This window comes from Kitasatospora sp. NPDC004614 (assembly GCF_042873675.1).
GTDB lineage: Bacteria > Actinomycetota > Actinomycetes > Streptomycetales > Streptomycetaceae > Kitasatospora.
This window is the reverse complement of record NZ_JBIALR010000002.1, coordinates 783,151-832,359: the sequence shown is the minus strand read 5'-3', so window position 1 is coordinate 832,359 and position 49,209 is coordinate 783,151. Positions and strand designations below refer to the sequence as shown.

The 49,209-nt window shown below is 71.8% G+C and carries 52 protein-coding genes (1 of these 52 only partly in view); 19 read left to right on the top strand and 33 right to left on the bottom strand.

What is annotated here, in order from left to right; translation table 11 throughout:
• From ACFYST_RS09440 to ACFYST_RS09430, 3 genes are all read right to left on the bottom strand, one after another.
• Positions 1–1,170 (bottom strand): NADH-quinone oxidoreductase subunit C (locus tag ACFYST_RS09440; RefSeq protein WP_387861087.1); only part of this gene is annotated, 1,170 nt, incomplete at its 3' end.
• Positions 1,167–1,805, bottom strand: coding sequence for an NADH-quinone oxidoreductase subunit B (locus ACFYST_RS09435; protein ID WP_387644306.1), 639 nt, complete (start codon positions 1,803–1,805; stop codon positions 1,167–1,169). The genes ACFYST_RS09435 and ACFYST_RS09440, both read right to left, overlap by 4 nt.
• Entirely contained in the window at positions 1,796–2,203 is a 408-nt protein-coding gene (locus tag ACFYST_RS09430; RefSeq protein WP_387644303.1) for an NADH-quinone oxidoreductase subunit A, read from the bottom strand. Before ACFYST_RS09430 ends, ACFYST_RS09435 begins: the two co-directional genes overlap by 10 nt.
• Positions 2,204–2,479: 276 nt before the next feature.
• On the opposite strand from ACFYST_RS09430, the gene ACFYST_RS09425 reads away from it, so the two are divergent.
• Complete coding sequence (locus ACFYST_RS09425) at positions 2,480–3,631, top strand: sensor histidine kinase (RefSeq protein ID WP_387861086.1); 1,152 nt, start codon at positions 2,480–2,482, stop codon at positions 3,629–3,631.
• 79 nt (positions 3,632–3,710) lie between these two features.
• Here the strand turns inward: ACFYST_RS09425 and ACFYST_RS09420 are convergent, their stop codons facing one another.
• Positions 3,711–4,823 carry a S1C family serine protease gene (locus ACFYST_RS09420; protein ID WP_387861084.1) on the bottom strand — a complete coding sequence of 371 codons (1,113 nt, stop codon included), beginning with the start codon at positions 4,821–4,823 and terminating at the stop codon, positions 3,711–3,713.
• 113 nt (positions 4,824–4,936) lie between these two features.
• Between ACFYST_RS09420 and galE the strand changes: the two genes are divergently transcribed.
• Complete coding sequence (gene galE / locus ACFYST_RS09415) at positions 4,937–5,911, top strand: UDP-glucose 4-epimerase GalE (RefSeq protein ID WP_387644295.1); 975 nt, start codon at positions 4,937–4,939, stop codon at positions 5,909–5,911.
• A gap of 133 nt (positions 5,912–6,044) precedes the next feature.
• Here the strand turns inward: galE and ACFYST_RS09410 are convergent, their stop codons facing one another.
• Positions 6,045–8,336 carry a PQQ-binding-like beta-propeller repeat protein gene (locus ACFYST_RS09410; protein WP_387861083.1) on the bottom strand — a complete coding sequence of 764 codons (2,292 nt, stop codon included), beginning with the start codon at positions 8,334–8,336 and terminating at the stop codon, positions 6,045–6,047.
• A gap of 307 nt (positions 8,337–8,643) precedes the next feature.
• On the opposite strand from ACFYST_RS09410, the gene ACFYST_RS09405 reads away from it, so the two are divergent.
• A complete protein-coding gene (locus ACFYST_RS09405; RefSeq protein WP_387644289.1) occupies positions 8,644–9,285 on the top strand; it encodes a TetR family transcriptional regulator in 642 nt (213 codons plus the stop codon).
• A 185-nt stretch (positions 9,286–9,470) separates the two neighbouring features.
• On the opposite strand, the gene ACFYST_RS09400 is transcribed toward ACFYST_RS09405, so the two are convergent.
• From ACFYST_RS09400 to ACFYST_RS09375, 6 genes are all read right to left on the bottom strand, one after another.
• On the bottom strand, positions 9,471–10,415 hold the full coding sequence (locus ACFYST_RS09400) for a beta-ketoacyl-ACP synthase III (protein ID WP_387861081.1): 945 nt from the start codon (positions 10,413–10,415) through the stop codon (positions 9,471–9,473).
• A 95-nt stretch (positions 10,416–10,510) separates the two neighbouring features.
• On the bottom strand, positions 10,511–11,419 hold the full coding sequence (locus ACFYST_RS09395; RefSeq protein WP_387861080.1) for a L,D-transpeptidase family protein: 909 nt from the start codon (positions 11,417–11,419) through the stop codon (positions 10,511–10,513).
• Between the two features lie 197 nt (positions 11,420–11,616).
• Positions 11,617–12,780 (bottom strand): aminofutalosine synthase MqnE, encoded by a 1,164-nt coding sequence (gene mqnE, locus ACFYST_RS09390; protein ID WP_387644281.1) that lies wholly within the window; start codon positions 12,778–12,780, stop codon positions 11,617–11,619.
• A 51-nt stretch (positions 12,781–12,831) separates the two neighbouring features.
• A complete protein-coding gene (locus ACFYST_RS09385; RefSeq protein WP_387644278.1) occupies positions 12,832–13,797 on the bottom strand; it encodes a threonine/serine dehydratase in 966 nt (321 codons plus the stop codon).
• A 43-nt stretch (positions 13,798–13,840) separates the two neighbouring features.
• Positions 13,841–14,302, bottom strand: a complete 462-nt coding sequence (locus ACFYST_RS09380) for an Lrp/AsnC family transcriptional regulator (RefSeq protein WP_030462120.1) — start codon at positions 14,300–14,302, stop codon at positions 13,841–13,843.
• A 118-nt stretch (positions 14,303–14,420) separates the two neighbouring features.
• Positions 14,421–15,098 (bottom strand): UbiX family flavin prenyltransferase, encoded by a 678-nt coding sequence (locus ACFYST_RS09375; protein WP_387644275.1) that lies wholly within the window; start codon positions 15,096–15,098, stop codon positions 14,421–14,423.
• Between the two features lie 124 nt (positions 15,099–15,222).
• On the opposite strand from ACFYST_RS09375, the gene ACFYST_RS09370 reads away from it, so the two are divergent.
• Both ACFYST_RS09370 and ACFYST_RS09365 read left to right on the top strand, forming a co-directional pair.
• Entirely contained in the window at positions 15,223–15,963 is a 741-nt protein-coding gene (locus ACFYST_RS09370; RefSeq protein ID WP_387644272.1) for a cyclase family protein, read from the top strand.
• Between the two features lie 63 nt (positions 15,964–16,026).
• Positions 16,027–16,737, top strand: coding sequence for an MOSC domain-containing protein (locus ACFYST_RS09365; RefSeq protein ID WP_387861078.1), 711 nt, complete (start codon positions 16,027–16,029; stop codon positions 16,735–16,737).
• 5 nt (positions 16,738–16,742) lie between these two features.
• Here ACFYST_RS09365 and ACFYST_RS09360 read toward each other — a convergent pair whose 3' ends face one another.
• The 3 genes from ACFYST_RS09360 to ACFYST_RS09350 all read right to left on the bottom strand — a co-directional run bounded on the left by ACFYST_RS09360 (position 16,743) and on the right by ACFYST_RS09350 (position 19,728).
• Positions 16,743–17,120, bottom strand: coding sequence for a VOC family protein (locus ACFYST_RS09360; protein ID WP_387861076.1), 378 nt, complete (start codon positions 17,118–17,120; stop codon positions 16,743–16,745).
• 254 nt (positions 17,121–17,374) lie between these two features.
• The gene (gene mqnP / locus ACFYST_RS09355; protein ID WP_387861074.1) at positions 17,375–18,274 is read right to left on the bottom strand and encodes a menaquinone biosynthesis prenyltransferase MqnP; all 900 of its coding nucleotides are present in this window, start codon (positions 18,272–18,274) and stop codon (positions 17,375–17,377) included.
• The gene (locus ACFYST_RS09350) at positions 18,271–19,728 is read right to left on the bottom strand and encodes a menaquinone biosynthesis decarboxylase (protein ID WP_387644261.1); all 1,458 of its coding nucleotides are present in this window, start codon (positions 19,726–19,728) and stop codon (positions 18,271–18,273) included. The genes mqnP and ACFYST_RS09350 overlap by 4 nt, the downstream gene beginning before the upstream one ends.
• A 75-nt stretch (positions 19,729–19,803) precedes the next feature.
• Between ACFYST_RS09350 and ACFYST_RS09345 the strand changes: the two genes are divergently transcribed.
• The 3 genes from ACFYST_RS09345 (at position 19,804) to ACFYST_RS09335 (ending at position 22,421) form a co-directional block, all read left to right on the top strand.
• Positions 19,804–20,217, top strand: a complete 414-nt coding sequence (locus tag ACFYST_RS09345) for a PLD nuclease N-terminal domain-containing protein (RefSeq protein ID WP_387644258.1) — start codon at positions 19,804–19,806, stop codon at positions 20,215–20,217.
• Positions 20,218–20,565: 348 nt separating this feature from the next.
• A complete protein-coding gene (locus tag ACFYST_RS09340; RefSeq protein WP_387644985.1) occupies positions 20,566–22,158 on the top strand; it encodes an acyl-CoA carboxylase subunit beta in 1,593 nt (530 codons plus the stop codon).
• A 59-nt stretch (positions 22,159–22,217) separates the two neighbouring features.
• Entirely contained in the window at positions 22,218–22,421 is a 204-nt protein-coding gene (locus ACFYST_RS09335; RefSeq protein WP_387644255.1) for an acyl-CoA carboxylase epsilon subunit, read from the top strand.
• Positions 22,422–22,483: 62 nt separating this feature from the next.
• On the opposite strand, the gene ACFYST_RS09330 is transcribed toward ACFYST_RS09335, so the two are convergent.
• The 7 genes from ACFYST_RS09330 to hemL form a co-directional block, all read right to left on the bottom strand.
• Complete coding sequence (locus ACFYST_RS09330) at positions 22,484–22,888, bottom strand: hypothetical protein (RefSeq protein ID WP_043914717.1); 405 nt, start codon at positions 22,886–22,888, stop codon at positions 22,484–22,486.
• A 73-nt stretch (positions 22,889–22,961) separates the two neighbouring features.
• A complete protein-coding gene (gene ccsB, locus ACFYST_RS09325; RefSeq protein ID WP_387644252.1) occupies positions 22,962–24,083 on the bottom strand; it encodes a c-type cytochrome biogenesis protein CcsB in 1,122 nt (373 codons plus the stop codon).
• 3 nt (positions 24,084–24,086) lie between these two features.
• Positions 24,087–25,847 carry a cytochrome c biogenesis protein ResB gene (locus ACFYST_RS09320; RefSeq protein ID WP_387861072.1) on the bottom strand — a complete coding sequence of 587 codons (1,761 nt, stop codon included), beginning with the start codon at positions 25,845–25,847 and terminating at the stop codon, positions 24,087–24,089.
• Between the two features lie 3 nt (positions 25,848–25,850).
• Entirely contained in the window at positions 25,851–26,630 is a 780-nt protein-coding gene (locus tag ACFYST_RS09315) for a cytochrome c biogenesis CcdA family protein (protein WP_387861070.1), read from the bottom strand.
• The gene (locus ACFYST_RS09310) at positions 26,627–27,217 is read right to left on the bottom strand and encodes a TlpA family protein disulfide reductase (RefSeq protein WP_387861068.1); all 591 of its coding nucleotides are present in this window, start codon (positions 27,215–27,217) and stop codon (positions 26,627–26,629) included. Before ACFYST_RS09310 ends, ACFYST_RS09315 begins: the two co-directional genes overlap by 4 nt.
• Positions 27,218–27,369: 152 nt before the next feature.
• A complete protein-coding gene (locus ACFYST_RS09305) occupies positions 27,370–28,020 on the bottom strand; it encodes a histidine phosphatase family protein (RefSeq protein ID WP_387861120.1) in 651 nt (216 codons plus the stop codon).
• Positions 28,021–28,052: 32 nt separating this feature from the next.
• Positions 28,053–29,393 carry a glutamate-1-semialdehyde 2,1-aminomutase gene (gene hemL, locus ACFYST_RS09300; protein WP_387861067.1) on the bottom strand — a complete coding sequence of 447 codons (1,341 nt, stop codon included), beginning with the start codon at positions 29,391–29,393 and terminating at the stop codon, positions 28,053–28,055.
• 250 nt (positions 29,394–29,643) lie between these two features.
• Between hemL and ACFYST_RS09295 the strand changes: the two genes are divergently transcribed.
• Positions 29,644–30,249 carry a hypothetical protein gene (locus tag ACFYST_RS09295; protein WP_387644982.1) on the top strand — a complete coding sequence of 202 codons (606 nt, stop codon included), beginning with the start codon at positions 29,644–29,646 and terminating at the stop codon, positions 30,247–30,249.
• A 36-nt stretch (positions 30,250–30,285) separates the two neighbouring features.
• Here ACFYST_RS09295 and ACFYST_RS09290 read toward each other — a convergent pair whose 3' ends face one another.
• The gene (locus tag ACFYST_RS09290; RefSeq protein ID WP_387861065.1) at positions 30,286–32,169 is read right to left on the bottom strand and encodes a DUF4419 domain-containing protein; all 1,884 of its coding nucleotides are present in this window, start codon (positions 32,167–32,169) and stop codon (positions 30,286–30,288) included.
• 127 nt (positions 32,170–32,296) lie between these two features.
• Entirely contained in the window at positions 32,297–33,187 is an 891-nt protein-coding gene (locus ACFYST_RS09285) for a LysR family transcriptional regulator (RefSeq protein WP_387861063.1), read from the bottom strand.
• A gap of 65 nt (positions 33,188–33,252) precedes the next feature.
• Here ACFYST_RS09285 and ACFYST_RS09280 point away from each other — a divergent pair, with 65 nt between their 5' ends.
• Positions 33,253–34,053, top strand: a complete 801-nt coding sequence (locus ACFYST_RS09280) for an NAD(P)-dependent oxidoreductase (RefSeq protein WP_387861061.1) — start codon at positions 33,253–33,255, stop codon at positions 34,051–34,053.
• Positions 34,054–34,055: 2 nt separating this feature from the next.
• On the opposite strand, the gene ACFYST_RS09275 is transcribed toward ACFYST_RS09280, so the two are convergent.
• Positions 34,056–35,348, bottom strand: a complete 1,293-nt coding sequence (locus tag ACFYST_RS09275) for an MFS transporter (RefSeq protein ID WP_387861119.1) — start codon at positions 35,346–35,348, stop codon at positions 34,056–34,058.
• 256 nt (positions 35,349–35,604) lie between these two features.
• Between ACFYST_RS09275 and ACFYST_RS09270 the strand changes: the two genes are divergently transcribed.
• A complete protein-coding gene (locus ACFYST_RS09270) occupies positions 35,605–36,132 on the top strand; it encodes a YbhB/YbcL family Raf kinase inhibitor-like protein (protein WP_387861060.1) in 528 nt (175 codons plus the stop codon).
• A gap of 144 nt (positions 36,133–36,276) precedes the next feature.
• On the opposite strand, the gene ACFYST_RS09265 is transcribed toward ACFYST_RS09270, so the two are convergent.
• A complete protein-coding gene (locus ACFYST_RS09265; RefSeq protein ID WP_387861058.1) occupies positions 36,277–37,035 on the bottom strand; it encodes a GntR family transcriptional regulator in 759 nt (252 codons plus the stop codon).
• 189 nt (positions 37,036–37,224) lie between these two features.
• On the opposite strand from ACFYST_RS09265, the gene ACFYST_RS09260 reads away from it, so the two are divergent.
• Positions 37,225–37,764, top strand: coding sequence for an ATP-binding protein (locus ACFYST_RS09260; RefSeq protein WP_387861056.1), 540 nt, complete (start codon positions 37,225–37,227; stop codon positions 37,762–37,764).
• 15 nt (positions 37,765–37,779) lie between these two features.
• Here ACFYST_RS09260 and ACFYST_RS09255 read toward each other — a convergent pair whose 3' ends face one another.
• The 3 genes from ACFYST_RS09255 to ACFYST_RS09245 form a co-directional block, all read right to left on the bottom strand.
• Entirely contained in the window at positions 37,780–38,751 is a 972-nt protein-coding gene (locus ACFYST_RS09255) for an N-acetylglucosamine kinase (protein WP_387861054.1), read from the bottom strand.
• Complete coding sequence (locus tag ACFYST_RS09250) at positions 38,748–39,503, bottom strand: sugar isomerase domain-containing protein (protein WP_387861052.1); 756 nt, start codon at positions 39,501–39,503, stop codon at positions 38,748–38,750. The genes ACFYST_RS09255 and ACFYST_RS09250 overlap by 4 nt, the downstream gene beginning before the upstream one ends.
• Positions 39,504–39,610: 107 nt before the next feature.
• Positions 39,611–40,591 carry a hypothetical protein gene (locus ACFYST_RS09245; protein WP_387861050.1) on the bottom strand — a complete coding sequence of 327 codons (981 nt, stop codon included), beginning with the start codon at positions 40,589–40,591 and terminating at the stop codon, positions 39,611–39,613.
• A 194-nt stretch (positions 40,592–40,785) separates the two neighbouring features.
• Between ACFYST_RS09245 and ACFYST_RS09240 the strand changes: the two genes are divergently transcribed.
• The gene (locus tag ACFYST_RS09240; RefSeq protein ID WP_387644218.1) at positions 40,786–41,364 is read left to right on the top strand and encodes a DUF4291 domain-containing protein; all 579 of its coding nucleotides are present in this window, start codon (positions 40,786–40,788) and stop codon (positions 41,362–41,364) included.
• A 27-nt stretch (positions 41,365–41,391) separates the two neighbouring features.
• Here the strand turns inward: ACFYST_RS09240 and ACFYST_RS09235 are convergent, their stop codons facing one another.
• Both ACFYST_RS09235 and ACFYST_RS09230 read right to left on the bottom strand, forming a co-directional pair.
• Positions 41,392–43,041, bottom strand: coding sequence for an RICIN domain-containing protein (locus ACFYST_RS09235; protein WP_387861048.1), 1,650 nt, complete (start codon positions 43,039–43,041; stop codon positions 41,392–41,394).
• A gap of 261 nt (positions 43,042–43,302) precedes the next feature.
• On the bottom strand, positions 43,303–43,542 hold the full coding sequence (locus ACFYST_RS09230) for a chaplin (RefSeq protein WP_387861046.1): 240 nt from the start codon (positions 43,540–43,542) through the stop codon (positions 43,303–43,305).
• A 408-nt stretch (positions 43,543–43,950) separates the two neighbouring features.
• Between ACFYST_RS09230 and ACFYST_RS09225 the strand changes: the two genes are divergently transcribed.
• The 3 genes from ACFYST_RS09225 to ACFYST_RS09215 all read left to right on the top strand — a co-directional run bounded on the left by ACFYST_RS09225 (position 43,951) and on the right by ACFYST_RS09215 (position 45,238).
• Positions 43,951–44,193 carry a chaplin gene (locus ACFYST_RS09225; protein ID WP_387644209.1) on the top strand — a complete coding sequence of 81 codons (243 nt, stop codon included), beginning with the start codon at positions 43,951–43,953 and terminating at the stop codon, positions 44,191–44,193.
• 82 nt (positions 44,194–44,275) lie between these two features.
• Positions 44,276–44,680, top strand: a complete 405-nt coding sequence (locus ACFYST_RS09220) for a chaplin (protein WP_387861044.1) — start codon at positions 44,276–44,278, stop codon at positions 44,678–44,680.
• A 174-nt stretch (positions 44,681–44,854) separates the two neighbouring features.
• Positions 44,855–45,238 (top strand): hypothetical protein, encoded by a 384-nt coding sequence (locus tag ACFYST_RS09215; RefSeq protein ID WP_387644205.1) that lies wholly within the window; start codon positions 44,855–44,857, stop codon positions 45,236–45,238.
• A 75-nt stretch (positions 45,239–45,313) separates the two neighbouring features.
• Here ACFYST_RS09215 and ACFYST_RS09210 read toward each other — a convergent pair whose 3' ends face one another.
• On the bottom strand, positions 45,314–46,069 hold the full coding sequence (locus tag ACFYST_RS09210) for a hypothetical protein (RefSeq protein WP_387861042.1): 756 nt from the start codon (positions 46,067–46,069) through the stop codon (positions 45,314–45,316).
• A 256-nt stretch (positions 46,070–46,325) separates the two neighbouring features.
• Between ACFYST_RS09210 and ACFYST_RS09205 the strand changes: the two genes are divergently transcribed.
• The 3 genes from ACFYST_RS09205 to ACFYST_RS09195 all read left to right on the top strand — a co-directional run bounded on the left by ACFYST_RS09205 (position 46,326) and on the right by ACFYST_RS09195 (position 47,616).
• Positions 46,326–46,670 carry a rodlet layer protein gene (locus tag ACFYST_RS09205; RefSeq protein ID WP_387644199.1) on the top strand — a complete coding sequence of 115 codons (345 nt, stop codon included), beginning with the start codon at positions 46,326–46,328 and terminating at the stop codon, positions 46,668–46,670.
• Between the two features lie 146 nt (positions 46,671–46,816).
• Entirely contained in the window at positions 46,817–47,164 is a 348-nt protein-coding gene (locus tag ACFYST_RS09200) for a rodlet layer protein (protein WP_387644197.1), read from the top strand.
• 194 nt (positions 47,165–47,358) lie between these two features.
• Complete coding sequence (locus ACFYST_RS09195) at positions 47,359–47,616, top strand: hypothetical protein (RefSeq protein ID WP_387861040.1); 258 nt, start codon at positions 47,359–47,361, stop codon at positions 47,614–47,616.
• Between the two features lie 178 nt (positions 47,617–47,794).
• Here the strand turns inward: ACFYST_RS09195 and hemB are convergent, their stop codons facing one another.
• Positions 47,795–48,775, bottom strand: coding sequence for a porphobilinogen synthase (hemB, locus tag ACFYST_RS09190; RefSeq protein WP_387861039.1), 981 nt, complete (start codon positions 48,773–48,775; stop codon positions 47,795–47,797).
• Between the two features lie 67 nt (positions 48,776–48,842).
• Positions 48,843–49,209: the 3' portion of a uroporphyrinogen-III synthase gene (locus ACFYST_RS09185; RefSeq protein ID WP_387644188.1), read on the bottom strand. The gene runs 1,253 nt beyond the window's last position; 367 of the gene's 1,620 nt are visible here — the last part of the coding sequence; its start codon lies beyond the right edge, outside the window — the gene reads right to left on this strand; its stop codon occupies positions 48,843–48,845.

Here is a 49,209-nt window from a genome sequence, read left to right as displayed (position 1 = left end):
GTCGGCGGACCTCGCGGGCCCGGGCTGCACAGCCGCAGGCTTCGCGGGCCCGGTCGCCGCAGGCTCGGCCTGCACGGACTTCGCCTCCTCGCCCCCGGACTCCACGGCCCCAGGCTTCGCAGGCTCAGCGGCCACAGGCTCGGCCTGCACGGCCTCCGGCTGCACCTCGGCGGGCTTCGCGGGCTCAGGCTTCGCGGGCTCAGGCTTCGCGGCCGCAGGCTTCGCGGCCGCAGGCTTCGCGGACTCGTCGTGGGCCGGCACGGGCGCGTGCCACGGGGCGTCGGACGACTGGGTCCGGGCGGTGCGGCGCGGGGCCTCGGGAGTCGACGGCGGCTCGGCGGCGGGCGCAGCCGAATCGGCGGCCTGGCTGACCGAACCCTCGCCGACGCTGCGGCTGCGGCGCGGACGGTCGGCGCGCACCGGCGGCGCGTCGGCGGCGGCGGGCGTGCCCGGGGCCGGCGCCGCCTGGCTGGCGGAGCCCTCCCCCACGCTGCGGGTGCGGCGCGGACGGTCGACGCCGGCTCCGGCGCCGGCCCGTGCGGCGCGCGCGGGGCGTTCGGCGACGGGCGGCAGGGTGCCCTTGAGCGGGCCCCACTCGTTCGGGTCGGGGACGCCGGGCGGCAGCATCTTGCGGCGGGCGGGGCCGCCGCCGTGGTCGGACTCTCCGGGTTCCTTGGCGCCGGGCCAGTCCTTGGCGACCCGGGCGGCCAGCACGAAGTCCTTGCGCAGCGGGTGGCCCTCGAAGCCGTCCGGCAGCAGCAGGGTGGCCGGGTAGGGGTGGCCGGGGAATTCGATGCCGAACATCTCCCGGGTCTCCCGCTCGTGCCAGGCGGCGCCGGCGTACACCCCGACGGCGGTCGGCAGCACTGCCTTGTCGCGCGGCACCCGGGTGCGCAGCAGCAGTCGGCGCACGCTGCCGGGCTCGCCAACGGCGGCCAGGTGGGCGCAGACCGCGAAGCCCTCGGCGAGTTCGTCGACGGCGCTCAGCCAGTCCAGGAACGTCAGGCCGAGGCCGTCGCGGGCGGCGGTGAGTGCCTCGATCCAGTGCTCGGCGGGAACGGTGACGGTGAGCAGGTCGTACGCCTCGGCGGCGGTCGCCCACGGTCCGATCGCGGCGGCGATGCGCTCGGCGGGGGTCGGAACGGCAGGGACGTCAGGGGTCTCGGTCACTGCTGCCCCTCCCCCGTCGTGGCGGGCGCAGCCTTGAGCGGGCGGCGCAGCGCCGCGGCGGGTGCGGCGTAGCGCTGCGGGATGTCCTCGGCGGCGATCTTCTCCTGGAGCTTGAGGATGCCCTGGAGCAGCGCCTCGGGCCGGGGCGGGCAGCCGGGCACGTAGACGTCGACGGGGATGATCTGGTCGACGCCCTTGGTGACGGAGTAGGAGTCCCAGTAGGGGCCGCCGGAGTTGGCGCAGGCGCCGAAGGAGATGACGTACTTCGGTTCGGGCATCTGCTCGTACAGGCGCTTGACGGCGGGGGCCATCTTGTCGGTGACGGTGCCCGAGACGATCATCAGGTCGGCCTGCCGGGGGCCGGGCGCGAACGGGATGACACCCATCCGGATGAAGTCGTGCTTGGCCATGGACGCGGCGATGAACTCGATCGCGCAGCAGGCGAGTCCGAAGTTGAAGCACCAGAGGCTGTAGCGGCGGCCCCAGTTGAGCACCACCTTGACCGGATCCGGGGCGAGCCGGGCGAGCGGGCCGAGGCGGCGCTGCTCGACGGCGGCGCCGGGGTTGGCCGGGTCGGGGATGCCGAGCGGGACCGGCCCGTCGGCGGGCGTCCCGTGCGCGTGCGTCACGTCCATTCCAGAACGCCCTTCTTCCAGGCGTAGAGCAGTCCGACCGCGAGGAAGCCGATGAAGACGAACATCTCCACCAGCGTGACCGCCCCGAAGCCGGCGGCGGCGAACACCGTGGCCCACGGGAACAGGTAGATCGCGTCGACTGCGAAGATCACGTACAGGAAGGCGTAGACGTAGTAGCGGATCTGGGTGTGCGCCCAGCCCTCGCCGACCGGATCGACGCCGCACTCGTAGGCGAGCAGTTTCTCCGGGGTGTCGACCACCGGTCGCAGCAGGCGGTTGGCGGTGAAAGCCACCATGACGAAGAGGACGCCGATGACCGCCAGCAGGCCGATCGCCGCGTAGGCGTCGAAGTAACCGCTGCCGGCGGCGGGGTCGGCAGCGAGCGGCTGCCACTCCATGGATTACGCCCTTCTTCTTTGCCCGTCCATAACCATCGCTATCGCGGGAGTCTATGTGCACCGCTCGTCTACTCCCCCATCTGCCCGTTCTGCAAGACGTCCGGTGGACGCCCGGTGGAATTCCGCTTGTCGGCCCGTCGGGAGCGGGGTTCAGCACGGGGGGTGGGGATAACCCCCGGACGAAGACGGAGTGCAGCACCATGGCGGCCGGCTGTCCGCAACCGGGATGCTGGTGATCGTCAAGAGACCGGCGAACACCAGGGAGAGGGCGCCGACATGGAGGACAAGGCGAAGCGCCCGTCGTTGTACGGGCCGCAGCTGTGGCAACAGGTCCAGCACGAGTTGCTGAACCTCCCGGTCGGCATCGCCGCGTTCACGGTGATGGTGACGCTGCTGTGGACGGGCGTCGGCCTGGCGGTGACGGTGATCGGGCTGCCGCTGCTGGCCTTCGGGCTGACGTGCTGCCGTCTGTTCGGCCGGCTGGGCCGGGTCCGGGCCCGGGCCGCGCTGGGCAGCCGGGTCGCCGAGCCGGGGCCGCTGGTGGTCTCCCGTCCCGGCACGGCGGGCTGGGTCATAGCCTCGCTCTCGGACGGGCTGAGCTGGCGCTGCGCGCTGTACTGCCTGCTGATGCTGCCCTGGGGCATCCTCGGCTTCACGCTGACGGTGGTGCTGTTGACCGTCGGCTGGCCGGTGCTGCCGTGGGGGATGCGGGGGCTGGCGTGGGTCTCCCGGCTGCTGGTGGAGGGTCTGCTGTCGCCGGGCGCGCTGGAGGAGCGGGTCCACAAGCTGGAGGACGACCGGGGCACGGTGGTCGACCACGCCGCCGCCGATCTGCGCCGCATCGAGCGGGATCTGCACGACGGCGCGCAGGCCCGGCTGGTGGCGCTGGCGATGGATCTCGGCCTGGCCAAGGAGAAGCTGTCGGAGGATCCGGTGGCCGCGCAGAAGATGGTCGACGCGGCGCACGGCGAGGTGAAGCTGGCCCTGCAAGAGCTGCGCGATCTCGCCCGGGGCATCCACCCGGCGGTGCTGACTGACCGCGGTCTGGATGCCGCGCTGTCCTCGGTGGCGGCCCGCTGCACGCTGCCGGGCGGCGTCAAGGTCCAGGTCGAACTGGGCGGGGAGCGCCCCGACTCGGCGGTCGAGGGCATCGCCTACTTCACCGTCAGCGAGCTGCTCACCAACGCTTCCAAGCACTCCGGCGCCCGCTCCGCCACGGTGGATCTCTGGCGCCAGGAGGACCGGCTGATGCTGACGGTGCAGGACGACGGCAAGGGCGGCGCCGAGATCCGGCCCGGCGGCGGCCTGGCCGGCCTGGCCGAGCGCGCCGAGTCGGTGGACGGCGTGTTCGTGGTGGACAGCCCGGCCGCCGGCCCGACCTCGGTGACGGTCGAACTCCCCTGGCGCACCCGGGCCGGCCGGAGCTGACGGTCCGATCCGGTCGTGGACGGGCCCGGGGTGCCGCCTCCCTTGCGCGGTGCGGCACCCCGGGCCCGAGCGGGCGGGGCTAGAGCGTCCCGAGGGTGACGTCCGCGGTCTGGTTCTGCCCGTTGCGCTGGTAGCCGACGGTGACCTTGTCACCCGGGGAGAACGAGGCCAGCGCGCTGGTCAGCGCGGCGGGGGTGGTGATCGCGGTGTCATTGATCTTCGTGATCACGTCGCCCGCCTGCAGCCCCGCGGAGTCGGCCGGTCCGCCGGAGGTCACCGAGACGATCACCGCCCCGGCGGGCTGGAAGTTCGCGTTGAAGAAGGGGCGGACGGTCACCCCGAGCGCGGCCCGCCCGGAGTTGGTGACGGTGCCGCTGGCGATCAGCTGACTGGCGATGCTGGTCACGGTGACGGCGGGGATGGCGAAGCCGATGCCGGGCGCTGCCGAGTTGCCCAGCTCCGGGTCCACCGCGGTCAGCGTGTTGATCCCGATCACCTGGCTGGAGAGGTTGACGAGCGCGCCGCCGCTGTTGCCGGGGTTGATCGCGGCCGAGGTCTGCACCATGTTGCCGATGGTGGCGCCGGGCGAGCCGGAGCTCGACGGCTCGCTGACGGTCCGCCCGACCGCCGAGACGATGCCCTGGGTGACGCTGCTGGACAGACCCAGCGGGCTGCCCATGGCCAGCGTGATCTGGCCGACCGCCACCTTCGCGCTGTCCGCGAAGGTGGCGGGCTTGAGCCCACCGGGCGGGCTGCTGAGCTTGATCACCGCGAGGTCGGACTGCGGGTAGCTGCCCACCAGGGTGGCGTTCAGCGGCTTGGTGCTGTTGGCCAGCGTCACGGTGAAGGTCTGCGCGGTGCCGATCACGTGCGCGTTGGTGACGATGTCGCCCTTGTCGTCGAAGACGATCCCGGAGCCGAGGCTGTCACCCGCGGTGATCTGCACCACCGAGGGCAGCACCTGGTTGATCACCTGCTGGTAGTCCTGCTCCGTCTGGTTGCTGGCGGACGGGGCGGGAGCGGTCGTGGTGGCGCCGGCCGCCGAGTTGGATCCGGAACCCTTGTGGGCGCTGGAGCAGCCGGTGACCAGCAGCGCCGCCGCGGTCAGCGCCGCCGGACCGAGCCACAGCCTGGGCCCGGTGGGCCGGGGGCCGGCCGGAAGCGGGCGGGTCGGTTCCTTCTTCGGGCGCACGACTGCCACCTCCGGTCGCGAGACAGAACTTTGTCAGCATTTCAGCGATATGTCCGAATAGCCGCCCAGACACTCCAGCCACCACCCGGAAAGCGGCCGTCTAGGATCGGGCCATGACCTGGTTGATCACGGGCGGGGCCGGCTACATCGGCGGTCATGTCGTACGGGAGCTGGTCGCGGCCGGCGAGTCCGTGGTCGTCCTGGACGACCTGAGCACCGGCGCGGCCTCCCACCTGCCCCCCGGCGTCCCCCTGGTGACGGGCTCCACGCTGGACCGCCCGCTGCTGGACCGCGTCCTCACCGAACACGGCGTCCGAGGCGTGCTGCACCTGGCGGCCCGCAAGCAGGTCGGCGAGTCGGTCGCCCAGCCGCTGCGCTACTACCACGAGAACGTGGAGGGCCTGCGGGTCGTGCTGGCCGCCGCGGTCGACGCGGGCGTGCGCCGGGTGGTGCTGTCCTCCTCCGCCGCCGTCTACGGCATGCCGGACGTCGACCTGGTCACCGAGTCCACGCCGTGCGCGCCGATGAACCCGTACGGCGAGACCAAGCTGGCCGGCGAGTGGCTGCTGAACGCCTGCGCCGACGCGTACGGCCTGTCCGCGGTGTCGCTGCGCTACTTCAACGTGGCGGGCGCGGCCCTCCCCGAGCTGTCCGACCCGGGCGCGGCCAACCTGGTGCCGCTGGCCTTCCAGCGCCTCACCGCCGGGCTGCCCCCGCTGATCTTCGGGGACGACTACCCGACCCCCGACGGCACCTGCGTCCGCGACTACATCCACGTCTCGGACGTCGCCTCCGCGCACGTCGCCGCCGTCCGCCGGCTGAGCGCCCCCGAGTCCGGCGAGCAGGTCCGGCTGACCCTCAACATCGGCACCGGGCACGGCGTCTCCGTCCGCGAGATGCTCGCCGAGATCGCCGAGGTCACCGGCCTCGACACCGCCCCCGAGGTGACCGCCCGCCGCGCCGGCGACCCGGCCCGGGTGGTGGCCTCCGCAGAGTTGATCCACCGCGAACTCGGCTGGACCGCCCGCCACGACGTCCGCGCCATGGTCGCCTCCGCCTGGGCCGGCTGGCAGCACCGCCACCCGTAGCCGCCGACCACGACGGCCCCGGACCGCACTGGTCCGGGGCCGTCGTCGTATCAGTTCGCCGGGAGGACCGATTCGGGGGAGGGTATGCCAAGACTTGACCGGTAGCCGCCCCTTCGGCGAAGAGAACCGGACGTCAGTGCGGGACGGCCGTGCCGTAGAACGAGTCCAGCGCGTACACGCAGCGGTCCTTGGAGCCGACGAAGACCCGGCCGTCGACGGCGACCGGGGAGCCGGTCAGTTCGCCCTTGGTGCCGAGTTCCCAGCGCAGGCGGCCGGTGGCGAGTTCCAGGGTGTGCAGCGAGTGGTCGCGGCTGCCCAGGTGGACCAGGCCGTCGGCGACCGCCGGGGAGCCGACCAGGTCGGCGCGGGCGGCGTAGCGCCAGCGTTCCTGGCCGGTGGCGCTGTCGAAGGCGAACAGGGTGTCGCCGGAGCCCAGCAGCACCGTGCCGTCGGCGACCACGGCGGGTTCGGCGCCCTGCCGGGAGGTGGTGGCGGCCCGCCACAGGCCGTGCCCGGTGGCGGCGTCCAGCGCGTACAGGGTGCCGAGGTAGTCGGCGACGTACACCGCCCGGTCGTCCACCGCGGGCGGGGTGAACAGCACCACAGGGGCGTCGAACCGCCAGCGCTCGGCGCCGGTGGCGGCGTCCAGCGCGTGCACCCGCTGGCCGGACGTCAGGTACAGCACGCCGGCCCGCTCCACCGGCCGGGCCGGGACCTTGCCGCTGACCGGGAACGCCCAGCGCACGCCGCTGCCGCGCGGGTCCACGCAGTGCAGCCGGCCGGCGCCCTGGTAGTAGGCGGAGCCGGCGATCAGCGCCGGGCCGGACTGCGGGTTCTCGTACTCCTGCTGGGCGTCGTCGGCGCGCCACAGTTCGGCGCCGCTGGCGGCCGAGCGCAGCTGTACCCCGCCGCCGCGGATGCCGCAGCACAGCACGCCGTCGGCGGCGTCCAGCGAGTAGACCCAGCCGTCCAGCGAGCTGCGCCAGCGTTCGGTGCCGTCGGCGGAGTCCACGGTGTACAGGTGCGGCCCGTCGGCGGCGTGCAGCCGGCCGCCGTCCACGGCCAGGGCCCAGGCCACGTCGCGGGTCTTCCAGCGGCGCTCGCCGGAGCGGATGTCCAGGGCGTGCACCTCGAAGCTGGAGACGAACAGCGTCCCGTCGGCGACCACGGGGGTGCCCCAGACGTCGTTGGACATCCGGAACCGCCAGGGCCGCCAGCGGGCGGCGGGCGGCTGCGGCGGGGCGGCCGGCGCGGGGGTGCGGCGCACCCAGTCGGTGCCGACCGGGGCGGCGGACGGCGCGACCGGCTCCACCCGCGGCCCGGGGCCTATCGGCACGTGCGCGCCGGCCAGCCGGACCTCGCCGTCGCCGCCGGGAACGCTGGCCACCGACCGCTGGTGCGGCCGCACCCGCTCGGTGGCCACCTCCTCGGACGGCGGCCCGACCGGCGCGACGGGCATCGGCGGGGCCAGCGGCTGCGGCGGCACAGGGACCGGCTGGGGCTGCGGCGGCTGCGGCGGCTGGCTGACGGGGCGGCGGCTGCTGCGCTTGGCCTCGATCAGGTCGAGCGCGGCGGGCGGCAGCCAGTCCCCGGCCTCGCCGGAAGCGTCGGCCCGGGAGAACAGGTGCGGGGCCAGTTCGGCCTGGATCTGGGCGGGCGTCGGCCGGTGCTCGGGCGCGGGCCGCATGCAGGCCCGCACCAGGTCGACCAGTTCGGCCGGCAGCCCGGACAGGTCGGGCTGGTCGCGCAGCAGCTGGAACACCGTCTCGACCGGGTTGGTGCCCCGGTACGGCGGGTGCCCGGTGGCGCAGAACACCACCAGCGAGCCGAGCGAGAACACGTCGCTGGCGCCGGTGACGCTGCGGCTGTCGCGGGCCTGCTCGGGCGACATGTAGGCGGGGGTGCCGACCGCGACGTTGGTCATGGTGAGCCGGGTGCTGGAGACCCCGGCGGCGATCCCGAAGTCGATCACCCGCGGCCCGTCCTCGACCACCAGCACGTTGGACGGCTTGAGGTCGCGGTGCACCAGCCCGGCGGCGTGGATGGACTGCAGCGCCTCGGCGATGCCGGCGGTCAGCCAGCGCACCGCGTCGGCGGGCAGCGGCCCGCAGTCGTTGACCAGGTCCTCCAGCGAGGGCGCGGGCACGTACGCGGTGGCCAGCCACGGCACCGCCGCGTCGGCGTCGGCGTCCACCACGGCGGCGGTGTAGAAGCCGCCGACCGTTTTCGCGGCGGCGATCTCGCGGGCGAAGCGGACCCGGAACAGGTTGTCCTCGGCCAGTTCGCTGCGGACGGTCTTGATGGCCACCCGGCGACCCGAGGCCGACCGGGCCAGGTACACCAGACCCATGCCGCCCGCGCCGAGCCGGGCCAGCACCTCGAAGGGCCCGATCCGCCTCGGATCGTGCGCCGTCAGCTGGTCCACTCCGCAGCCACCTCCCCTTCAGCCAACGCCCCCCGGCGGTGGCGCGCCCCCGATTCTCCAATGCCCGCCGTCCTGGAGCCAATCTCCCCCGCCCGTGTCCCCCGGGGTGGTAGAGCGGCCGGCCGGACGCCGGGCGGTCCCGCGGCCCCCACCGAACCCTTCACTGCTGACTTGTCGTCACGCTGTGAGGTCATCAGTGCACGGGGGGGCAACAACACACGCTGAAAAGTCGTTGATTCTCCGCACGGGCGGACTAATAGTCGCACTACCGAATCGCGCCAAGATCGTGCCACGGTAAGCTGACGGCATGACAGGACAAGTTCGCACCGTCGACGGTCGCGTCGCCGGGCGGCGCGGACAGGAGACGCGGCAGAAGCTGCTCGACTGCCTCCGCGAGATGCTCAGCACGTCGCCGTACCGTGACGTCAAGGTCATCGACGTCGCCCGTATGGCGGGTACCTCCCCCGCGACCTTCTACCAGTACTTCCCGGATGTCGAGGGCGCAGTCCTTGAGATCGCCGAGGAAATGGCCGAGGACAGCGCCGGGCTCAAAGAGCTCGTCGATGGAAAGTCCTGGGCGGGAAAGACCGGCTTCACCACTTCCGAAGAACTGGTGGACGGATTCCTCGCCTTCTGGCGCAAGAATGACGCCATTCTCCGAGTGATCACACTCGGTGCCGCAGAAGGGGACAAGCGGTTCTTCAAGATCCGCATGAAGGTCCTCAACTCGGTGGCGGCTCCGCTCGCCGAAGCGGTTCGCAACACCCAGGGCAAGACCGACAAGACGGTCGACGGGTCGGCTATCGCCGGCGCCCTGGTGACGTTGCTGGCCGGGGCCGCGGAGCACTCGAAGGCGTTCACCTCGTGGGGCGTGAAGGTCAAGGACCTCAAGCCCAGCCTGGCGCTCCAGGTGTACCTCGGAGTCACCGGAAAGAAGCCGCCGAAGTAACACTCAGTCCAGTCCAGTGACGCCCGCCCCGGTTCCTGTCCGGGGTGCGTCGGACGCGGCCGTGTCCTCGGGGGAGGTTCGCCGACGTACCGCAGGGGTGTCATCCGCACCAACAACGAAGCGCAGGGGCGGTCGGGAGAAAGGTTTCCCGACCGCCCCTGCGCCTTGTCCGTGGCGCTCCCGGGTCAGGGGCAGCGCACCACCTGGCCCGCGTAGGCCAGGCCGCCGCCGAAGCCGAACAGCAGCACCGGGTCGCCGCTGTGCAGCTCGCCGCGCTCGACCAGCTTGGACAGCGCGAGCGGGATGGAAGCGGCGGAGGTGTTGCCGGATTCGACCACGTCGCGGGCGACCACGGCGTCCTCGGCCAGGCCGAGCTTCCCGGCGATCGCGTCGATGATCCGCAGGTTGGCCTGGTGGGCGACGAAGCCGCGCAGCTCGGACGGGTCCAGGCCGGCCTTCTCGCAGGCCCGGCGGGCCAGCGGGGCGACCTGGGTGGTGGCCCAGCGGAAGACGGTCTGGCCCTGCTGGCTGATGATCGGCTGCCAGCCGCTGATCACCACCGCCTCGCCCTTCTCCGGCTCGGAGCCCCACACCACCGGGCCGATGCCGGTCTGCTCGTCGGGGACGGCCTCCAGGACGGCGGCGCCCGCGCCGTCCGCGAAGATCACGCAGGTGGTGCGGTCGGTCCAGTCCACGATGTCGGACATCCGCTCGGCGCCGATCACCAGCGCGCGGGTGGCGGCGCCGGCCCGGATCGCGTGGTCGGCGGTGGCCAGGGCGTACGAGAAGCCCGAGCAGACGGTGTTGATGTCGTAGGCGGCGGGCGTGGGGATGCCGAGCCGGGCGGCGACCGCGGCGGCGGTGTTGGGGCTGCGTTCGACGGCGGTGCAGGTGGCGACGGCGACCAGGTCGATCTGGTCGGGGGTCACTCCCGCGCGGGCCAGGGCCTTCTGGGCGGCTTCCGCGGCGAGGTCGACCAGGGTCTCGCCCTCGGCGATGTGCCGGGTACGGATGCCGACCCGGCTCCGGATCCACTGGTCGTCGGTGTCGACCATCGCCGAGAGATCGTCGTTGGTGAGGATCTTCGGCGGCTGGCAGTGGCCCAGCGCCACGATGCGGGAGGCGGTCATACTGCCACTCAACCGGGTTACCGGCCAGTCGGGCGGTAACGCCCTGGCACAGGATCGGGCGCCGGATGCTGTAGGGCCTTCACAATCGGAACAGGTCAGGCCGCCAGCGACTCGGCGTCGCCCATGGCGATCATCGGGTGCATGGCCGGGTCGAGGGCCTTGAGCAGGTCGACCATGTGGTCCTCGGTCAGCGAGATGCAGCCGTGGGTGGGGCCGCCGTGGTCGAGGTGCAGCCAGATGCCGCCGCCCTTGGCCGCGCCCTCCGGGAAGCGGCCGTCGAGCGGGGAGGCGCCGACCACCCGGTTGTAGTTGATCGCGACCACGTAGTCGAAGGAGCCGGCCAGCGGTTCGTTGTTGAAGCCGCGGCCGGGCATCACGAACTTGGCGTTCTCGTCGTACGGCATCTTGGAGCCCGGGTTGGCCTTGCGGCCGCCGGCGTCGGAGAGCGAGTACAGGCCGATCGGGCTGTGCAGGTCGCCGGAGCGGTGGTTGGTGGTCCAACCCTTGAGGGCGTTGTGGGCGGGCCAGGACTCGCCGGCCTGCCAGCCGCCGTCGTCGCCGCGGGTCCACAGCGTGACGGTGTTGTCGGAGGAGTCCTTGCCCTTGCCGCTGGCGACCACCAGCTGGCGGGTCTCGGCGGGGATCTTGGCCATCCAGTCGGCGCCCAGGCCCGGGATGCTGGTGATCTTGTCGCGGGAGGAGCGGTCGGCGGCCGGGGGCTCGGTGTGGGAGTCGGCGGCCTTCATCGGGGCGGTCTCGGGCTCGCGGTCCGGGGCGGCGCTGGCGGTCTCGCCCTGGAAGGACCGGCCCGGGCCGATGGTGAACCAGCCGGCCGTCAGGGCCAGCAGGGTCGCGGTGCCGACGGTGAGCTTGGCGGCGCGGCGCGGCTTCGGCTTGCGCCGGCGGCGGCTCCCGGCTCGGCCCTGGGGCTGCTCTCCCTCGCTCCGGGGGGCCGGCGCGGGGGCCGAGCGGCGGTGCGAGGCGGAACGATGGGAACCGGACATGCCGTCGATCCTCCCAGACCCGGGGGACGCGGTGGAACCCGGGCTGTGTGATGAGCCTGTGAGCATACGCGTCCGGCGAGGCTTCTCCGGTGGTGAGAGGCACTTTGGGTGGTGCACGGCCGTCCCGCGCGCCCCCTGGAAAAACAGCTGCGCCCGGCGGCCGGAGACCGGCCGCCGGGCGCGTGGCCGAGCGAAAGTCAGAGGCGCATCGCCTGCGGGGTCTCCCGGCGCAGCAGGTCCGGCCCGTCGTACTCGCGGATGATCTCGTAGCGGGTGTTGCGCTCGACCGGGCGGAAGCCGGCGTCCCGGATCAGCTGGAGCAGGTCGTCGCGGCCCAGCTTGTTCGGGGTGCCGAAGTTGTCCGCGTCGTGGGTGATCTTGTACTCGACCACCGAGCCGTCCATGTCGTCCGCGCCGTGGCTGAGCGCCAGCTGCGCGGTGGTGACGCCGTGCATCACCCAGAACACCTTGACGTGCGGGACGTTGTCGAACAGCAGGCGGGACACCGCGAAGGTCTTCAGCGCCTCGGCGCCGGTGGCCATCTCGGTGCGGTCCATCAGACGGTTGCGGACCTTGCCGTCCTTGGAGTCGTGGAAGTCGTGCTGGTAGCGCAGCGGGATGAAGACCTGGAAACCGCCGGTCTCGTCCTGCAGTTCACGCAGCCGCAGCACGTGGTCGACCCGGTGGCGGGGCTCCTCGATGTGGCCGTACAGCATGGTGGCCGGGGTCTTGAGGCCCTTTTCGTGCGCCAGGCGGTGGATCCGCGACCAGTCCTCCCAGTGGGTTTCGTGGTCGACGATGTGCTGGCGGACCTCCCAGTCGAAGATCTCCGCGCCGCCGCCGGTCAGCGACTCCAGGCCGGCCTCGATCAGCTCGTCCAGGATCTCGCTGGCCGTCAGGCCGCTGATCCGCTCGAACCAGTGGATCTCGGTCGCGGTGAACGCCTTCAGCGAGACGTTCGGCAGCGCGGCCTTCAGCTCCTTCAGCGAGCGCGGGTAGTAGCGCCACGGCAGGGTCGGGTGCAGGCCGTTGACGATGTGCAGCTCGGTGAGGGACTCCGACTCCATCGCCTTGGCGAGCCGGACGGCCTCCTCGATGCGCATCGTGTACGCGTCCTTCTCGCCCGGCTTGCGCTGGAACGAGCAGTACGCGCAGGAGGCGCTGCACACGTTGGTCATGTTGAGGTGACGGTTGACGTTGAAGTGGACGACGTCGCCGTTCTTCTGCGTCCGCACGTGGTGCGCCAGGCCGCCCAGCCAGGCCAGGTCGTCGCTCTCGTAGAGCGCGATCCCGTCCTCGCGGGTCAGCCGCTCACCGGCGTAGACCTTCGCCTCCAGCTCGCGCTTGAGCCCTGCGTCCATGCGGCGCTCCGCCTCCTCGGTCCTTCGGTTCGTTGCCAGTCGAGACTACGCCTAGGCCGCCAGCAGTTCGGCCAGCAGGGCGGGGTCCAGGTTGCCGCCGCTCAGGACGGCCGCGAACACCCGGCCGCCGAGCTCGTCCGCGCGGTGGAAGTACGCGGCCGGGGCGACCGCGCCGGACGGCTCGGCGACCAGCCGGCCGCGGCGGGCCAGCAGTGCGACGGTGTCCTTGATCTCCTGCTCGGAGACGGTGACGATGTCGTCCACGTACGCGGTGAGGTGCTCGAACGGGAGCACGCCCACCGACGGAGTGCGCAGGCCGTCCGCGATGGTGCGGTAGGTGTCGGCCATCGGCCAGGCGGTGCGGATGCCCTTGCGCAGGCTCTCCTGCGCGTCCGCCGCGAGCTCCGGCTCCACGCCGATCACCCGCACGCCCGGGCAGGCCAGCTTCAGCGCCGCAGCCGTCCCGGAGATCAGGCCGCCGCCGGAGACCGGCACCAGCACCGTGTCCAGGTCGTCCGGGGCGTCCTCGGCGATCTCCAGGCCGACCGTGCCCTGGCCCGCCACGATGTACGGGTCGTCGTACGGCGGCACCCACACGTAGCCGTGCTCGGCGACCAGCCGCGGCGGGAGCGTGTCACGCTGCTCGGCCGGGACGACCAGCACCTCGGCGCCGAACGCACGGGTGTTCTCGATCTTCACGGCGGGCGAGGTGTCCGGCATCACGATGACCGCCTTGATGCCGAGCCGCCGCGCCGCGTAGGCCACCGCCTGGGCGTGGTTGCCGCTGGACTGCGCCACCACGCCCCGGGAGCGCTCCTCCTCGGTCAGCGCCGCCAGCCGGTTGAACGCCCCGCGGACCTTGAACGCCCCGGTCGGCTGGAGACTCTCCGGCTTGATCCACAGCCGGCGCCCGTCCGGCTGCTCCGCCCACGGGCAGGGCAGCAGCGGGGTGCGGACCGCCGCACCGGCGATCCGGCGTTGGGCGGCGCGCAGGTCTTCCAGATCGACCAGGGACATCCGGGGCCATCCTCGGGAGTTGACGGGGTGTGAGGTGGCGACCCTACTCGGCGAGGTGCAGCGGCAGTTCGCTGACCCTGTTCTCCCACTTGGTGGAGAGCACCACCGTGGTCCGGGTGCGCGCCACCCCCTTGGTGCCCGACAGCCGCTTGACCACCGACTCCAGGCCCTCCACGTCCGGCACCCGGACCTTCAGCATGTACGAGTCGTCACCCGCGATGAACCAGCAGTCCTCCACCTCCGGGAGGTCCTTCAGCCGGTGCGAGACGTCGTCGTGGTCGGCGGCGTCGGTCAGTTGAAGACCGATCAGCGCCGTCACGCCGTAGCCCAGGGTGGCCGGGTTGACCGTCGCCCGGTACCCGGTGATCACGCCCGCCTGCTCAAGGCGGTTGATCCGGTCCGTCACGCTCGGCCCGGAGAGGCCCACCAGACGGCCCAGCTCGGCGTACGAGGCACGGCCGTTCTCACGAAGTGCCTGAATGAGCTGCCTGTCCACAGAGTCCATTACCTGCCGCGTCCTTCCGAACCACTCCAGAACCACAGATCATTTTCTGGATTCCAAGGCGCCGAGCGCCGATCGACCGGGGTATCCCAGAGAACATACTCTCCCGTAGCGCGGCCGCTCACTCGCCCCGGCGCGGCCCGGTTTCCTGGGAACGTCCGGGAGTGCTGCCCGCTTCGCCGAGGCTGCCCGTCCAGCGCCGGTACAGGGAGTGCCGCACGCCCACCGCGTCCAGCACCCGGCCGGCCACGAAATCCACCAGCTCCTGGGCGGTCGAGCCCCCCGCGTAGAAGCCCGGCGAGGCCGGCAGCACGACCGCGCCCTGCGCGTCGAGGGTCACCAGGTGCTGCAGGGTGGAGCCGGTGAGCGGCGTCTCGCGCAGGCAGATCACCAGCGGGCGGCGCTCCTTGAGCGTGACCGAGGCGGTGCGCTGGAGTAGGTCCTTGGACAGCCCCAGCGCGATGCCGGCCGCCGCGCCGGTGGTGGCCGGGACGACCAGCATGCCCTTCGCCGGGTACGAGCCGGAGGACGGGCCGGCCGCGAAGTCCCCTGCGGGCCAGTACCGGACGTCGTCCAGCTCCTTCTCGTCCCGGCCCAGCCACTGCGCGAGATCGGCCTTCCAGTGCGCGTCCCGGAACGAGATGCCGGTCTCGTCCAGGATGGTCAGCCGGGCGGCCCGGCTCACGATCAGGTCGACGGACTCGCCGGCATCCAGCAGCGCACGGATCACGGACGCGGCGTAGGGGGTGCCGCTGGCGCCGGAGACGCCTACGACCCAAGGGCGACGGGTGTTGCTCATACCGCCATTGTCGCGTCCACGGGCAGGTCATTGCCCCGCATCGCGATCTTTCCGACGGGTGCGTTCCCCTTCGCGCAGTTCCCCGCGCCCCTGGTGGCGCGCCTCTTGGGTTCAGAATGTGTACATGGCAGCCGTGTTGGTGGATTTGACGCATCCGGTGGTGTCCGGGATGCCGGTGTATCCGGGGGATCCCGGGGTGGAGTTGCGGGCGGCGTTGACGGCCGGGGTGGAGGGGGTGAATGTGCTGGCGGTGCATCTGGGGTCGCAGACGGGGACGCACGTGGATGCGCCGTATCACCTGGATGTGCGGTGGCCGACGTTGGACGGGTTGCCGTTGGAGCTGTTCACAGGGCCCGCGGTGGTGGTGGATCTGCGCGGGTTGCCGGCCCGCGGGGAGGTGACGGCGGAGCACTTGGCGGCGGCGCTCGCGGTCTCAGGGCCGGGCACGGTGCTGCTGTTGGCGACGGGGTGGCCCAAGTACTGGGGGACGGACCGGTACTTCGCGCATCCGTACCTGTCCGAGGAGGCCGCGGCGGCGATTGTCGCGGCGGGTGTGCGCACCGTCGGGGTGGACGCGCTGTCGGTGGATCCGACGCCCGATCCGGGGCCGTCCGATCCCGAAGTGGCGAGCCTGCTGGCCGAATTGAAGGACGAGCACGATCCGGCGCCGGAGTTGCCGACGCTGGCGGCGCACCGGGTGCTGTTGGGGCCGGAGGGCGGTGGGGTGATCGCGGAGAACCTGACGGACCTGTCGTTGCTGCTGGAGGCGCAGGCGGCGGGGGTGCCGGTGGAGGTGTCGCTGTTCCCGTTGCGGTTGACGGCGGCGGACGGGGCGCCGGTGCGGGCGGTGGCGCGAATCGGCTGACGGGCCGCCGCCGTCCGCGACTTGGTCTAGACCACCTTGGCGTGGCGCCGCTAGGCTCCCGCCATGCCTCAGATCGTCGGTGTGGTCGAGCGCTTGTGGCGCTACCCCGTGAAATCCACGGGCGGCGAGTTGCTCGACTCCGTCGAGGTGGAAGAACGCGGCCTGGTCGGCGACCGCCTCTACGCGGTGCGCGACGGCGCCGGGAAGTTCGGGTCGGGCAAGAGCACCCGCCGGTTCCGGCGGATGGACGGTCTGCTGCGGCTCAGCTCCCGGCTGGGCGGCCGGATCGACGGCCCAGAGCTGTTCGACCCGCTGGGCATGCCGGTCCCGGACCCGGACGCCTTCCTGCGCGCCTACCTGGAGCAGGAGGACGTCGCCCTGGCCCGCGAGGACGCCGTCTCGCACTTCGACGAACTGCCGGTGAGCGTGCTGACCACCGCCACCCTGGACTGGGTGGCCGCGGCGGTACCGTCCGCGGTGGTGGACGAGCGCCGGTTCCGGCCGAACGTGCTGCTGCGCACCCCGCCCGCGACGCCCCCGTTCACCGAGGACGCCTGGTACGGCCGGGAGGGCCGGGTGAAGGGCGGGGCGCGGCTGGCGTTCGTCCGGGCCAGCGTGCGGTGCGTGATGGTCGGGGCGCCGCAGCCCGGGCTGCCGCACGCGCCGGAGATCCTGAAGACCGTCGCGCACGAGCGGGACTCCGAGCTCGGCGCGCTGGCGTCCGTCTCCCGGCCCGGCCGGCTGCGGGTCGGGGACGTGCTGACGCTGGCCTGAGGCGGTCAGCCGGCCCGGCGCGGGATCAGGCAGAACGGGTGCCCGGCCGGGTCGACGAACACCGTCCAGCCCGCCTCCCGGTCCTTGACCTCGGCGCCGAGCTCCACCACCCGCTGCTCGACGGCGGCGACGTCCTCGACCTCGATGTCCAGGTGGAGCTGCTGCGGGTGACCCGGGTCCGGCCAGATCGGCGGGCGGTAGTCCTCGACCCGCTGGAACCCGAGAACCTGGCCGTTCGGCAGGTGGACGGTGGACCACTCCTCGTGGAGCGACCAGCGCGGATCGGGCCGGTCGACCTCGCCCCCGAGCAGCGCGGCGTAGAAGTGGGCCAGGCCCGCCGGGTAGTGGCAGTCCAGCACCACGCACTGCAGTGTGCCGATCATCGTGCGCTCCCCGTCCGGGTCTCGTCGGTCTCTCGCTCCAGCATGGCTCATCAAGGGGGCCGACCGCAGACGATCAGCGGGAACTGCGCGACAAGCGCAAAGCCCGTCCGGAAGGTCGCGAGCACGTGCAAGTCATTGCCCTGCGTCGCGATCTTGCTGACGGGCACCTCCCGCTTCGCGCAGTTCCCCGCGCCCCTGGTTGTGCTCTCCCTGGTTATGCTCCCCCTGGTTGTGCTCCCCCTGGTTTCGCAGCCTCACACGGTGAGGCCCCGGGCGATCAGGTCGATCAGGGCGAAGGCGAACAGCGAGATGCCCACGAAGCCGTTGGTCTGGAAGAACGCCCGGTTGAGGCGGGACAGGTCGTGCGGCTTGACGATGGTGTGCTCGTAGACGAAGGCGCCGGCGACGACGGCGAGGCCGCACCAGAAGAAGGCGCCGGCGTCGGTGAGGACGGCGTACCAGATCAGCAGTGCGGTGGTGAGGGCGTGGCAGACCCGGGCGCCGTTGATGGCGGCGGGGATGCCGAACCGGGCGGGGACGGAGCGGACGCCCATGCCGCGGTCGGCGGCGACGTCCTGGCAGGCGTAGATGAGGTCGAAGCCGCCGATCCAGATGCCGACGGCGAGGCCGAGGACGGCCGCCTCCCAGGACCAGCTGCCGGTGACGGCGAGCCAGGCGCCGACCGGGCCCATGGCCTGGGCGATGCCGAGGATGGCCTGCGGGAAGTCGGTGAACCGCTTGCCGTAGGGGTAGACCACCATCGGGATCACCGCGACCGGGGCCAGCACCAGGCAGAGGGTGTTGAGCAGGGCGGCGGAGCCGAGGAAGACCACCAGGGCGATGGCGGAGCCGATGTACGCGGTGCGCACCGAGACGGCGCCGGTGACGAGTTCGCGGTTCGCGGTGCGCGGGTTCCGGGCGTCGATCTCGCGGTCGATGATCCGGTTGGCGGCCATCGCGAAGGTGCGCAGGCCGACCATGCAGATGGTGACCAGCAGCAGCTGGCCCCAGTGCACGGACTTGTCGGCGAGGAACATCGCGGTGAGGGCGGCGATGTAGGCGAAGGGCAGGGCGAAGATCGAGTGTTCGATCATGACCAGGCGCAGGAAGGCCTTGGTCCTGCTCTTCGGGGCTTCGAAGGCGGCGGTGGTCACAGCCCGTATTCCTTCCAGCGGCGGGTGACCCGGGCGGCGGTCGCCGGGTCGGAGGCGACCATCTCGGGCCAGCCGCCGTCGCGGGTGTAGCCCTCCTCGGGGAGCTTGCGGGTGGCGTCGATGCCGGCCTTGCCGCCCCAGAACTGCTGGTAGGAAGCGTGGTCGAGGTGGTCGACGGGGCCTTCGACGACGGACAGGTCGCGGCTGTAGTCGACGTTGCCGAGGGCCCGCCAGGCGACTTCCTGGTAGTCGTGGACGTCGCAGTCGGCGTCCACCACGATGATCAGCTTGGTCAGCGACATCATGTGGGCGCCCCAGATGGCGTGCATGACCTTCTGCGCGTGCTTCGGGTACTTCTTGTCGATCGAGACGATCACGCAGTTGTGGAAGCCGCCGGCCTCGGGCAGGTCGTAGTCGACGATGTCCGGGATGATCACCTTGAGCAGCGGCAGGAAGAAGCGCTCGGTGAACTTGCCGAGCGGGCCGTCCTCGGTCGGCGGGCGGCCGACCACGATGGACTGCAGGATCGGGCGGCGGCGCATGGTGACGCAGTCGATGGTGAGCGCGGGGAACGGCTCCTGCGGCGTGTAGAAGCCGGTGTGGTCGCCGAACGGGCCCTCGGGCAGCATCTCGCCGGGCTCCAGCCAGCCTTCGAGGACGACCTCGGCGTCCGCCGGGACCTGCAGCGGGACGGTCTTGCAGTCGACCATGCGGGTCCGCTCGCCCGCGACGAAGCCGGCGAACAGGTACTCGTCGATGTCGCCGGGCAGCGGGGCGGTGGCGGCGTAGGTGACGGCGGGCGGGCAGCCGAAGGCGATCGCGACGGGCAGCTTCTCGCCGCGCTTGGCGGCGACCGCGGCGTGGTTGCGGCTGTCCTTGTGGATCTGCCAGTGCATGCCGATGGTGCGCTTGTCGTGCCGCTGCAGCCGGTACAGGCCGAGGTTGCGGATGCCCGAGTCCGGGTCCTTGGTGTGGGTCAGGCCGAGGTTGAAGAAGGAGCCGCCGTCCTCGGGCCAGGTGAACAGCGCGGGCAGCTGCTCAAGGTCGACGTCGTCGCCGGTGAGCACCACCTCGTGCACGGGCGCGTCGCCGGACTTCACGTTCTTCGGCGGGACGTGTGCCATCGAGGCGAGCTTGCCGAAGGCCTCGCGGAAGCCGGTGAAGCCGTGCGGCAGTTCGGGCTTGAGCAGGCCGCCGATCTTCTCGGCGATGTCGTCGGGGGACTTCAGGCCGAGGGCCTTGGAGAGCCGGCGCTCGGTGCCGAAGACGTTCATGGCCAGCGGCATCGCCGAGCCCTTGACGTTCTCGAAGAGCAGCGCGGGGCCCTTGGCCTTCTGCACCCGGTCGACGATCTCACCGACCTCCAAGTACGGGTCGACCTCCACCTTGATCCGCTTCAGGTCACCGTCGCGTTCCAGGGCCCGGAGGAAGGAACGGAGATCGTCGTATGCCATACCTGTCAGTATCCGATACGGGCTAACCTGAGCCCGCCAAGGGTCCTGTTCGAACGTAGTTCGGAGTTCTGCGCTGTGCTTCTGCGAGTCGTCCCCACGGTGGCACTGCTGGCCCTGTGGGTGTGGGCGTTCATCGACTGCCTGACCACCCCGGAGGACGAGATACGCCACCTGCCGAAGGTGGTGTGGGTGATCATCGTGCTGCTGTTCCCGCTGGTCGGCTCGATCGCCTGGCTGGTGGCCGGCAAGGACCGGGCCGCCGCCCGACGGCGGCGGGGGTCGTGGCCGTCCGGCCCGGCCGCCGGGTTCCCGGAGCGCGGGCGCCCGCTCGCGCCGGACGACGACCCGGAGTTCCTGGCTTCGCTGAACCGCGGCAACCAGCAGCACGAGCAGCTGCTGGAGCAGTGGGAGGCCGACCTGCGGCGCCGCGAAGAGGAGCTGCGCCGAAGGGGCGAACGTCCCGAGGAAGGCGACGGCTCCAAGGCCTGATCCCGCTTTTGGCGGATCCCTACGATCCAGGCGTTCTCCAGTTCCGCTCCATCCGGCCGCCGGCCTTCGCGCGCCCCTTTCGGGGGCCTCGTTCCGGTGGCCTTCGTATGCCCTCCATCTTGCCGCTGACCTGCCAATTCACTGGTCCGGGAGATCCCGGTGGGGGTATCCCCCAGCACCCGCCCGGAGTGACCCGGCGGTAGGCCCGTGCGCCCCCTTCTGTGCGTCCTCTACAGCGATCGGCGTCCGACCTTGTACGGAACCGACGCCGAAACGCGGGCGCACTGGCTCGTACTGTCGTAACAGAAGAGGTGTTCGCTGGCTCACGTGACCTTGGAGAGGTTCGAGATGACGGTCCTGCACGATGCGCCGGTCGGCGGCGAGGCTCCGGCCGATGCCCGTAGCCGGGTCACCGAACTTCACGAGCTGCGCGAGCAGGTCCGCCGGGGTCCGAGCGAGAAGGCCACCGAGGCGCAGCACGCCAAGGGCAAGCTGACCGCCCGGGAGCGGATCGAGCTGCTGCTGGACGAGGGTTCGTTCCGCGAGGTCGAGCCGCTGCGCCGGCACCGCGCGCAGGGTTTCGGCCTGGAGGCGAAGAAGCCGCACACCGACGGCGTGATCGTCGGCTGGGGCACCGTCCACGGCCGTACCGTCTTCACCTACGCCCACGACTTCCGGATCTTCGGTGGCGCGCTGGGCGAGGCCCACGCGCAGAAGATCCACAAGATCATGGACATGGCCATCGCGGCCGGTGCCCCGCTGGTCTCGCTGAACGACGGCGCCGGCGCCCGCATCCAGGAGGGTGTCACCGCGCTGGCCGGTTACGGCGGCATCTTCCAGCGCAACACCCGCGCCTCCGGCGTGATCCCGCAGATCTCGGTGATGCTCGGCCCGTGCGCCGGTGGCGCCGCGTACTCCCCCGCGCTGACCGACTTCGTGTTCATGGTCCGCGAGACCTCGCAGATGTTCATCACCGGCCCGGACGTGGTCCAGGCCGTCACCGGCGAGAAGATCACCCAGAACGGCCTCGGCGGCGCCGACGTCCACTCCTCGGTGTCCGGTGTCTCGCACTTCGTCTACGACGACGAGCAGTCCTGCATCGAAGAGGTCCGCTACCTGCTCTCGCTGCTGCCGCAGAACAACCGCGAGATGCCGCCGACCGTCGCCAACGACGACCCGGTGGACCGCCGCAACGACTCGCTGCTGGACCTCGTCCCGGCCGACGGCAACCGGCCGTACGACATGCGCAAGGTGATCGAGGAGATCGTCGACCACGGCGAGTACCTCGAGGTCCACGAGCGCTGGGCGACCAACGTGATCTGCGCGCTGGCCCGGGTGGACGGCCACGTGGTCGGCATCATCGCCAACCAGCCGCAGTCGCTGGCCGGCGTGCTGGACATCAACGCCTCCGAGAAGTCCGCGCGCTTCGTGCAGATGTGCGACGCGTTCAACATCCCGCTGGTGACCATGCTGGACGTGCCCGGCTTCCTGCCCGGCGTGGACCAGGAGCACGACGGCATCATCCGGCACGGCGCCAAGCTGCTGTACGCGTACTGCAACGCCACCGTGCCGCGCATCCAGCTGATCCTGCGCAAGGCCTACGGCGGCGCGTACATCGTGATGGACTCCCGCTCGATCGGCGCGGACCTGTCCTTCGCCTGGCCGACCAACGAGATCGCCGTGATGGGCGCCGAGGGCGCCGCCAACGTGATCTTCCGCCGTGACATCAACGGGGCCGAAGACCCCGAGGCGATGCGCGCGCAGAAGATCAAGGAGTACAAGAGCGAGCTGATGCACCCGTACTACGCGGCCGAGCGCGGCCTCGTCGACGACGTCATCGACCCCGCGGAGACCCGGGCCGTGCTGGCCTCCTCGCTGGCCATGCTCCGCACCAAGCACGCCGACCTGCCGAGCCGCAAGCACGGCAACCCGCCGATGTAACCGGTGCGTCGCGCCCGACACCACCGTTCAGCCGCCAGCCTGGGGGAGAAACAGGAACCATGAACGAACCTCTCGTCCGCATCGTCCGCGGCTCGCTGTCCGTCGAGGAGCTCGCCGCCCTGACCGCCGTGCTGGCCGCCCGCGCCGCGCAGGCCTCGGCGGTCGCCGCCGCCAACCAGGTCGTCGAGCCGATCGCCACCTGGTCCCGGATCGAGCGCCGCCCGGCGTACTTCTCCCCGGTCAGCTGGCAGCAGGCCGCGTAAGCGTGAACACGCGAGGGGCTCCGGAGGCAGTGCCTCCGGAGCCCCTCGCGTGTTGCGTGCTGCTACGCCGCGGCCAGCGCCGCAGGGCGGCCGGCGTGCATGGTGATGAGGTTGGCCGCCAGCCGCTGCGGGTCCTGGGCCAGCCAGAGCCGCACCGCGGCCCCGAGCATGATGCAGGACGAGCCGAGGCGGACGCCGGTGGAGTGGGCGATCCGCGCGGTGGCGATGGTGAGCAGGTCGGCGAGCTCGGTCGGCAGCCACACCGTGAGCGCGCAGGGCGCCGGGGTGGCGAGCGCGGCGAGCAGCCGGTGGGCGTCCGCCGGGCAGTGCAGCGTGGGCAGAACGTCCAGCAGGCCGTCGGCGACGACCTCGGAGACATCGCTGTGATGGCCCTGGGCGAGCCGTCGCAGCAGCGCACGTTCCGCTGCGGTGATTCGGACGGTCATGATGACCTCGTCGCACTCCATGGTGCGGCCCTCCTCGCGGCTTTGTGGATCTCGGGGGTGGATCAGGGGATGGTGGAGCAGGTGGGGCGGGGCGTCAGATACCGGCGTACGAGTGCTTGCCGGTGACGAAGATGTTGACGCCGTAGAAGTTGAACAGCCAGCAGGCGAAGGCGAGCAGGGCCAGGTAGGCGGCCTTGCGTCCGCGCCAGCCGGCGGTGGCCCGGGCGTGCAGGTAGGCGGCGTAGGCGACCCAGGTGATGAACGACCAGGTCTCCTTCGGGTCCCACTCCCAGTACTTGCCCCAGGCGGCCTCGGCCCAGATCGCGCCCGCGATGATGGTGAACGTCCACAGCGGGAAGACCAGGGCGTTGATCCGGTAGGACAGCTTGTCCAGGGTGCTCGCCGCGGGCAGCCGGTCCATGAAGTTGGCGGCCCGGACGGTCAGGCCGGCCGCGATCCGGTGCTCGTAGCGGTCCTTGAGCAGGTAGGCACCGGTGGCGACGGCCGCCGCGAAGAGGGCGCCGCCGCAGATCGTCGCGGTGGAGACGTGGATGCCCAGCCAGTAGGAGTGCAGCGCCGGGACGAGCTGCTCGGACTCGGTGTACAGCACGCTGACGGCGACGCCGAGGATCAGCAGGACCGCGATCACCACGGGCAGGCCGAGCCAGCGCACGTTCTTCTTGGTGGCCAGCAGCACGACGTACGAAGCGACCATCATCAGGCCGAACGCGACGGAGAACTCGTACATGTTGCCCCACGGCCAGCGCATCACCGACAGGCCGCGGGTGACCACGCCACCGATGTGCAGCAGCATGCCGAGCACGGTCAGCGAGACCGCGATCCGGCCGGCCACGTCGGCCTTCTCGCTGCTGCCGGCCGGGCCGAGGCCGTCGGCCGGGGTGTCGTCGCCGCGGCCGCTGGTCACCGTGGTGGCGCCGGCGTCGGCCAGCGCGGTGCGGGTCAGGGTGGCGGTGCCGCCGCCCTGCGAGGCCACCGTGACGCTGACCTTGCGCACGCCCTTCGCCGCGTCGGTGGAGTCGCTGACCGACTCCCCGAGGGTGGCCTGCTGCCGGGAGCGGACGGCGACGCCGCCCTTGGCACCGAACGTCCACTCGAACATCTGAGCGAACATGGCCAAGGTGTAGACGGCCATGGCCGAGTAGACCAGCTTGTTGGAGATATCGGCCAACTCATGGTTGACCTGCGCGAGCAGCACCGTCTACTCCTTGGTTTCCGGGGCGGTGGGGGCGGCTGCGGCCGGGGAGTCGGCCGCAGTCGGTGCGTCGTCGTCAGCGGTGTCGTCGGCGGGGCCGGCGGGGGCCGGTTCCTCGTCGGTGGCCGGGGCGTCGTTCTGCAGCTCGACGGCGAGCTCGGCCAGCTCCTCGGCGGTGCGGGCGGACTCGCTGCGGCCCAGCCCGGCCACCTCGACCAGGGTGCGGCCGTCGGCGCCGGTGGTGGCCCGGACCCAGATCCGGCGGCGCTGGACGAACAGCGAGCCGATCAGGCCGAGGATCGCGGCGACCGCGCCGACCAGCGCGACGGAGTTGCCGGGGTGGTGCGAGATGGTGAACGTCGCCCACTGCTGGTAGCCGTCGTAGGTGAGCGAGCCGTAGTTGTCGGGCAGCTCCCACTTCTCGCCGACCTTGAGGCGGGCCTTGGCGATGTCGCCGTCCCTCTTCAGCTGGGTCATCGCCTTGTCGTCCAGCTGGTACACGTTCTGCGGCAGGCCGCTGTCGGTGCGCAGGTCGCCGGCGTAGGCGTTGATCACCAGCTCCGGGTTCGCGGGGCCCGGGAACAGCGAGACCGGACCGGTCTGCTGGAAGTTCGGCGCCGCGGTCGGCAGGAAGAAGCCCTGGAAGGCCAGCTGGGTCTTGTTGCCGTTGGCGTCGAGGCCGTAGTCGTTGACCTTGACCACGCCCCGCGACTTCATGTTGGCGTCGAGCGGCAGGAACGGCGTCGGGCCGCGGAAGACGATCTCGTCCTTGGCGTTCCTGACCGTCACCACCGGGGCGTAGCCGTGGCCGATCAGGTAGACCTTGGAGCCGCCGATCTCCAGCGGGTGGTTGACCTCGATGGTGGACTTCGTCAGCTTGGTCGCGTCGTCGCCCGTCCAGTAACGGACGTTGGCGGTGAACTGCCGGGCGGTGCCGGTCTGCGGGCCGGTCTCCTGGTAGCGGGCGGTGAAGCCGTCCAGCTTGAAGCCGAACTTGTCCAGGTCGTTCACGCCGTAGAACTGCGAGCCGTAGAAGTCGTCGATCTGGGTGGTGGTGTTGGAGTAGCCCTGGCCCTCCAGCACCAGCTTGCTGGCGGAGCCGGAGGCCACGCCGGCCCAGGCGACGCCGATCAGCAGCGCGAACAGCGAGAAGTGGAACAGCAGGTTGCCGACCTCGCGCAGGTAGCCCTTCTCGGCGGCGACCGACTTGCCGTTGGCGTGGGCCCGGAAGCCGCGCTTCTTCAGCAGCGCGTGGGCGGCGGCGTGCACGGTCTCCGGGTCGGCACCGCTGTGCCAGGCCGCGTACACCGGCATCCGGGTCAGGTTGCGCGGGGCCGCAGGGGGCTGCGAGCGCAGCACGCCGACGAACTGCCAGGTACGCGGGACGATGCAGCCGGCCAGCGAGATGAACAGCAGGATGTAGATCGCCGAGAACCAGGACGAGCTGTAGACGTGGAAGACCTGGAGCTTCTCGAACAGCGGCGTGATGCCCTTGTGGGCCTCCTTCCACGCCACCAGCTTCATCGTGTCGGGGCCCTCCTGCGGGACCAGCGAGCCGGGGATGGCCGCCAGCGACAGCAGGAACAGCAGCAGCAGGGCGACCCGCATCGAGGTGAGCTGCCGCCAGACCCAGCGCAGCCAGCCGGTGACGCCTATGCTGCCGGTCGGGATCTCGCCTTCCTCGGGTGCGGTACTGAGCCGCTCGACGTCCGGGGAGTCCGGGTCCGCGGCGTCGGCCGGCTGGGGGCTGGTCTTGGTGTCGCTCACGGCTCAGATTCCGATCGAGAAGTTCTGGGTGAGGTACTGGAGCTGGTTGACCAGCGCGTCCCACGCCCCCGTCACCAGGGCCAGGCCGACGGCGACGAGCATGCCGCCGCCGATCCGCATCACCCACTGGTAGTGGCGCTTGACCCAGCCGAAGGCACCCAGCGCCTTGCGGAAGGCCAGCGCGGCCAGGACGAACGGTACGCCGAGGCCGAGGCAGTAAACGGCCATCAGCAACGCGCCACGCCCGGCGCTGGCCTGGTTGAACGCCAGCGACTGGATGGCGGCCATGGTCGGGCCGATGCACGGCGTCCAGCCCAGGCCGAACACCACGCCGAGCAGCGGGGCGCCGGCCAGGCCGACCGCGGGACGGCGGTGCGAACGCAGCTCGCGCATGGTGAAGCCGGGCAGCAGTCCCATGAAGGCCAGGCCCATCAGCACGGTGAGCGAGCCCATCACGATCGAGATGACCCGCTTGTGCTCCTGCAGGGTCTGCCCGAAGGAGCCGAACAGCAGGCCGGTGGAGACGAAGACCACCGCGAAACCGAGCACGAACAGCAGCGAGCCGGCCAGCATCCGGCCGCGGCGCGCGCCGCGGGCGTCGGAGAGGTCGGCGGCGGAGAAGCCGGTGACGTAGCTGAGGTAGCCGGGCACCAGCGGCAGCACGCACGGCGAGAAGAACGAGAGTAGACCGGCGGCCAGCGCGATCGGCAGGGCGGCCAGCAGGGCGCCGCTGCCGACGGTGTCGTTGTAGCCGACCCCGGCCGCCGCCAGGGCGGCGCTCACTTGGACTCCGCGAGGACCGGTTCGACCATCTTGTCGAGGTCCTCGCTGGACATCGCGCGCATCGCGCGGGCGGCCAGCTTGCCGTCCTTGTCGATCACGATGGTGGTCGGGATGGACTGCGGGTTGAGGCTGCCCTTGGGGAACTTGAGGATCTGGGTGCCGTCCGGGTCGTAGATGCTCGGGTAGGTGATCCCGAAGTTCTTCTCGAACGCGACCGCGTTGGCGGGGTCGGTGTCCCGGGTGTTGATGCCGAGGAACTGCACCTGGTCGCCGAACTTCTGGGAGCTCTCCTGCAGGCCCTTGGCCTCGGCCCGGCAGGGGCTGCACCAGGAGCCCCAGATGTTGAGGACGACCACCTTGCCGCGGTAGTCGGAGAGCTTGAGCGCGGTGCTGTCCAGCCCGGTGCCGCTGATGTCCGGAGCGTCCACCCGGTGACCGGCGGCGGCGGTGTCGATGCCGCCCTTGCCGGTGATGAAGCCGACCGAGCCGCCTCCGGAGCCGGAGCTGGAGCACCCGGTGAGGGCCAGGGCGGTGGCCGCGCCGAGGGCGGCGGTGAGGCGGGCGCGGCGGCTGGACGTCCAAGACATGTGAAAAGTTTCGCATGGCTCTTCGGCCCGTTTTAGGGGGGTCCGGCGTTGATGACCGGACCCCCTCTGACCTGCGAATACTTTATTTATGATCGTCTTAATTCGGGCATTTTCCAGGCAGGCCAGGCTTACCTGAGCACCATCAATGTGAGCTACGCCCCGAAGCTCTTCCCGACCGGCTTGTCGCCCTTCTTGCCCTTGCCCACCAGGTGGGCCGGCAGCAGGTCGCGGGCCGGCTCGCGGTAGCCGATCGAGACGATCCGGTCACCCTCGTAGGTGAAGCTGGTCAGCGAAGCGAGCGAGCACTGCCGGCGGCGCGGGTCGTGCCACAGGCGGCGGCGCTCGGCGAACGAGCGCAGGATCCAGATCGGCAGCTGGTGGCTGACGCACACCGCCTCGTGCCCGCGCGCGGCGTCCCGGGCGCCGGCGATCGCGCCCATCATCCGCACCACCTGGTCGATGTACGGCTCGCCCCAGGACGGCTTGAACGGGTTGGTCAGGTACTTCCAGTACGCCGGGTTGCGCAGCGAGCCGTCGCCGACGCCGAAGGTCTTGCCCTCGAAGATGTTCTCCGCCTCGATCAGCCGCGGGTCGGCCGCGACGGTCAGGCCGTGCGCCTTGGCGATCGGCTCGGCGGTCTCCTGGGCGCGCTCCAGCGGAGAGGCCACCACGTGGGTGATGTCACGGTCCTTCAGGTGGTCGGCCACCCGCTCGGCCATCTGCCGCCCCAGCTCGGAGAGGTGATAGCCCGGCAGCCGGCCGTACAGCACGCCCTCCGGGTTGTGCACCTCGCCGTGCCGCATCACGTGGACGACGGTGATGTCCTTCTTCTCGCTCACTTCGACTCCTCGGTGGCCTCGGCGGCGGCACGGGCGGCGGCGGGCAGGGCGGCGGCGATCCGCTCGATCGCGCGCGCGTCGTGCGCGGCCGAGACGAACCAGGACTCGAACGCCGACGGCGGCAGGTAGACGCCCTGGCTCAGCATCGAGTGGAAGAAACCGTTGAAGCGGAACGCCTGCTGGCGGCGGGCCTCGTCGTAGTTGGTGACCTGCTGGTCGGTGAAGAAGACCGAGAACATGTTGCCCGCGGTCTGCAGGCGGTGCGCCACGCCCTCCTTGGTGAGCGCCTCGGTGACCAGGCCGGACACCTCGGCGGCGACCTTGTCGACGGTGGCGTAGACCTCGTCGGTGCAGTTGCGCAGCTGGGCCAGGCCGGCGGCGGTGGCGATCGGGTTACCGGACAGGGTGCCCGCCTGGTAGACCGGGCCGGCCGGGGCGAGGTGCGCCATCACGTCGGCGCGGCCGCCGAACGCCGCGGCCGGGAAGCCGCCGCCCATCACCTTGCCGAAGGTCAGCAGGTCCGGCGCCCAGCCCTCGCGGGCGGCCTCCAGCCCGTACCAGCCGGCCTTGGAGACGCGGAAGCCGGTCATCACCTCGTCGGAGATGAACAACGCGCCGTTCTCCCGGCACAGTTCGGCCAGGCCGCCGTTGAAGCCGGGCAGCGGCGGGACGACGCCCATGTTGCCGGGCGAGGCCTCGGTGATCACGCAGGCGATCTCGCCGGGGTGCGCGGCGAACGCGGCGCGCACCGCCTCCAGGTCGTTGTACGGCAGCACGATGGTGTCGCCGGCCTGCGCGCCGGTGACGCCCGGGGTGTCCGGCAGGCCGAAGGTGGCCACGCCGGACCCGGCGGCGGCCAGCAGCGCGTCCACATGACCGTGGTAGCAGCCCGCGAACTTGACCACCTTGGCGCGGCCCGTGAAGCCGCGGGCCAGCCGGATCGCCGACATGGTGGCCTCGGTGCCGCTGGAGACCAGGCGGACCTGCTCGACCGGGGCGATCCGGGCGACGATCTCCTCGCCGAGCTCGACCTCGCCCTGACCGGGCGTGCCGAACGAGGTGCCGCGGGAAACCGCCTGCTGCACGGCCTCGATCACCGCCGGGTGCGAGTGGCCCAGCAGCATCGGGCCCCAGGAACACACCAGGTCCACGTATTCGCGGCCATCGGCGTCGGTCAGGTACGGGCCGCTGCCCGACACCATGAACCGGGGCGTGCCGCCGACCGCGCGGAAGGCCCGCACCGGCGAGTTGACGCCGCCGGGGGTGACCGCCAAGGCGCGCTCGAACAGCGACTGGGACTGGGGTGCTTCGTACGGGTAGCTCATCTGCTCGCTCATCCGTTGGGTCCGCGGGGTGGCCTGGAGCCTCTCTTACCCGAACATGGTCTCAAATCGTGTCTTTGCGTTCTGCATGTCGGGCCCGATCATCTGGAACGATGATCCGTGTGCTGCTCCCCTCACTGCCCGTGGCGAAGGTAAGGTCGTGTAGCGCGCGCTCGTGTAGCGCGCAAGCAGACGGGTAAGGGGCATGTCCGGAGGGAAAGTCGGACATGCGGGGGTCTGTCGATTCCGGCGAGTTCCGGTGAGGATGGTCCGAGTGTCCGAGAGGCAGGACGGTTTCGACGAGGCCGCGGAGCGTACCCGCAGGCCGGACGAGACCGGCGGGGGCAGGGAAGCGGGCAGGGGAAGGAGGGGCGAGGGCAGAGTGGGGGTCACCTACAAGTACTTCGGCGCACCGGACCGCGCCACCGCCGCCAGAGTCCCCACCGCCCTCGGCCCCGGTGGCCTCGGCCTCGACGCCGGTGAGCTCGGCGCCCTGGGCCGGCTCGGCGACCTGATGGAGACCAGTGGCTCCGGCAACGGGCACCTCTCCACCAAGATCAAGCCCGAGACGATGAGCGCGATGGTCCTCACGGGCATTCAGGGCGTCCCGCTGCACCACGTCCCGCCGCTCGAACTGGTGGTCCTGCACCCCGACTACGCGGTGGTCCAACTCCCGCACACCGTCGTCGAACCGCTCCGCAAGGCCGACGAACCCGAGCTCGGCGCCGCCGCGTTCATCTGGTCCACCGTCCCCGACCGCCGCGGCCCGCGGGACGCCTTCGTCATCTACCAGATGCTGCACGAGTGGCAGGACTTCGCCTCCCGCCTGCACGAGGCGGGGCACCAGCTGTACTGCCTGGTCTGGCCCTGACGCTCCGCCAGGCGCAGGGCCGTTCCCGGTGATCGATCAGTCGCGGTACCCCAGCGCCTCGTCCAGGTCCGGGCCGAAGCGGTCGTAGACCTCGATCTCCCCGGTGTCGGGGAGGGATTCCCCGAGGTGCCAGCGGCCGTCGGACGCCGACCGGACGAAGTAGTCCGAGCCGACCTGGACGATGTGGCTGGGCTCGAAGGCGCCGGTTCGGGTGGGGTCGTCGTCGGTGACCGTCCGGTCGAGGGGGAGGGCCCGGGCGACGGGGTCGCCGGTGACTTCGCGGAGCCGGGCGTGGGTCCAGCCGTCCGGGAGCAGGTGGTCGGCGGGGTGGGGCCAGTCCGGGAGGAGTTCCAGGACGGCGTGGGCGAGGCGCGGGCGGAGGTACTCGCCGTCGCGTTCGAGGCCGAGCAGGCCGGCCAGGAACGTCATCTCGCGCTCGCCGTCCGGGCGCTGCCAGCGGAACGGGGCGCTGGAGACGTGGGACGGGAAGTCTTTCTGCTGGTAGCTCCTTCCGCCCTGCCAGTCGAAGGACGTCTTGGGCTGCGGGCCGTCCGGGGTCTGGGTGTGGGCGAACAGGGCGGTGATCCAGCCGGTGACGGATTCGCCGCCGGAATGCGACTTCCACTTGTAGAACGAGCGCCAGAAGTCCTCGTCGACGGGCCCGCCGGCGGCGGTACGGGCAATCTCGGCGAGGACGGGGCGCAAGGCGTCGAACCAGGGGCGCAGGCCGTCGAACCGGGCCGCGAGGGATTCGACCCGGCCGGCGAGCAGCTGCCAGTCCTCGGCGGTGCCCTCCAGGCGGATCCGCGGGATGCCGCACAGGGTCGTCCAGGTGAAGCGGTAGTACGGGCCGACCACGGACATCAGCGCCACCAGGGCCGAGGACAGGTCGTCCGGGGTGGTGGTGCTGAAGCGGGGCAGGAAGAGGTCGGTGACCTCCGCGCCGAGTTTCTCGCGCAGCGGTTCGAGCACCAGCCGGATCGACCGGCTCCAGTCCGGATCCGGGGCGAGCAGGCTGTCGTCCTGGACTGCGATCTCCTGCTGGTGCGCGGGCGTGTCGGTGAAGATCCCGGCGTACGTCTCGGAGTTGAGCCGCACGTGGATCGCCACCTCGTGCACCACGGCGTACCAGAGGACGTCCGGCGCGAGGCTGAGCGGGAGGTGCGCGCAGAAGCTCTGGTGGGCGGCGCGAACCAGCAGGCTCCAGGTCGGCTCGGGGCCGCCGTGCGGGCGGGGTGCCGCCACGAGGGTGGTGGCGGAACGGTGGTGGACCTGCACCTCGCGGGACGAAACGGCCTGCAGGAACGGCGCGTTGTCGACCGCCCGGAGGGTGGCGGCGAGTTCGACGGCCCAGTCGTCCGGCGGCAGCGGCAGGTCGATCACGGCTGCGGCCGGGCGCGGTGCGGCAAGGTTCCACTCCGTGGGGAGGGCGGTCTCGCAGACGGCGCAGGTCAGGTCATCGTCCTTGACCAGGTTGATCTGTGCGCACGCCGGGCAGCGGCGGAAGGCGCACGCATGGGTGAACCCGTCCGGCCGGGCGGTGAGGCCGGCCCGGTCGAGGGCGTCGGCGGCGGCCGGCCAGCTGTCCAGGTCCGGGCAGTAGCCGGTGGACAGGTTGCTGATCTCGCGGACCACCCATCCGCCGCCGTCCTGCCGGGCGAAGCGGATCTCACCGGCCGCCAGGACGTCCGCCCCGCCGGCGCACGCGACGTGCTCGCTGCGGCGCGGTGCCAGCCGCAGCGTGCCGGTGGGGTCGACCACGTAGGTGACCGGCTCGTCGCGCTCGGCGGGCGCCAACTCCGCCAGCCAGCAGTCGAGTTCGGCGAGGGCGGGAATGGCGCGGCCGAGGGTGCTTCGGTCTGCGCGGGCGAGCAGTTCGGGCGGGCCGACGTAGGCGAACGTGCGAGGTCTTCCGGTCATGCCGACACGGTAGGGCCCGACAGGGCGGGCGTCGGGCTTTCGCGGGAGGAGGGCGTGGACGAGTACTGCCGGGCCGTCCAGCCGCTGCTGCGGATGCCCCGGGTGGAGAGACGGCCTGACCACCCCTTCACTCGGCGGCTGCGGCGCGCAGCAGGGGGAGGAAGGCCGTGACCGCCGGTGCGGATCGGTGGCCCCGGCGGGTGGCGGTGTGGACGTGGCGGACCGGGGTGTCGTCCGGGTGCAGCGGGACGAGGGCGAGGTCCGGGCGGGCGGCGCGGGCGGCCAGGGACGGGATCAGGGTGATGCCCAACCCGGCTGCCACCAGGCCGAGTTTGGCCGTCCAGCCGGCCACCTCGTACTCGACCCGGGGCTGGAAGCCGCTGCGGGCGCAGGCGGCGAGCAGGGTGGTCTCGATGCGGCGGCTGGCGGTGATCCACGGCTCTTCGGCGAGGTCGGCCAGTCGCAGGCGGCGGCGCCGGGCCAGCCGGTGTCCGCGCGGCAGGGCCACCAGCACCGGGTCGTCGGCGATCCGGTGGAGCTCGAACTGCTCGGTGTCGTACGGGTGTTCCGGGTAGGCGGTGACAAGTGCGAGGTCGATCGCGCCCTCCGCGAGCAGTTCCAGCAGCTGCGCGGACAGCCCCTCGGTGAGGGTGAGCGCGATGCCGGGATGTGCGGCCCGGAACGCGGCCAGCGCGGCCGGGACGAGGGCCGCGTTGGCGCTGTCGAACGCGCCCAACCGGAGGTGCCCGGAGGCGAGTTGAGTCAGCGCGGTGAGGTCGCGGCGGGTGCCGTCCAGCCGGTCCAGCATCGCTTCGGCGTGCGGCAGCAGGGCCTGCCCGTGCTCGGTGAGCCGCACTCCGCGGGCCAGCCGGTCGAACAGCGGGACGCCGAACTCGGCTTCCAGGGTGGAGATTTGGCGGGAGATCGCGGACTGGGTGAACCCCAGCTGCTCCCCCGTCGCGGTGAACGAGCCGAGCCGGGCGGCGGTGCGGAAGACGTCGAGCCAAGCCATGTCCATTCGGCATGGTTACCATGCGAGACATTCGCTTGTCGCCTGCCTGGGCCGCCCCTAGCGTGGCGGCCATGGAGATCACGGAGCGCATTGCCTTTCTCGGACTCGGCCGGATGGGCCTCCCGATGGCCCGCCGACTCGCGGGCACCACGCCGGAGTTGGCGGTGTGGAACCGCACGCCGGGCCGGGCCGAGGGCCTCCGCGAGGCCGCCGCCCCGGCGGAGGCCGTACGCGGTGCCGGGGTCGTCGTCACCATGCTGTCCGACCCGGCGGCGGTGGCCGAGGTCGCGAAGCGGTTCCTCCCGGCCCTGGAGCCCGGCACGCTGTGGATCGAGATGTCCTCGATCGGCCCGCAGGCCGCGGCCGGGCTGCGCGCTCAACTCCCGGACGGGGTAACGATGGTGGACGCCCCTGTGCTGGGCAGCGTCGGCCCCGCCGCGACCGGCGACCTGGTGGTGTACGCGGGCGGCGAGGCGGCGGATCTGGACCGGGCCCAGCCCGTCCTGGAACGCCTCGGCCGGGTCCTCCGCTGCGGCGGCCCCGGCGCGGGCGCGGCGCTCAAGCTGGTGGTGATGGGCGCGGTCGTCGCGTCGGTGACCGCCGTCGGCGAGGCGCTCACCGTCGCCGAACAGCTGGGCGTCTCCGAGGAGTTGGCGCGTCGCGCGCTGTCCGCCGGCCCGCTCGCCGGCATCATGGCCCGGGCCGGGAGCACGGAGGCCGACTTCCCGATCCGCCTTGCCGCGAAGGACCTGACCCTCGCCAACGGCGGACCCGTCCTCCAGGCCGCCCGCACCACCCTGCTCGCCGACCCCGCCCTCGCCGAGCACGACCTCTCCGCCATCGCCACCACCCACCGCCCCCGGCCCGCCTGACCTCAGCCGACGCCGGCCGCGCGGGCCCGTCCGGCCAGTACGACGAGCAGCGCCACCGGCACCGCGAGCAGCGTGAACGCCGTTGCATAGCCGATCAGTTGGGTGGCGCCCAGGGCCAGGCAGGTGTTGAGGACGGCGGACGCGAGGGCGAGGACGCCGACCTGGCCGAGGTTCTGGTTGGTCTGCATGGCGCTGCTGGTGTGGCCCTCGCGGCCGACGGGGCTGTGGGTGAGCGAGAGGACGGTGAGGGCCGGGGAGAGCAGGCCCATGCCGATCGCGGCGATCGGCATCGCGGGGGCGGCGGTGAGGGCCGGCATCGCGGGGAGGGTGCCGAGGACGGCGAGGGCGACAGCGGCGGACATCACCAGGGCGCCGAGGGCGACCACCCGGTGCCGGGGGGTGTGCCGGAAGAGCCGGCCCTGCGCCCAGGAGCCCGCCGCCCAGGCGATCGCTGCGCCGGTGAAGGCGAAGCCGCTGATCACCGGGTTGACGTGCCGTTCGGTGATCAGCAGGAGCGGGACGTACGCCTCCAGGGTGAAGAACGTCCCGGAGGAGAGGCCGCGCAGCAGCACCGTGGTGGGCAGGCCGCGCAGTGCCCGCCAGGTGCCGGTGGGGAGCAGGCGCGGGGCGAAGGCGATCAGCAGCGCGGCGCCGACGGCGACGAAGAGCAGGTGGCGGGCGTCCCAGCCGGACACGCCGTACTGGCCGAGTGCGGCGGCGACGCTGACCACGGCGGCGATCAGCAGGGGCGGTCGCGGCGGGTGCTCGTCGAGCGTGCGCGGCAGGGTGTGGCGGCGCAGGATCGGGACCAGCAGGACGGTGGGGAGCGCGGTCAGCACGGCCAGGCCGTAGAACACGACACGCCAGGACCAGAGTTCGGAGACCAGTCCGGCGATCGGCGGCCCGACCAGCGAGGGGATCACCCAGCAGGCGCTCATCAGCGCGAGCACCCGGGGCTGGAGCCGTTCCGGGTAGGCCTGCCCGATGGCCGCGTTGATCGCGACGGCGGCCATGCCGGCGGCGAGGCCGTCCAGGAAGCGTCCGGCGGCGAGTTGCCAGATGGAGGTGCTGGCGGCGGAGACCAGCAGGGTGAGGACGGTGAGCACCAGGCCGGCGGCGAGCGGGTCGCGGGCTCCGGCGCGGTCCGACCAGGTGCCGCCGAGGACGCCACCGAGCAGGCTGGCCGCCACGAAACACCCGGCGACCAGCGGAAACAGCGCGACGCCGTGCAGGTCGGCGGCGGCGGTCGGCAGGGTGGGCACCACGGCCAGGGCAGCGAACCCGGTCAGGAACATGATGGCGGTGAAGCAGGCGGTGACCGCCCGGTACTCCCGGGCGAAGATCCCGTCCACGGCGCGGACTCCTTCGGCGACGACGGCAGGCAACCCTCAAAGGTCTCGACCAATTCCGTTGCGCCGCAAGCGAATTTCGCACCTCCCGGCCCGACGGGCGATCAGCCCTCGCACGCAAAAAAGGGGATCTTGGCGAACGGACGGCGGCCCACTAAGGTCGCGGGGCATCCATCGACGCACCACCCTCGGGGGAACACCCATGACCGCATCCGACCGACCGCCGCTGCCGCACACATTCCTGCGCCCGGTCCCCACGTTCACCCTGGTCAGCGAGGAGGTGACGGACGGGGGCCGACTGGGCGAGGAGCAGGTCTACCAGGGCGGAAACCGCTCGCCGCAGCTCAGCTGGTCCGGATTTCCGGCGGAGACCAAGAGCTTCGCGGTGACCTGCTTCGACCCGGACGCGCCGACCGGCTCCGGCTGGTGGCACTGGCTGCTGTTCGATCTCCCGGGGACCGTCACCGAGTTGGCGTCCGGCGCGGGCACCGGCGAGTTCCCCGGCCTGCCGGAGGGCGCGGTGCACGGCCGCAACGACTACGGCACCCGCGACTTCGGCGGCGCGGCCCCGCCGCCCGGCCACGGCCCGCATCGGTACGTCTTCACCGTGCACGCCCTGGGCGTCGACTCGATCGGCCTGGACGCGGACACCTCGGCGGCGGCGATCAGCGGCACGCTCGGCTTCCACGCGCTGGCCCGCGCCACCGTGATCGCCGAGTACGAGAGCTGACATCGGGCGGCGTGCCCGGCCCGCCGGGCACGCCCTCCACCCCTGGTTGGTCCGGACAGATCGAGTTCCGTCGAAACCACGGGTAGCGGACTTGTCCACAGCCCTGTGGACAACTGTGCCCAGTTGCCCGTCGGCTGTGGATGCTCAGGCGTCGAAGTCGTATTCGAGGATGTACGAGGCCGAGTCGAGCACCATCTCGTTGAACTCCACCACCTGGCCGTCCTCGGCGAAGGCGGTGCGGTTCACCAGGAAGACCGGCGTGCCGGGCGCGAGGGCGAGGCGCTCGGCCTCGTTGCCGGCGGGCATCCGGGAGCGGATGTGTTCCTGGAAGTGCACCGGCTTGTGGCCGAGTTCGGCGAGCCGGGCGTAGGTGCCGCCGGGGCCGGTGTCCGGGTCGGTGATCCGGCTGCCCGCCACCAGCGCGGCCGGCAGGTAGGACTCGGAGAGCAGCACCGGCTTGCCGTCCAGGACGAAGCGGCGGCTGCGCACGCAGGCCGACTCGCCTGGCTTCAGGCCGAGGACGGCGGCGATCTGCTCGGGCACCTCCCGTTCGGTGACGGTCAGCTGGTCCACCGTCAGTTCGCGGGCCGCTATGTCGGTCGACCAGACCGAGAAGCCGCCGCCCCAGTTCCGGTCGGACAGCCGCTGGATGCCGCGACGCCTTATCGGCCGGAACTCCCGGACGAAGACCCCCACCCCCTTGCGGGCCTCCGCGATCCCCTCGGTCTGCAGCACGCCGAGCGCCTGGCGGGCCGTCATCCGGGCCACGCCGTACGTCACCATCAGATCGTTCTCGCCCGGCAGCCGGTCACCCGGTCGGTAGCGGCCTGAGTCGATGTCGCGCTTGAGATCCTCGGCGATCCGCTGGTACTTGGGCTGGGTGGCGCGGGGGTGACTGGTCATGGCGGCGGGCTTCCTTCCCTTCTCTAGACATCCTACGCACGGTACGCCCCCCGATGCATTGACATCTCTAGAGATTTCAGCTTGTCTAGAGATGCTGCAATCTGACATACCCTCATATCGGCTGCCGAGTCTCCCGTTCATGGGCGTTTCACCAGCGTTCATCGAACGAAACCGCGTGAGGAGCCCACCATGTCCGTGCACCGTCGATGGTTCTCACTGCCCCGCGAGCCCGCCACCGTCGCCGCCGGACGCCGCCGGGTCCGCGCGCTCATCACCGCCTGGGGCGGCACGCCCCTGGACGAGGACACCCAACTGACCGTCGATCTGGTCACCTCCGAACTGCTCGGCAACGCCGTTCGCCACGCGTCCGGCCCGGTCGTCACCGTCGGCGTGCACGCCGACCCGCTGCACCACCGGGCCGTCATCGAGGTCTACGACACCGCCCCCACCGTCCCGATGGCCGGGCGCCCCGACCGGGACTCCGAGTCCGGCCGCGGCATCCTGCTGATCGCCGAACTCGCCCTCGCCCACGGGGTGATCCGCAAGCGCACCGGAAAATGGGTGTGGGCCGAGATAGCCCTCCCGGCCGGGCGGGCCGACCGCCCGTGGTGGCCGGCCCGGCACCGGAGCACGAAGGAACACCGGGGGCCCGATCGGAGCCCGGAGGAGGGCGTCCCGCGGAAGATTCCGGCCGACCGGGTCGGGCCCGGAGCCATGACCTGCCACTGACGCCCGCTCGACCACTCACGCGGTCAGGCGGCCGTGGAGCTCCTCCGTTCCGTGGCCCAAGGTCCGGGCGGCGAGCCAGGCGGCGGCACCGGCGCCGTTCCGGGCGGTGAAGATGTCCGCGTCCGGCCAGCGCGCGGCCAGCCTGGGACGCAGGTGAGCGACCAGCGGCGTCTCGGAGGCGAGCAGACCGCCGGCCAGCACCAGCGGCAGCGGCGAGTCGGGTTCGCGGACCAGGGCGAGCGTGTCGATCAGGTGGTCGGCGGCGCGGTCGACCAGGGCGAGCGCCACCGGGTCACCGGTCGCCGCCCGGTCGAGGACGATCGGGGCGAACCGGGCCAGCCGGGCCGGCGCCTCGGCGTGGGCGGCGGCGATCAGCGCCGAACGCGGCTCGCGGCCCAGGCCACCGGGCCCGACCAGCGCCTCGGCGATCGCACCCGCCAGGCCGGGCAGTTCAAGTGACGATCCGTCGAACGGCAGCGCGCGGTCCACGGCCGTGAGCGCGGCGGAGACCGCTTCGCGCCCCAGCCAAAAGCCGGAGCCGCGGTCGCCGAGCAGCCAGCCGTGGCCGTCGGCGGTGCGGCGCAGCGCGTGGTCGCGGATCTCCGCGGCGATCGCGCCCGTGCCGCTGAGCAGTAGGGTGCCGTCGGCGGCGGCGGTCCCGGCCGCGTGGGCGAGTTCGGCGTCGCCGACCAGGCGCGGTGTGATGGTCAGTCCGGTGGCAGGCCAGAGCGCCAGTACCTCCGGCGGAGCGAGCGAACCGCCCGCGAGACCGATCACACCCGCCGCCACCCGCGCCGGATCGAGCCCGGCCAGCGCGGCCCGCACCGCCCCGCCGATCTCCCGGACGGCAACCTCCGCACCGTGCGCGACCGGATTGCCCCCGGCACCGTGCGCGGTGCCGAGGATCTGCCCGTCCAGGGTCGCGACCAGCGCCCGGGTGCTGGTGCCGCCCACGTCGAGGCCGAGCACCAGCGGCGCGCCGGTCATGCGGTGCGACGGATGCGGCCGGCGTACAGCGCTTCCAGCTTGTTGTTGTGCTCGTCGCCGCCGGGAATGTTCGCCGACAGGTAGACGGGCGGAACGCCGCCGCTCTCCTCGACCCGACGAATCACCTCGGCGACGATCTGCTGACCGAGCAGCGCGGCCGTGATCGACGAAATGCCACAGGCCCGGCCGCCGCCCGCCATCGGAAGCACGGCGTCACCGAACGGCGCGCCGTTGTCCAGCACCACGTCCGCGTAGTCGCGCAGCCGCAGGCCGGACGGGTGCTTGGGCTGAACACCCGCCGTGTGCTCGGCCGAGGTGACGACGATCAGCGGGTGGCCGTTCTCCTTCGCCAGCCGGGCGAGTTCCACCACGCAGCCGTTGACGCCGGAGTTGGACGCCAGAATGAACACGTCCGCCGGGTGCGGGTCGGTCAACTCCCAGAGCATCGCGGCGGATTCGGTACCGCGCTCCAGCTCCGAGCCGGACAGGATCTCCACCGGCCGCCCGCCGAACAGCACCACATCACGCAGCGCGATCCGGTTGCTCGGCACCAGCCCGCCGGCCCGCCCGGCGATCTCCATCGCAAACGCCTCGGAGTGCCCGGTACCGAACGCCTGCACAATGCCGTCCGCGGCCAGCGCATCCGCGATCAGCTCAGCGGCCCGCGCCACCTCCCCGGCCTGCGAGCTGCTGACCTTGTCGATGGCGGCATGGGCGGCAGCAACGAAGTCGGCCGCGGAAGGGCTGGTCACGGGAACCTCCAGGCAGAGCACTGTGGGACGGCTCACATGGTCGGCCCGGTCCGCCACCGCTGTCAACGACAGGACTAGACCAGTGCAGGGAATCAACCCGGCCACCGTCACCAGGGCTCGAACCCCGCACACTCGAACGGGTCGTCCTCCGGATCCAGCCCCGGCAGCCCGGGCACGTCCAGCTCCCCCCGCAGCCAGCCCACCAGCACCGCCACCAGCCCACCCGACAGCGGCACTTCACCCCACACGTGCCGGGGCCGGACCACCAGCGGCCAGGTGTCCGGGTCCGCGCCGGTGACCAGCCAGCCCAGGCGGTCGGCGTCGATGCTCGTCCCGATCGCCAGGAAGCCGTCCGCCGGGGCGTCCGACCGCGACAGCGAAGGCAGCCCCAACCACTCCGACCAGGTGCCCCTGCCGTACAGCGCCATCAACTCCCGGTAATCGGAAGGCAGTCGGGCACCCAATGGGTCCGCAATCGGCCGCTCCGGGGGCGGCACCAGAAGCCGCAACGCGGCCAGCCCGGCCGGCCCGTGCAACGCGAACTCGCGTTCGTCCCCGGTGAGTTCACGGCGCGGCGACGGGCTCCACCGAACGTCCTGCTGCCAGGACGGCGCGATGGTGGCCGGCAGCGGGCCCAGGTGGCCGACCCGGTCGAGAATCACCGTCTCCAGGAAGGCGGCCAACGTCAGCCCCGAGTCGAGCAGCGGCTCGGGCCGGGTCGGATCGCACAGCACCACCGTCCAGCGGTCCGGATCCGGATCAGCGGTGTTCCAGCACAGGAACGTCCGGCCGTTCACGACGCTCCCCCAGGGCAGCAGCCCGCCGGGCGCCGGATACAGGCGGGGCGGGACGACTCCCGCCTCACGCAGCTCGACCCGCAGGTCGTGCTTGGACCACGCCAGCGTCCCGAGCTGCTCCCGGGTCGGCGCCTGCAACGCGATCTCCCCGCCGATCACCACCGTCCCGTACCGCGTCAACTCCCAGTACTCGATCGGCAGTCGCACCCCGAGCCAGGACTCGACGGCCACCCGGTCCGCCGCGAAGGGCGTGAGCGGGCCGACGGGGTCGAGCTGGGCGAGAAGGTCCATGGCGCCGATACTGGCGGAACCGCGCGACAAACGCTCATCGGTCCGTCAGGTCCCGAGCACGTGCAGGTCATTGCCATGCGTCGCGATCTTCCCGACGAGTGCCTTCCGCCTCGCGCAGTTCCCCGCGCCCCCGTCTTCGCGACCTGACCGAATATTCACGGGCGCGCGGCGGCCCCGACGGACAGGATGGCCGGATGGACGAGGTACCGAAGAAGCAGATCAGAGCCCGTTACGACGAGGAGACGGTGACGGTCTACCAGGCGTTCCGGCCCGAGATCGCGGACCCGGCGGTGGCCGACGGTCGGTGGCCGGAGGCGTTCTCGCGGGATCGGATGACGTGGATCAAGCCGTCGTTCCGCTGGCTGATGTACCGCAGCGACTGGGCGCGGAGCCCGGGGCAGGAGCGGATCGTCGGGGTGGTGATCACGCGTCAGGGGTTCGACGCGGCGCTGGAGGCGGCGGTGCTGAGCGGGTACGAGCCGGGGCTGCACGCGTCGAAGGCGGAGTGGCAGCGGGCGTTGCGGCGCAGTCCGGCCCGGGTGCAGTGGGATCCGGAGCGGGATCTGCACCTGCAGCCGCTGCCGCACCGGTCGTTGCAGTTGGGGCTGAGCGGGGAGCTGGTGCGGCGTTATGCCGGGGAGTGGCTGGTGCGGATCGAGGATCTGACGCCGCTGGCCCACGAGTTGCACGCCACCAGGGACGCGGCGCTGCTGCCGCCGGAGCGGCCGTACCCGATGCCACCGGGTGCGGCCGCCCGACTGGGTGCGGGCTGACGGCGAGCCGCCGGCCCGCAGGCAGGATCAGCCGTGCAGGTAGACGATGCCGAGCTTGGTCAGCTGCCAGTGCTGCGCGGCGGAGCCGTTGTCGGCGGCCAGCTGCACCAGCGGGTTGCCCTGGGCGTCGGTCTGGGTGGTGGCGGTGGCCAGCTTGGTGGCGTCCTGGGAGTCGGCCAGCTTGTAAGTGCCGTCACCGACCGGCTGCAGGAGCCAGTGCTGGTTGCCACCACCGTTGCAGCCCCACTGCTGGATCTTGGCACCGGGCGCGGTGGAGGCCCCGGACACATCCAGGCACATGTTGCGGTTGCCGCTGAAGTCGAGTTCGAAGGAGCCGCCGGCCTTGATCTCGAACACGAAGGACTGGTTCAGCCCGCCGGTGGCCGGATAGGTGATCGCGGGGCGGCCGTTGGTGGAGTCACCGTAGGTGCCGCCGCCGGACAGGTCGAGCACCTTGCCGTTGGCCTGGTTGGTGAGCTGGTACCAGGCGCCGTCCTCGGGGGTGTCCGGGAACGGCTTGCCGGGGGTGAGCGCGGTGATCGAGGTGGTGTTCTGCTGGTTGAGCGAGCAGAACGCCTGCCCGAGCCCGGCCTGCTGGTAGAACTGCCGCAGGCAGGCGGCCTCGGCCGCGTAGCCGGCGACCCGCAGGTGGTACGACTGGCGGACGTTGTTCATGCACAGGCCGGGGATGGAGATCGGGCTGTCGCAGCCGTTGCGGGTGCTCTCCGACAGGTCGATCACGTCGCCGTTGGTGTACTCGTACGGCGAGCTGGTCCACTCCGCGCAGACCTCGTGCCCGAAGGCGACCCGCCGCTGGTCGAGGTAGCGCACGCCCGGCACGCCGGAGGCGGCGTCGCGCAGCGCGTCGCTGAGCGTGGGAACGACCCAGTTGTGGCCCCAGGCGAGGTCCTCGGGGAAGGCCGGGCAGCCGTCGGCGACCTTGCCGACGTAGTCGTTGCGCCGGATGTCGGGGGTGATCGGGTTGAAGTACGACTGGTAGACCAGCTGGTAGGAGTCGTCGGAGTAGCCGGCCTTTCGCATGGTGTTGCGGATGTTGGTGAGCGCGGCCGTCACCTTGGGCTTGACCCCGGCGGCGCGCCGGGTGATCTCGGCGCTGCCGATGGTGTCCCGGCAGCCCTGGGACTGCGGGATCGGGAAGTACTGGGCGAGGCAGGACATCATGATGCCGGCGAACTCGAAGTCGTCGTTCGCGCCGATCGTGACGACGACCATCTTCACGTCGTAGTTGGCGGCGGTGGCGGCCAGCTGGACGTCCTGCTTGGCCTCGCCGAAGTCGCCGCTGCCCGGTCCGGTGATCTTCGCCAGCTCGGGGTCGCTGACCAGGTCGCCGGTCTGCGCGCCGGAGCAGGCCAGATCGATCGGGGTGACGCCGGGGAGCTGGGTCACGAAGATCTCGGACTTGGTGGAGCGGTGGCAGTAGTTGGTGGGGCTGTCCGTGCCGGTGACGTAGTCGTCGTTGGTGTCGGTGCCGGCTCCCTCGCCGGAGATCGCGCTGTCGCCGAGGGCGACGATCGCGGCGGGCTTGCCCGCGCTGGGCGAGGCGGCCTGGGCGGTGGCCGCGGTGCCGAGGCCGGAGCCGAGGCCGAGGGCGGCCAGCAGCGCGGCGGTGGCGAGCAGGGCGGGGGACCTGCGGCGGACCATTGGTGTCCTGGACACTCATGACTCCTTGCGGGGGTGGGGGTACGCCCGGCGGGTGCCGGGCGGCGCGGAGCATGGGGGAACCGGGCCGGAACCCGGCGAACATGAGGCAGGCTCACATGCTAGGTACTGACAGGTAACACAACAAGACTCGCGGAGCGATACGGCCACGGCACCTGCGACGGCCCGTCAGGAGCTCGGCCCGCAAACGCAGCTGAGCCGCCGCCCACACCCCACCAGGAGGATGTGGACGACGGCTTGATCAACCAGCGGGTGTCGTCAGCCGCCGTTGACGCAGGTGTTGCCGAACGCCGGGTTCAGCAGGCCGATGATGTCGATCGAGTTGCCGCACAGGTTGACCGGGATGTGGATCGGGACCTGGATCTGGTTGCCGGACACGACACCGGGGGAACCGGCGGCGACGCCCTCGGCCTCGCTGCTCGCCAGGGCGGAACCCGCACCGGCGGCGACGATGCCCACGACAGCGGCGCCGACCGCGGCGGCCTTCTTGATGCTCATTTGAGTCTCCTCGATAAATCAGATCTTCCAATTGCCGCGCCGGGGCTACCGGAAGGAAGCACACGGGACGTGCACTCAGCCAACGAAGCCACTCCGAATCAGTTGCGATGCTCTTCGGACAATCACCCGTCCGGCGTAACCGCAGCATTCGGGTGAACGGCCCGGACGATCGGCGAACTCGACCGTTTCCCCCGCCGTACTGGTTCGTTCTTCCTGGCGAACCCCGCTGACGTGAACAGCCGCCGGCGCACCCCCGACGCAGCACGCACCGCCCAAGCCACGGGCGACACGCGGGTCTTGAGCCGCGTGAGTGACATTCACGGCGCATCCGGAAAACAGCGGGCGATGATGCCAATCGCCCGACACCCGACCTTCCACAGTCGGGCAGAACGTGAGGAAGAAAGAGCCATGCGCAACTTCAAGAAGGCGGCGGTCCTGTCCATCGCCGCCGCCGGCCTGGTCCTCGGCTCGGCCGGCCTGGCCAACGCCTCCGCCGAGGCCGAGGGCGTCGCCGCCGGTTCCCCCGGCGTGCTCTCCGGCAACGACATCCAGGTTCCGATCCACATCCCGATCAACCTGTGCGGCAACACGATCGACATCGTCGGCATCCTGAACCCGGCCTTCGGCAACACCTGCATCAACGGCGGCTGAACCGCCCGACGCCGTACCGCGCCGTACGCCCGCGCCACGCGGCACACCAACTCCCCGCTGCGATCTAGGAGATCAACCCCTCATGCGCAACTTCAAGAAGGCCGCGGTCCTGACCGTCGCCGCCGCCGGCCTGGTCCTCGGCTCGGCCGGCCTGGCCAACGCCTCCGCCGAGGCCGAGGGCGTCGCCGCCAACTCCCCCGGTGTGCTCTCCGGCAACCTGATCCAGGTCCCGGTCCACGTCCCGGTCAACGTCTGCGGCAACTCGATCGGCATCATCGCCCTGCTGAACCCGGCGTTCGGCAACACCTGCATCAACGGCGACGGCGGTACCGAGGGTGTGGAGCCCGTGGCCGCGCCGGTCGAGCCGGGCGAGCACGCGCACGAGCACGGCGAGCCGGCCGAGCACGAGCACTCCGAGCCGCCGGCCGAGCACGAGCACCACCACGGGCACCACCACCACGAGCCGGTGGACGAGGACTGCGACTGACCGGTCCCGGCCGATCGCCAGCCCCGCGCGCACTGCCCCTCGGCCACCGGCCGGGGGGCAGTGCTCGTCCCCGCCGCACCCACGTACTCGTCGCCTCGGAGTACCCAGCGCCCCGGCGACTCGTTAACCCGACGTACCTGTCACCCCGAAGTCCCCTCCCCGAAGGAATGGCCGATGTCCCGGACGACCACCGGAGCGCTGGCCGCGCTCGGCGCCGCGCTGCTGCTCGGCGGCCTCACCGCCCAGACCGCGCACGCCGAGACCGACCAGCTCGCCGGGCTCCCGCTGCCCGCCCCCCACCTGCAGCCCGCCGACGCCCAGGCGGCGCTCGGTGGCACCACCTCCGCGCTCGGCTACGCGGTCGCCCCGGCCAAGGACCTGCGGCTCGACCCGTGGGCCGGATCCGGTGCGGACGTGTTCAACAACGGCGTCACGGTGATCCCCGACAACGGACCCGGCCCGATCGGCACCGGCACGGTCACCAAGCCGCTGTCCGCCGGCGGCGGGGCCAAGGACCTCCCGCTGGCCGGCCCGCTGCTCAACGCGCTGCCGCTCTGACGTCCCCGGACACCCGTACGGCCCGGCTGCTCCACACGGAGCAACCGGGCCGTACGAACGAGTGGTGGTGCCGCGTCACATCTGCGACTGGTCCAGCGCGCCGGTGAGGGTCTGCGCCGGGTTGGCCTGGTTCAGCATCTCGCCGGTCATGGCGGTGGTGGTGCCGGCCAGCGTCTTCACCGAGTCGGTGACCGAGATCTGGTCCTGCTCGCCGCCGAGCGAGGCCTTGGCACCCGGCACGGCCTGCACCGGGGCGGTCACCAGGTGCGGGTCCACCTTGTCCAGCGTCAGTGCGGCGTCGGTCAGCCGGCCGCTCTCGCCCTGCACGAAGCTGACCGGCCGGCCCAGGCCGACCGCCGGGCCGGCCACGTTCAGCGGGGCGGGCGGCGCGTCCAGGTCCAGGCTGCCGAGCCGCGCGCCCTGGTCCAGTTCGGGCAGCGGCAGCGTGGCGCCCAGCGACGGGCCCAGCTTGGTGCCGCCCAGGGCCGGCAGCACGTGGTCCGGGATCGGCTCGGTCGGGCTCTGGCCGGTCCCGCTCGGCGGCAGCAGCGGCGAGGACGGGATGCCGCCGTGGATCTCGCCGCCGTCCGCGAGCAGCGGCAGCGGCGAGTCCGGCGTGCTGAGCGGAATGCTGAACGGCACCTGCTTGGTGGCCAGTCCGTCCTCTAGCGCGGCCACCTCGGCCGGGGTCTTCGCCGCGGCCTGGGCCACGCCCTGCGTCGCCGCCACGCCCGCGCCGACCGCCAGCAGCAGGGCGCCCGCGGCCCGCTTGGAGAGCTTCATGGTGTTCGCCGTTCGTTCGGGTATCCGGTAATTCGGTACGTCGGTCATTCCGTATGACTTCTCGTGCCGCCAGCAGCCCGAGAGGTACTTCGGGTGCGTCGCGCACACCCTGGCGAACGAGCCACCTCCCTCCCGGATAGCGGCAGTTAACCGGAACGGCCTAATAATCCGACTGGCGCGCGGAGAAATCGATGATCCTCGACGAATTTTCTCCGCCCCCGTAACTTTCCTGTTCGCCATTCTTTGATCCCGACGACGACGGGGCAGCACCCCTCGAACGGTATTTCAGAGAGGTATCTCGACCATGCTCAAGAAGTCTTTGGCCACCGTCGGCCTGGCCGCCGCCGCGCTGGCCGCGGTGTCCTCCCCCGCCGTCGCGATCGGCGACGCGGACGGTTCGGCCGCCACCATCCAGGGGAATGGCGGCACCAACTCCAGCGGCACCTGGGGCAACCACAGCCCGAACTTCCACTTCGCCGACAACCCGAACATCTGCCTGCCGGAGATCCACAACATCGGCGTGGCAGTGCTGGGCGTGGCCATCCCGGTCGAGGTCGACGCGCTCAACAACGAGCCCAAGCAGACCTGTGTGGTCGGCCAGGGCACCGTCGGCAGCGGCGACGGCGGCGTCTCCCACCTGGTCGGCTGACGTCCCGTCACCGCCCTGGCGCGGAGCCTCCCGCTCCGCGCCCCACGATCCGCCCGCGCCGTTCCCCCGGCCGGGCGGTGGCCCCGGCGCGAGCCACGCGCAAGGGGCACTGCTCCACTCCATCAGATCCGAAAAGGAATGACCCCATGATCAAGAAGGCTCTCGCCGCCGTCGGCGTCGTCGCCGCCGGTTTCGCCATGTCCGCCTCCCCCGCGATGGCCATCGGCGACGCGGACGGCTCCGCCGTCTCCCTGCAGGGCGACGGCGGCACCAACGCCACCGGCACCCACGGCAACCACAGCCCGAACAACCACGTGCTGGACAACCCGAACATCTGCCTGCCCGACATCCACAACATCGGCGTGGGTGCCCTCATCGGCATCGTCGTCCCGGTCGAGGTCGACGCGCTCAACAACGGTGCCAAGCAGACCTGCGACATCGGCCAGAACACCGCCACCGCCGGCGACGGTGGCGTCAGCCACCTGATCGGCTGATCTTCCCGGTCACAGCCGACCGCCGGGTCCGGGGCCAGCCCCGGGCCCGGCGGTTCCGTGTCTCCGGCCGTACCCCCACCCGTTCGTCCGCGGCGCGACCGGGTGATCGGAGCACCGGCGGGCGCGTGCAGCGCCCCGCCAGCCGCACCCCCGTGTTGACGTAGAGACACCACCCGACGCAGAGAGGAACTCTCATGAAGAGCAAGCTGGGCAAGGCCGTCGTCACCACCGTCGCCGCGCTCGCCCTGGCCGGCATCGCCTCCCCCGCCTGTGCGCACGTCGCTGCCGGTGGCGGCGAGGAGGGCGTGATCACCGCCCACGAGCCCTTCATTGCGGGCCACGGAGCGGGCTTCGCCGCGACCGACCACATCTTCACCGCGGGCGGCCGCTACGGCTGGGCCACCTCCACTGCGGTCGGCGGCGGCGAGGGCGGCATCATCGCCATCGGCTGACCCCGCGAAAGCCGCCGGCGCAAAGGCCGACGGACGCGAAAACAGGGGCGCGGGGAACTGCGCGCAGCGGAAGGCACCCAACCGCAAGATCGCAACGCAGGACAGTGACCTGCTCTTGATCGCGACCTTGCGGACCGGCCTTGCGCTTGCCGCGCAGTTCCCCGCGCCCCTTCCTGTGCTAGCGCAGCAGCTGGGCGGCCTCGGTGGCCCAGTAGGTGAGGATCTGCTCGGCGCCGGCCCGGCGGATCGAGGTGAGCGTCTCCAGGATGGTGCGCTCGCGGTCGATCCAGCCGTTGGCGGCGGCGGCCTCGACCATCGAGTACTCGCCGGAGACCTGGTAGGCGGAGACCGGCACCGGGGAGGCGTCGGCGATCTGGCGCAGGACGTCCAGGTAGGCCATCGCGGGCTTGACCATCACCATGTCCGCGCCCTCGGCGAGGTCCTGCTCCAGCTCGCGCAGCGACTCGCGGGCGTTGGCCGGGTCCTGCTGGTAGGTCTTGCGGTCGCCCCTGAGCGAGGAGCCGACGGCCTCCCGGAACGGGCCGTAGAACGCGGAGGCGTACTTCGCGGTGTAGGCGAGGACGCCGGTGTCCTGGTAACCCGCGTCGTCCAGGGCGCGGCGGATGACGGCGACCTGACCGTCCATCATCCCGGACGGGCCGACCAGGTGGACGCCCGCCTCGGCCTGCACGACGGCCATCTCGGCGTAGCGCTCCAGGGTGGCGTCGTTGTCGACCGAGCCGTCCTCGGCGAGCACGCCGCAATGGCCGTGGTCGGTGTACTCGTCCAGGCACAGGTCGGACATCACCACCAGGGCGTCGCCGACCTCGGAGACCACGTCGCGGATGGCGACCTGCAGGATGCCGTCGGGGTTGGTGCCCTCGGTACCGACCGCGTCCTGCACCTCGGGGACGCCGAACAGCATGATGCCGCCCAGCCCTGCCTCGGCGGCCTCGACGGCGGCCCGGCGCAGGGTGTCCCGGGTGTGCTGGACGACGCCGGGCATCGAGGTGATCGGCTTCGGCTCGGCGATGCCCTCGCGGACGAACGCGGGCAGGATCAGCTCGGCCGGGTGGAGCCGGGTCTCGGCGACCAGGCGGCGCATCGCGGGGGTGGAGCGCAGGCGGCGCGGGCGGACGGACGGGAATTCGGCGGACACTTCGAAGGCTCCCTGAGTCACGAAAAAGACGCCGGGGGAGGCTTGGTCGGCCTCCCCCGACGGAGGGTCAGCGCGCCTTGCGGCGCGAACCGGGGCGGCGTTCGCTCGGCCGGTAGACCGGCTCGCCCGCCGCGGTGGCGGCGTCCCGGCGGTTGGCCCCGAAGTCGGCCAGCGCCTGGGCGAGCGCGGACGCGGACGGGGCCGGGGCCATCACGTCGACCCGCAGGCCGTGCTCCTCCGCCGTCTTGGCGGTGGCCGGGCCGATGCAGGCGATGACGGTCACGTTGTGCGGCTTGCCGGCGATGCCGACCAGGTTCCGGACGGTCGAGGACGAGGTGAACAGCACCGCGTCGAAACCGCCGCCCTTGATCGCCTCGCGGGTCTCGGCCGGCGGCGGCGAGGCGCGCACCGTCCGGTACGCCGTCACGTCGTCG

Coding starts and splice junctions, on each gene's coding strand:
- ACFYST_RS09435 (WP_387644306.1), bottom strand. CDS start 1,805: ATGGACGTGACGCACGCGCACGGGACGCCCGCCGACGGGCCGGTCCCG.
- ACFYST_RS09430 (WP_387644303.1), bottom strand. CDS start 2,203: ATGGAGTGGCAGCCGCTCGCTGCCGACCCCGCCGCCGGCAGCGGTTAC.
- ACFYST_RS09425 (WP_387861086.1), top strand. CDS start 2,480: ATGGAGGACAAGGCGAAGCGCCCGTCGTTGTACGGGCCGCAGCTGTGG.
- galE (WP_387644295.1), top strand. CDS start 4,937: ATGACCTGGTTGATCACGGGCGGGGCCGGCTACATCGGCGGTCATGTC.
- ACFYST_RS09405 (WP_387644289.1), top strand. CDS start 8,644: ATGACAGGACAAGTTCGCACCGTCGACGGTCGCGTCGCCGGGCGGCGC.
- ACFYST_RS09400 (WP_387861081.1), bottom strand. CDS start 10,415: ATGACCGCCTCCCGCATCGTGGCGCTGGGCCACTGCCAGCCGCCGAAG.
- ACFYST_RS09395 (WP_387861080.1), bottom strand. CDS start 11,419: ATGTCCGGTTCCCATCGTTCCGCCTCGCACCGCCGCTCGGCCCCCGCG.
- mqnE (WP_387644281.1), bottom strand. CDS start 12,780: ATGGACGCAGGGCTCAAGCGCGAGCTGGAGGCGAAGGTCTACGCCGGT.
- ACFYST_RS09385 (WP_387644278.1), bottom strand. CDS start 13,797: ATGTCCCTGGTCGATCTGGAAGACCTGCGCGCCGCCCAACGCCGGATC.
- ACFYST_RS09380 (WP_030462120.1), bottom strand. CDS start 14,302: ATGGACTCTGTGGACAGGCAGCTCATTCAGGCACTTCGTGAGAACGGC.
- ACFYST_RS09375 (WP_387644275.1), bottom strand. CDS start 15,098: ATGAGCAACACCCGTCGCCCTTGGGTCGTAGGCGTCTCCGGCGCCAGC.
- ACFYST_RS09370 (WP_387644272.1), top strand. CDS start 15,223: ATGGCAGCCGTGTTGGTGGATTTGACGCATCCGGTGGTGTCCGGGATG.
- ACFYST_RS09365 (WP_387861078.1), top strand. CDS start 16,027: ATGCCTCAGATCGTCGGTGTGGTCGAGCGCTTGTGGCGCTACCCCGTG.
- ACFYST_RS09360 (WP_387861076.1), bottom strand. CDS start 17,120: ATGATCGGCACACTGCAGTGCGTGGTGCTGGACTGCCACTACCCGGCG.
- ACFYST_RS09350 (WP_387644261.1), bottom strand. CDS start 19,728: ATGGCATACGACGATCTCCGTTCCTTCCTCCGGGCCCTGGAACGCGAC.
- ACFYST_RS09340 (WP_387644985.1), top strand. CDS start 20,566: ATGACGGTCCTGCACGATGCGCCGGTCGGCGGCGAGGCTCCGGCCGAT.
- ACFYST_RS09335 (WP_387644255.1), top strand. CDS start 22,218: ATGAACGAACCTCTCGTCCGCATCGTCCGCGGCTCGCTGTCCGTCGAG.
- ACFYST_RS09330 (WP_043914717.1), bottom strand. CDS start 22,888: ATGGAGTGCGACGAGGTCATCATGACCGTCCGAATCACCGCAGCGGAA.
- ACFYST_RS09310 (WP_387861068.1), bottom strand. CDS start 27,217: ATGTCTTGGACGTCCAGCCGCCGCGCCCGCCTCACCGCCGCCCTCGGC.
- ACFYST_RS09305 (WP_387861120.1), bottom strand. CDS start 28,020: ATGCGGCACGGCGAGGTGCACAACCCGGAGGGCGTGCTGTACGGCCGG.
- hemL (WP_387861067.1), bottom strand. CDS start 29,393: ATGAGCGAGCAGATGAGCTACCCGTACGAAGCACCCCAGTCCCAGTCG.
- ACFYST_RS09295 (WP_387644982.1), top strand. CDS start 29,644: ATGGTCCGAGTGTCCGAGAGGCAGGACGGTTTCGACGAGGCCGCGGAG.
- ACFYST_RS09290 (WP_387861065.1), bottom strand. CDS start 32,169: ATGACCGGAAGACCTCGCACGTTCGCCTACGTCGGCCCGCCCGAACTG.
- ACFYST_RS09285 (WP_387861063.1), bottom strand. CDS start 33,187: ATGGACATGGCTTGGCTCGACGTCTTCCGCACCGCCGCCCGGCTCGGC.
- ACFYST_RS09280 (WP_387861061.1), top strand. CDS start 33,253: ATGGAGATCACGGAGCGCATTGCCTTTCTCGGACTCGGCCGGATGGGC.
- ACFYST_RS09275 (WP_387861119.1), bottom strand. CDS start 35,348: ATGTTCCTGACCGGGTTCGCTGCCCTGGCCGTGGTGCCCACCCTGCCG.
- ACFYST_RS09270 (WP_387861060.1), top strand. CDS start 35,605: ATGACCGCATCCGACCGACCGCCGCTGCCGCACACATTCCTGCGCCCG.
- ACFYST_RS09265 (WP_387861058.1), bottom strand. CDS start 37,035: ATGACCAGTCACCCCCGCGCCACCCAGCCCAAGTACCAGCGGATCGCC.
- ACFYST_RS09260 (WP_387861056.1), top strand. CDS start 37,225: ATGTCCGTGCACCGTCGATGGTTCTCACTGCCCCGCGAGCCCGCCACC.
- ACFYST_RS09255 (WP_387861054.1), bottom strand. CDS start 38,751: ATGACCGGCGCGCCGCTGGTGCTCGGCCTCGACGTGGGCGGCACCAGC.
- ACFYST_RS09245 (WP_387861050.1), bottom strand. CDS start 40,591: ATGGACCTTCTCGCCCAGCTCGACCCCGTCGGCCCGCTCACGCCCTTC.
- ACFYST_RS09240 (WP_387644218.1), top strand. CDS start 40,786: ATGGACGAGGTACCGAAGAAGCAGATCAGAGCCCGTTACGACGAGGAG.
- ACFYST_RS09230 (WP_387861046.1), bottom strand. CDS start 43,542: ATGAGCATCAAGAAGGCCGCCGCGGTCGGCGCCGCTGTCGTGGGCATC.
- ACFYST_RS09225 (WP_387644209.1), top strand. CDS start 43,951: ATGCGCAACTTCAAGAAGGCGGCGGTCCTGTCCATCGCCGCCGCCGGC.
- ACFYST_RS09220 (WP_387861044.1), top strand. CDS start 44,276: ATGCGCAACTTCAAGAAGGCCGCGGTCCTGACCGTCGCCGCCGCCGGC.
- ACFYST_RS09215 (WP_387644205.1), top strand. CDS start 44,855: ATGTCCCGGACGACCACCGGAGCGCTGGCCGCGCTCGGCGCCGCGCTG.
- ACFYST_RS09210 (WP_387861042.1), bottom strand. CDS start 46,069: ATGACCGACGTACCGAATTACCGGATACCCGAACGAACGGCGAACACC.
- ACFYST_RS09205 (WP_387644199.1), top strand. CDS start 46,326: ATGCTCAAGAAGTCTTTGGCCACCGTCGGCCTGGCCGCCGCCGCGCTG.
- ACFYST_RS09200 (WP_387644197.1), top strand. CDS start 46,817: ATGATCAAGAAGGCTCTCGCCGCCGTCGGCGTCGTCGCCGCCGGTTTC.
- ACFYST_RS09195 (WP_387861040.1), top strand. CDS start 47,359: ATGAAGAGCAAGCTGGGCAAGGCCGTCGTCACCACCGTCGCCGCGCTC.